Source organism: Scandinavium lactucae (genome assembly GCF_033843265.1).
GTDB lineage: Bacteria > Pseudomonadota > Gammaproteobacteria > Enterobacterales > Enterobacteriaceae > Scandinavium > Scandinavium lactucae.
Window position 1 is genome coordinate 401,767 of the sequence record NZ_JAWXRD010000001.1, and the last position, 46,606, is coordinate 448,372.

The 46,606-nt window shown below is 54.2% G+C and carries 44 protein-coding genes (1 of these 44 cut by a window edge); 29 read left to right on the forward strand and 15 right to left on the reverse strand.

Annotated features, from left to right (window positions below):
* Both clcA and erpA read left to right on the forward strand, forming a co-directional pair.
* Positions 1-1,084: the 3' portion of a H(+)/Cl(-) exchange transporter ClcA gene (clcA, locus tag SIK69_RS01825; RefSeq protein ID WP_319628124.1), read on the forward strand. 335 nt of this gene lie to the left of the window's left edge; the window shows 1,084 of its 1,419 coding nt (coding positions 336-1,419); its start codon lies off the left edge, out of view; the stop codon is at positions 1,082-1,084.
* Positions 1,085-1,161: 77 nt separating this feature from the next.
* Entirely contained in the window at positions 1,162-1,506 is a 345-nt protein-coding gene (gene erpA / locus SIK69_RS01830; protein WP_097162931.1) for an iron-sulfur cluster insertion protein ErpA, read from the forward strand.
* 47 nt (positions 1,507-1,553) lie between these two features.
* Here the strand turns inward: erpA and SIK69_RS01835 are convergent, their stop codons facing one another.
* Genes SIK69_RS01835 through mtnN form a run of 3 tightly spaced genes read right to left on the reverse strand, consistent with a single transcriptional unit; the run spans position 1,554 to position 3,683 of the window.
* The gene (locus tag SIK69_RS01835; protein WP_319785268.1) at positions 1,554-2,177 is read right to left on the reverse strand and encodes a TRIC cation channel family protein; all 624 of its coding nucleotides are present in this window, start codon (positions 2,175-2,177) and stop codon (positions 1,554-1,556) included.
* Between the two features lie 14 nt (positions 2,178-2,191).
* The gene (btuF, locus tag SIK69_RS01840) at positions 2,192-2,992 is read right to left on the reverse strand and encodes a vitamin B12 ABC transporter substrate-binding protein BtuF (RefSeq protein ID WP_319785269.1); all 801 of its coding nucleotides are present in this window, start codon (positions 2,990-2,992) and stop codon (positions 2,192-2,194) included.
* Positions 2,985-3,683, reverse strand: a complete 699-nt coding sequence (gene mtnN, locus SIK69_RS01845; protein WP_319628121.1) for a 5'-methylthioadenosine/S-adenosylhomocysteine nucleosidase — start codon at positions 3,681-3,683, stop codon at positions 2,985-2,987. Before mtnN ends, btuF begins: the two co-directional genes overlap by 8 nt.
* A 74-nt stretch (positions 3,684-3,757) precedes the next feature.
* Here mtnN and dgt point away from each other — a divergent pair, with 74 nt between their 5' ends.
* Both dgt and degP read left to right on the forward strand, forming a co-directional pair.
* Positions 3,758-5,272: a dGTPase gene (dgt, locus tag SIK69_RS01850; RefSeq protein ID WP_319628120.1), complete on the forward strand. Its 1,515-nt coding sequence runs from the start codon at positions 3,758-3,760 to the stop codon at positions 5,270-5,272.
* A gap of 138 nt (positions 5,273-5,410) precedes the next feature.
* On the forward strand, positions 5,411-6,850 hold the full coding sequence (gene degP, locus SIK69_RS01855) for a serine endoprotease DegP (RefSeq protein WP_319628119.1): 1,440 nt from the start codon (positions 5,411-5,413) through the stop codon (positions 6,848-6,850).
* Positions 6,851-6,903: 53 nt separating this feature from the next.
* On the opposite strand, the gene SIK69_RS01860 is transcribed toward degP, so the two are convergent.
* From SIK69_RS01860 to map, 4 genes are all read right to left on the reverse strand, one after another.
* Positions 6,904-7,293, reverse strand: coding sequence for a DUF3461 family protein (locus SIK69_RS01860; RefSeq protein WP_097162938.1), 390 nt, complete (start codon positions 7,291-7,293; stop codon positions 6,904-6,906).
* Between the two features lie 111 nt (positions 7,294-7,404).
* A complete protein-coding gene (gene dapD / locus SIK69_RS01865; RefSeq protein WP_319628118.1) occupies positions 7,405-8,229 on the reverse strand; it encodes a 2,3,4,5-tetrahydropyridine-2,6-dicarboxylate N-succinyltransferase in 825 nt (274 codons plus the stop codon).
* Between the two features lie 30 nt (positions 8,230-8,259).
* Positions 8,260-10,923, reverse strand: coding sequence for a bifunctional uridylyltransferase/uridylyl-removing protein GlnD (gene glnD / locus SIK69_RS01870; RefSeq protein ID WP_319785270.1), 2,664 nt, complete (start codon positions 10,921-10,923; stop codon positions 8,260-8,262).
* A 131-nt stretch (positions 10,924-11,054) separates the two neighbouring features.
* Positions 11,055-11,849, reverse strand: a complete 795-nt coding sequence (map, locus tag SIK69_RS01875; RefSeq protein WP_319628116.1) for a type I methionyl aminopeptidase — start codon at positions 11,847-11,849, stop codon at positions 11,055-11,057.
* A gap of 325 nt (positions 11,850-12,174) precedes the next feature.
* Between map and rpsB the strand changes: the two genes are divergently transcribed.
* The 21 genes from rpsB (at position 12,175) to tilS (ending at position 37,605) form a co-directional block, all read left to right on the forward strand.
* Positions 12,175-12,900 (forward strand): 30S ribosomal protein S2, encoded by a 726-nt coding sequence (gene rpsB, locus SIK69_RS01880; RefSeq protein ID WP_319628115.1) that lies wholly within the window; start codon positions 12,175-12,177, stop codon positions 12,898-12,900.
* A 119-nt stretch (positions 12,901-13,019) separates the two neighbouring features.
* On the forward strand, positions 13,020-13,871 hold the full coding sequence (gene tsf, locus SIK69_RS01885; RefSeq protein WP_319628114.1) for a translation elongation factor Ts: 852 nt from the start codon (positions 13,020-13,022) through the stop codon (positions 13,869-13,871).
* A gap of 150 nt (positions 13,872-14,021) precedes the next feature.
* Positions 14,022-14,747: a UMP kinase gene (pyrH, locus tag SIK69_RS01890; protein ID WP_319628113.1), complete on the forward strand. Its 726-nt coding sequence runs from the start codon at positions 14,022-14,024 to the stop codon at positions 14,745-14,747.
* 211 nt (positions 14,748-14,958) lie between these two features.
* On the forward strand, positions 14,959-15,516 hold the full coding sequence (gene frr, locus SIK69_RS01895; RefSeq protein ID WP_319628112.1) for a ribosome recycling factor: 558 nt from the start codon (positions 14,959-14,961) through the stop codon (positions 15,514-15,516).
* Between the two features lie 92 nt (positions 15,517-15,608).
* Positions 15,609-16,805 (forward strand): 1-deoxy-D-xylulose-5-phosphate reductoisomerase, encoded by a 1,197-nt coding sequence (ispC, locus tag SIK69_RS01900; RefSeq protein ID WP_319785271.1) that lies wholly within the window; start codon positions 15,609-15,611, stop codon positions 16,803-16,805.
* Between the two features lie 186 nt (positions 16,806-16,991).
* Complete coding sequence (gene ispU / locus SIK69_RS01905) at positions 16,992-17,744, forward strand: (2E,6E)-farnesyl-diphosphate-specific ditrans,polycis-undecaprenyl-diphosphate synthase (protein WP_319628110.1); 753 nt, start codon at positions 16,992-16,994, stop codon at positions 17,742-17,744.
* A gap of 18 nt (positions 17,745-17,762) precedes the next feature.
* A complete protein-coding gene (gene cdsA, locus SIK69_RS01910; protein WP_319628109.1) occupies positions 17,763-18,620 on the forward strand; it encodes a phosphatidate cytidylyltransferase in 858 nt (285 codons plus the stop codon).
* 11 nt (positions 18,621-18,631) lie between these two features.
* Complete coding sequence (rseP, locus tag SIK69_RS01915) at positions 18,632-19,984, forward strand: sigma E protease regulator RseP (protein WP_319628108.1); 1,353 nt, start codon at positions 18,632-18,634, stop codon at positions 19,982-19,984.
* 31 nt (positions 19,985-20,015) lie between these two features.
* Complete coding sequence (gene bamA, locus SIK69_RS01920) at positions 20,016-22,421, forward strand: outer membrane protein assembly factor BamA (RefSeq protein WP_319628107.1); 2,406 nt, start codon at positions 20,016-20,018, stop codon at positions 22,419-22,421.
* 124 nt (positions 22,422-22,545) lie between these two features.
* Complete coding sequence (skp, locus tag SIK69_RS01925) at positions 22,546-23,040, forward strand: molecular chaperone Skp (RefSeq protein WP_319628106.1); 495 nt, start codon at positions 22,546-22,548, stop codon at positions 23,038-23,040.
* Between the two features lie 3 nt (positions 23,041-23,043).
* A complete protein-coding gene (lpxD, locus tag SIK69_RS01930) occupies positions 23,044-24,069 on the forward strand; it encodes a UDP-3-O-(3-hydroxymyristoyl)glucosamine N-acyltransferase (RefSeq protein ID WP_319628105.1) in 1,026 nt (341 codons plus the stop codon).
* Between the two features lie 115 nt (positions 24,070-24,184).
* Entirely contained in the window at positions 24,185-24,640 is a 456-nt protein-coding gene (gene fabZ / locus SIK69_RS01935; protein ID WP_007373234.1) for a 3-hydroxyacyl-ACP dehydratase FabZ, read from the forward strand.
* 3 nt (positions 24,641-24,643) lie between these two features.
* Positions 24,644-25,432 carry an acyl-ACP--UDP-N-acetylglucosamine O-acyltransferase gene (gene lpxA, locus SIK69_RS01940; RefSeq protein ID WP_319628104.1) on the forward strand — a complete coding sequence of 263 codons (789 nt, stop codon included), beginning with the start codon at positions 24,644-24,646 and terminating at the stop codon, positions 25,430-25,432.
* Complete coding sequence (gene lpxB, locus SIK69_RS01945) at positions 25,432-26,577, forward strand: lipid-A-disaccharide synthase (RefSeq protein WP_319628103.1); 1,146 nt, start codon at positions 25,432-25,434, stop codon at positions 26,575-26,577. Before lpxA ends, lpxB begins: the two co-directional genes overlap by 1 nt.
* Positions 26,574-27,170 (forward strand): ribonuclease HII, encoded by a 597-nt coding sequence (gene rnhB, locus SIK69_RS01950; protein ID WP_319628102.1) that lies wholly within the window; start codon positions 26,574-26,576, stop codon positions 27,168-27,170. Before lpxB ends, rnhB begins: the two co-directional genes overlap by 4 nt.
* A 22-nt stretch (positions 27,171-27,192) precedes the next feature.
* On the forward strand, positions 27,193-30,675 hold the full coding sequence (dnaE, locus tag SIK69_RS01955) for a DNA polymerase III subunit alpha (RefSeq protein ID WP_319628101.1): 3,483 nt from the start codon (positions 27,193-27,195) through the stop codon (positions 30,673-30,675).
* A 12-nt stretch (positions 30,676-30,687) separates the two neighbouring features.
* On the forward strand, positions 30,688-31,647 hold the full coding sequence (accA, locus tag SIK69_RS01960) for an acetyl-CoA carboxylase carboxyl transferase subunit alpha (RefSeq protein ID WP_319628100.1): 960 nt from the start codon (positions 30,688-30,690) through the stop codon (positions 31,645-31,647).
* 193 nt (positions 31,648-31,840) lie between these two features.
* Complete coding sequence (locus SIK69_RS01965; protein WP_319785272.1) at positions 31,841-33,625, forward strand: chitinase; 1,785 nt, start codon at positions 31,841-31,843, stop codon at positions 33,623-33,625.
* A gap of 86 nt (positions 33,626-33,711) precedes the next feature.
* Complete coding sequence (locus SIK69_RS01970) at positions 33,712-35,850, forward strand: lysine decarboxylase LdcC (RefSeq protein WP_319628098.1); 2,139 nt, start codon at positions 33,712-33,714, stop codon at positions 35,848-35,850.
* Positions 35,851-35,910: 60 nt separating this feature from the next.
* The gene (locus SIK69_RS01975; RefSeq protein ID WP_319628097.1) at positions 35,911-36,300 is read left to right on the forward strand and encodes a VOC family protein; all 390 of its coding nucleotides are present in this window, start codon (positions 35,911-35,913) and stop codon (positions 36,298-36,300) included.
* A gap of 3 nt (positions 36,301-36,303) precedes the next feature.
* Positions 36,304-37,605: a tRNA lysidine(34) synthetase TilS gene (tilS, locus tag SIK69_RS01980; RefSeq protein WP_319785273.1), complete on the forward strand. Its 1,302-nt coding sequence runs from the start codon at positions 36,304-36,306 to the stop codon at positions 37,603-37,605.
* A gap of 17 nt (positions 37,606-37,622) precedes the next feature.
* Here the strand turns inward: tilS and rof are convergent, their stop codons facing one another.
* Both rof and SIK69_RS01990 read right to left on the reverse strand, forming a co-directional pair.
* A complete protein-coding gene (rof, locus tag SIK69_RS01985) occupies positions 37,623-37,883 on the reverse strand; it encodes a Rho-binding antiterminator (RefSeq protein WP_319785274.1) in 261 nt (86 codons plus the stop codon).
* Positions 37,870-38,070 carry a YaeP family protein gene (locus SIK69_RS01990; RefSeq protein WP_319628094.1) on the reverse strand — a complete coding sequence of 67 codons (201 nt, stop codon included), beginning with the start codon at positions 38,068-38,070 and terminating at the stop codon, positions 37,870-37,872. The genes rof and SIK69_RS01990 overlap by 14 nt, the downstream gene beginning before the upstream one ends.
* Positions 38,071-38,265: 195 nt before the next feature.
* On the opposite strand from SIK69_RS01990, the gene SIK69_RS01995 reads away from it, so the two are divergent.
* From SIK69_RS01995 to nlpE, 3 genes are read left to right on the forward strand one after another with little or no spacing between them, the layout of a single operon-like run.
* Positions 38,266-38,811 (forward strand): YaeQ family protein, encoded by a 546-nt coding sequence (locus SIK69_RS01995; protein WP_319628093.1) that lies wholly within the window; start codon positions 38,266-38,268, stop codon positions 38,809-38,811.
* The gene (gene arfB / locus SIK69_RS02000; RefSeq protein ID WP_319785275.1) at positions 38,808-39,230 is read left to right on the forward strand and encodes an alternative ribosome rescue aminoacyl-tRNA hydrolase ArfB; all 423 of its coding nucleotides are present in this window, start codon (positions 38,808-38,810) and stop codon (positions 39,228-39,230) included. The genes SIK69_RS01995 and arfB overlap by 4 nt, the downstream gene beginning before the upstream one ends.
* A gap of 31 nt (positions 39,231-39,261) precedes the next feature.
* Positions 39,262-39,960: an envelope stress response activation lipoprotein NlpE gene (gene nlpE / locus SIK69_RS02005; protein WP_319785276.1), complete on the forward strand. Its 699-nt coding sequence runs from the start codon at positions 39,262-39,264 to the stop codon at positions 39,958-39,960.
* Positions 39,961-40,032: 72 nt separating this feature from the next.
* Here nlpE and proS read toward each other — a convergent pair whose 3' ends face one another.
* The 6 genes from proS to metN form a co-directional block, all read right to left on the reverse strand.
* Positions 40,033-41,751 carry a proline--tRNA ligase gene (gene proS / locus SIK69_RS02010; protein ID WP_319785277.1) on the reverse strand — a complete coding sequence of 573 codons (1,719 nt, stop codon included), beginning with the start codon at positions 41,749-41,751 and terminating at the stop codon, positions 40,033-40,035.
* Positions 41,752-41,863: 112 nt separating this feature from the next.
* The gene (tsaA, locus tag SIK69_RS02015; protein ID WP_319628089.1) at positions 41,864-42,571 is read right to left on the reverse strand and encodes a tRNA (N6-threonylcarbamoyladenosine(37)-N6)-methyltransferase TrmO; all 708 of its coding nucleotides are present in this window, start codon (positions 42,569-42,571) and stop codon (positions 41,864-41,866) included.
* The gene (gene rcsF / locus SIK69_RS02020; RefSeq protein WP_319628088.1) at positions 42,568-42,972 is read right to left on the reverse strand and encodes an envelope stress sensor lipoprotein RcsF; all 405 of its coding nucleotides are present in this window, start codon (positions 42,970-42,972) and stop codon (positions 42,568-42,570) included. The genes tsaA and rcsF overlap by 4 nt, the downstream gene beginning before the upstream one ends.
* 108 nt (positions 42,973-43,080) lie before the next feature.
* Positions 43,081-43,896 carry a methionine ABC transporter substrate-binding lipoprotein MetQ gene (metQ, locus tag SIK69_RS02025; protein WP_319785278.1) on the reverse strand — a complete coding sequence of 272 codons (816 nt, stop codon included), beginning with the start codon at positions 43,894-43,896 and terminating at the stop codon, positions 43,081-43,083.
* A 41-nt stretch (positions 43,897-43,937) separates the two neighbouring features.
* Positions 43,938-44,591, reverse strand: a complete 654-nt coding sequence (locus tag SIK69_RS02030; RefSeq protein ID WP_154159704.1) for a methionine ABC transporter permease MetI — start codon at positions 44,589-44,591, stop codon at positions 43,938-43,940.
* Positions 44,584-45,615, reverse strand: a complete 1,032-nt coding sequence (metN, locus tag SIK69_RS02035) for a methionine ABC transporter ATP-binding protein MetN (protein WP_319628086.1) — start codon at positions 45,613-45,615, stop codon at positions 44,584-44,586. The genes SIK69_RS02030 and metN overlap by 8 nt, the downstream gene beginning before the upstream one ends.
* A gap of 188 nt (positions 45,616-45,803) precedes the next feature.
* Here metN and gmhB point away from each other — a divergent pair, with 188 nt between their 5' ends.
* Positions 45,804-46,370 carry a D-glycero-beta-D-manno-heptose 1,7-bisphosphate 7-phosphatase gene (gene gmhB, locus SIK69_RS02040; protein WP_319628085.1) on the forward strand — a complete coding sequence of 189 codons (567 nt, stop codon included), beginning with the start codon at positions 45,804-45,806 and terminating at the stop codon, positions 46,368-46,370.
* The last annotated feature ends 236 nt before the right edge of the window (positions 46,371-46,606 follow it).

The window sequence follows — 46,606 nt, forward strand, 5'->3', positions numbered from 1 at the left end:
CGAAGGCGCGCTGGAAGAGCTGCGTCCAGTTCGCTGGTGGCGCGTTATCCCGGTGAAATTCATCGGTGGGATGGGTACGCTGGGGGCGGGTATGGTGTTAGGGCGTGAAGGCCCGACCGTTCAGCTCGGCGGCAATATCGGGCGGATGGTGCTCGACATCTTCCGTCTGCGCACCGCCGAAGCACGCCACTCACTGCTGGCGACCGGTGCGGCGGCGGGTCTGGCGGCGGCCTTTAATGCGCCGCTGGCGGGCATCCTGTTTATCATCGAAGAGATGCGCCCGCAGTTCAGATACAACCTGATCTCGATTAAGGCCGTGTTCATCGGCGTGATTATGTCCAGCGTGGTGTTCCGCATTTTCAACGGCGAAACGGCGGTGATTGAGGTGGGCAAGCTCGCCAATGCTCCGGTCAATACATTGTGGCTGTACCTGGTGCTGGGCATGATTTTTGGCTGCGTCGGGCCCCTGTTCAATAACCTGGTGCTGCGTACCCAGGACATGTTCCAGCGTTTTCACGGCGGTGATCTTAAGAAGTGGGTGCTGATTGGCGGTTTGCTCGGCGGGATTTGCGGCATTCTCGGGCTTATCGAACCGGAAGCGGCGGGCGGCGGGTTTAACCTGATCCCTATTGCGGCGGCGGGGAATTACACCGTCGGCCTGCTGATGTTCATCTTCATTGCCCGCGTGGTGACGACTCTGCTGTGCTTTGGCTCTGGCGCACCCGGCGGGATTTTTGCCCCAATGCTGGCGCTCGGTACGCTGCTCGGCACCGCCTTTGGAATGGCCGCCGTGGCGTGGTTCCCAAATTACCATCTGGAACCGGGCACCTTCGCGATTGCCGGGATGGGGGCGCTGTTTGCGGCATCAGTCCGTGCGCCGCTCACCGGGATCGTGCTGGTTTTGGAAATGACCGATAATTATCAGCTCATTTTGCCAATGATTATTACCTGTCTTGGCGCAACACTATTAGCTCAGTTCCTGGGCGGCAAGCCGTTGTATTCCTCCATTTTGACCCGCACGCTAGCGAAACAGGAAGCCGAAATGGCCGAGAAAGAGAAACCGACCGCCGGGGAGAATACTTGAACGATTTAGTCAGGTATTGGATAATGTTTAAAAGACCCGGCGAGACTTTTAGCCAGGCGACATAACTGGAGTATGAAATGAGTGATGACGTAGCGCTGCCCCTGCAGTTTACTGATGCGGCCGCCAGCAAAGTAAAAAACCTGATTGCGGATGAAGACAATCCGAACCTGAAACTGCGCGTCTATATCACCGGTGGTGGTTGCAGCGGTTTCCAGTACGGCTTCACCTTTGACGATCAGATTAACGATGGCGATATGACTATCGAGAAGCAGGGGGTCGGCCTGGTCGTTGACCCGATGAGCCTGCAATATCTGGTTGGCGGTTCGGTGGATTACACCGAAGGCCTGGAAGGATCTCGCTTTATTGTGACCAACCCGAATGCCAAGAGCACCTGCGGGTGTGGTTCTTCCTTCAGCGTTTAAGCGTTGAGGTTGAAACAAAAAAGCCGTGTCATCGACACGGCTTTTTGCTATCTGCTGTTCTCGTCCAGCGCAAAGGTTGGCAATTTCAAATGCCAACGAATGGCCGCCAGGCGGATAATCAGAGTCACCAGCATCCCCAACATCGCCGAGTTCTCCAGCGACATCCCGAAATTATAGTGCGCGTTGGTATGCACAATGCCGCCAACAATACAGGCGGTGGCGTAAATCTCGGTACGCAGGATCATCGGCACTTCACGCGCCAGCACGTCACGAATAATGCCCCCGCCGACACCCGTCACCACACCCATACACACCGCCACCAGCGGGCCGCTACCGGCAATAAAGGCTTTGTTGACGCCGATACCGACAAATACTGCCAGACCGACCGCATCCAGAACCGGTAAAATCCATTTCGGTAGCCGACGCGGCTGGCGGATCAGCACAATGGTCAACATGCTAGTGATCATCGCCACCACCAGGTCGGTGGGATCTTTAACCCAAAATACCGGGCCATTGGCCAGCGCCATATCGCGGATAGTTCCGCCCCCGACTGCAGTTACCACGCCGAGAACCAACACGCCAAAAGGGTCCATGCGCAATTTTCCCGCCAGCAAGACACCGGAAATGGCAAAGACGGCGGTGCCGACAATATCCAGCCAATAGACAAGCATTGATGCGTTTCCCGTTAATTGACCTGCGCCATGGCGGTGCAGAGTTGTTTCGCGGCGAGGATAATACGCGGGGAGGCGCGTTCAAACCAGTCGCTGTTAACGGGAATTACCGGAATTTTGAGCTGGCCCCGCCAGTATTGCTCAATTTTGGATACATCGGCCTGACTCCCGGCGGTGACGATGGTCTCAGGTTGGCGGGCAAGCACCTGTTCGCGGCTAACCTGCGGCCAGGGGACGCGACTGTCGGCGAAGACGTTGGTGCCGCCGCAGGCCTCAATGATTTCGTTCTGAATGGAGTCTTTATTGCTGGTAAACAGCGGGTGAGTACCAAATTGCAGGAATACGGTTTTTTTGCGGCGATGGGCATACTGTTGTTTAAGCTGGGCGAAACTCTCACGCAGCGATTGTGCTGCCTGTTTAGCCTGTTGTGGATGGGGACTCCAGGCCGCCAGCTGTTGCAGGGTGTTGGCGATCTGCTCCACGCTGCCCGTCTCCACCCACATCACCTTGATCCCCAATGCGCTCAGTTGGTTCACCTGCCGCTCGGCGTTTCCACCCCGCCAGGCCAGAACGATATCCGGTTTCAGGGCCACGATGCGCTCCAGGTTCATCCCTTGCCAGCTGGCAATGTGTTCGATGCCGGTGGCTTCGGGGGGATAATCGGAAAAGCTGCTCACGCCGACTGGCGTAATGCCTGCGGCAAACGCGAGTTCGGTGTTGGCGGGGGAAAGGGTGATAACCCTCGGCGCGGCCAGAAGCCACGCCGGAAGGGACAACAGCAGGGCGAAAAGGCCCGATGTCAGACGTTTACGCATTCGCCAGGTTCTGAACCAGGGTTTCCACCATCAGGCTGGACTGTTTGGCCGCCACGGCGAGGAACTCGTCGAAGCTCAGATGCGACTGCTGATCGGCGACGTCAGAGATGGCGCGAACCACCACAAACGGCACGCTGAAGTTATGGCATACGTGAGCAATCGCGGTAGCTTCCATTTCGACCGCCACGGCCTGCGGGAAGTTGTGACGGATTTTCGCCAGACCCACGGAACCGTTAATGAACGCATCGCCGCTGACGATAAGCCCACGTACGGCATTGAGGTTCAGCTGTTGGATGCAGCGCTCTGCGGCGTCAATCAGTTTGGCATCAGCGGCGAAACCGGCCGGGCAGCCAGGTAGTTGACCATACTCATAGCCAAAAGCGGTGACATCGGCATCATGATAGCGTGCTTCATCGGATACCACGATATCACCGACTTTAAGCGATGGCGCAAGGCCGCCCGCAGAACCGGTGTTGATGATGGCGTCAGGTTTGCAGCGTTCAATCAGCAGGGCGGCACCCATCGCGGCAGCCACTTTGCCGATCCCTGATTTCAGCAGCGCAACGTCAACGCCGTTCAATTGGCCAGTGTAGATTTCGCTTCCGCCAATGGTGAGGGTCTGACGATTCTGGATTTTGTCACGCAGCAGCGTCACTTCTTCTTCCATTGCACCAATAATGCCGATTTTCATAGATTTACTCGCGATGTGATGGGTTTAAAGGCATAGTTTATCATGGAGCACGCATTTCCGGACCGGGAGAGGCTATGGCCACAATTGATTTTCGCACAAAGATAAACTGGCATCGGCGATACCGCTCGCCGCAGAGTGCCGCGACGGAACATGAAATCCTGCGCATTTTCGAAAGCGATCGCGGACGGATCATCAATTCTCCGGCGATTCGTCGGCTCCAGCAGAAAACGCAGGTCTTCCCGCTGGAACGTAATGCCGCGGTGCGGACGCGTCTGACGCACTCAATGGAAGTACAGCAGGTTGGGCGCTATATTGCCAAAGAAGTGCTGGGCCGCCTGAAGGAGCGCAAGCTGCTGGAAGCCTACGGGCTGGATGAACTCACCGGCCCCTTTGAAAGCATTGTTGAAATGGCGTGCCTGATGCATGACATCGGCAACCCGCCGTTTGGTCACTTCGGTGAAGCGGCAATCAATGACTGGTTCCGCCAGCGTTTGTGGCCCGGCGATGCGGCCAGCCAGCCGCTGAGTGAAGATCGTTGCCTGGTCGGCACCCTGCGTTTACGCGATGGCGAAGAGACACTGAATGAATTACGCCGCCGGGTGCGCCAGGACCTGTGTCAGTTCGAGGGTAACGCACAAGGTATTCGCCTGGTGCATACGTTGATGCGGATGAACCTCACCTGGGCACAGGTCGGCTGTATCCTGAAATATACGCGTCCGGCGTGGTGGCGGGGCAATGTTCCGGAAAGCCACAGCTATTTGATGAAGAAACCTGGCTACTATTTCGCCGAAGAGGCCTATATTGCGAGGTTACGTAAAGAACTCGATCTTGCTCCCTACAGCCGTTTTCCATTAACCTGGATTATGGAGGCCGCCGATGACATCTCTTATTGTGTGGCAGATCTCGAAGACGCCGTGGAAAAACGCATCTTCAGCGTCGAGCAACTTTATCAGCACCTGCATGAAGCATGGGGCAGCCATGAAAAAGGTTCGTTGTTCGCGCAGGTAGTAGAAAACGCCTGGGATAAATCTCGCTCGAATACGCTGAGCCGCAGTACCGAAGATCAGTTCTTTATGTATTTGCGAGTGAATACGCTGAATAAACTGGTGCCCTATGCGGCACAGCGATTTATCGATAATCTGCCGCAGATATATGCTGGCGATTTCAATCATGCGTTGCTGGAAGACGACAGTGATTACAGTCAGCTGCTTGAATTATATAAAAACGTCGCCATTAAACAGGTGTTCAGTCATCCGGACGTTGAGCAACTGGAATTGCAGGGATACCGCGTGATTAGTGGGCTGTTGGAGATTTACCAGCCGCTGCTGAAATTATCGCTGGCAGATTTTAACGAGCTGGTGGAAAAAGAACGTTTACGCCATTTGCCGATTGAAAGTCGCCTATTCCAGAAACTCTCAAGCCGACACCGGCTGGCCTACGTCGAGGCGGTGAATAAAATCCCACGCGATGCCGCGGAGTATCCGTTGATGGAGTACTATTATCGCTGTCGCCTGATTCAGGATTATATCAGTGGCATGACCGATCTCTATGCCTGGGATGAATACCGCAGGTTAATGGCTGTGGAATAAGGCGAAAGTTTTGTAAAGACGGACAATAATTTTTTACTTTTGTAGAAACGTCAATTCGGAACTTCGCGTTATAAATTGACTCTGACAGTCACGTACACAGCAACTTTTTGCTTTATCTGACATTTGAGATTACGAAACATGAAAAAAACCACGTTAGCAATGAGTGCATTGGCTCTGAGTTTAAGTTTGGCCCTGTCCCCGCTGTCTGCATCGGCTGCGGAAACTGCGTCCTCTGCAACCACTGCCCAGCAGATGCCAAGCCTGGCACCGATGCTGGAAAAAGTGATGCCTTCCGTTGTGAGCATCAACGTGGAAGGTAGCACCACGGTGAACACCCCGCGTATGGGGCGTAACTTCCAGCAATTCTTTGGTGATAATTCACCGTTCTGCCAGGACGGTTCTCCGTTCCAGAACTCCCCATTCTGTCAGGGTGGCCAGCCGGGTGCTCCTGGCGGTGATAACGGCAGCCAGCAGCAAAAATTCATGGCGCTGGGTTCAGGGGTAATCATTGATGCCGCGAAAGGCTATGTGGTGACCAACAACCACGTGGTGGATAACGCCAGCACCATCAAGGTTTCTCTGAGCGATGGCCGTAAATTTGATGCCAAAGTGGTCGGCAAAGATCCGCGTTCTGATATTGCGCTGATCCAAATTCAGTCCCCGAAAGGTCTGACCGCCATCAAAATGGCTGATTCCGATGCCCTGCGCGTAGGTGACTACACCGTGGCTATCGGTAACCCGTTCGGTCTGGGTGAAACCGTAACCTCCGGGATCGTGTCGGCGCTGGGCCGTAGTGGCCTGAACGTCGAAAACTACGAAAACTTTATTCAGACCGATGCGGCGATCAACCGCGGTAACTCCGGTGGTGCGCTGGTGAACCTTAACGGTGAGCTGATCGGGATTAACACCGCGATCCTGGCACCAGACGGCGGTAACATCGGGATCGGTTTTGCTATCCCGAGCAACATGGTGAAGAGCCTGACCGAACAGATGGTTAAATTTGGTCAGGTCAAACGCGGCGAGCTGGGCATTATGGGCACCGAGCTGAGTTCCGATCTGGCGAAAGCGATGAAAGTTGACGCACAGCGCGGCGCATTCGTAAGCCAGGTACTGCCGAACTCGTCTGCGGCGAAAGCGGGTATCAAAGCAGGGGACGTGATCACCTCCCTTAACGGCAAACCTATCAGCAGCTTCTCTGCCCTGCGCGCACAGGTTGGCACCATGCCAGTCGGCAGCAAAATCCAGTTGGGTCTGGTGCGTGATGGCAAGCCGGTAAACGTGACCATTGAACTGCAGCAGAGCAGCCAGACTCAGGTTGATTCCAGTAGCATCTTCAACGGTATTGAAGGCGCTGAAATGAGCAACAAGGGTAATGACAAAGGCGTGGTGGTTAGCAGCATTAAAGCGGGCACCCCTGCGGCGCAAATCGGCCTGAAAAAAGGCGATGTGATTGTCGGGGCTAATCAGCAGCCGGTGAAAAACATTGCTGACCTGCGTAAGCTTCTCGACAGCAAGCCGAACGTTCTGGCGCTGAACATTCAGCGTGGTGATAGCACTATCTATCTGCTGATGCAGTAATGTAAAAACAAAAACGGCAACCTTAGGGTTGCCGTTTTACTTTTCAATACCGCTTATTTCCCGCGGGTAAGCTTTTCAAGATCGGATTCAATTTCACTGATCTTATTCGCCACTACGCTTTCCAGGTGACGCAGGTCGTCGAGGATTTTACGCTTCAGATCCACTTCGGTGCGATCGCGTTTGCACAGTTGATCCAGCTCATCAATCACATAGCGCAGGTTCGGGCTGATTTCCTGCACTTCTTTGTAGCCCTGGCCTACGCCATCAGCCACCACGGTTTTACGCTGACGTGGATATTTGAACTTCACGCTTTTTGCGAAAAATTCGCCTTTATCCTTATGAAAATAGATCTTCAGGATATCGTTGTTGGCTTCCTGCCGGAGGCTGTAACGATCGATTTCATCAGGATTGGTAATGCCCAAACTTTTCAGATTGTCGTACATAGCGGTATCCTTCGGTTAAACATAACTCATGAATAATTAACGAAAAAATCCATTTCCGCCAGCGGCAGGTATAAAAAAAGCGGGGTTGCCCCCGCTTTTTTAGTGACGTATTTAGTCGATGGTGCGCAGCAGTTCGTTGATGCCCACTTTGCCACGCGTTTTCGCGTCAACTTTCTTCACGATAACCGCGCAGTACAGGCTGTATTTGCCATCTTTCGACGGCAGGTTGCCGGAAACCACCACTGAGCCTGCCGGTACACGACCATAGAACACTTCACCGGTTTCGCGGTCGTAGATTTTGGTACTCTGACCGATGTAAACGCCCATCGAAATGACGGAGCCTTCTTCAACGATGACGCCTTCAACCACTTCGGAGCGTGCGCCGATGAAGCAGTTGTCTTCGATAATGGTCGGGTTAGCCTGCAGTGGCTCAAGTACGCCACCGATGCCGACGCCGCCGGACAGGTGAACGTTTTTACCGATTTGCGCACAGGAACCGACGGTCGCCCAGGTATCCACCATCGAACCTTCGTCAACATAGGCACCGATGTTCACGTAGGACGGCATCAGCACGGTATTGCGCGCGATGAACGCACCCTGGCGCACGGCCGCAGGTGGCACCACGCGGAAGCCTTCTTTCTGGAAACGCGCTTCATCATAGTCAGCGAATTTCATCGGCACTTTATCGAAATAGCGGCTTTCTGCGCCGTCGATAACCTGGTTATCGTTAATACGGAAAGAGAGCAGTACCGCTTTCTTCAGCCACTGATGCGTTACCCACTGGCCGTCAATCTTTTCCGCGACGCGCAGGGCACCGGAATCCAGCAGGGAAATAACCTGGTTAACCGCTTCACGGGTAACGGTATCAACATTTGCCGGAGTGATATCGGCACGGCGCTCAAAAGCGGACTCAATAACGTTCTGTAACTGCTGCATTGTTAAACTCTTTCCATTAAAAAAAACACACTACCCTTTATCGTTTGGATTGAGGGCTGCTGTCAACCGCTGTTGTACTTCTAGCTGAAGCACATTATTAAGGGCACGGCGGTCGGCGGTCGCGATTATAAATAAATCTTCTACTCGTTCACCAATTGTGGTGATTCGCGCCCCGTGCAGAGAAATGCCGAGGTCGGCGAAGACCTGGCCTACACATGCCAGCAGGCCGGGTTGATCGAGGGCAATCAGTTCCAGGAACGATTTTCTGTCGGTATGCGTCGGCAGGAAATTCACCTCAGTATCGACCGTAAAATGCCGCAGTTTTGCCGGTTGCCGACGTGGGGCAGGGGGCTGCCATGATCGCTGGGTAATAGCCTGGGTCAGGCCCTGACGAATCGCATCATGGCGATCGGCAGACAGCGGGCTACCGTCAGGCTCAAGTACGATAAAGGTGTCCATCGCCATGCCGTCGCGGGTGGTAAAGATCTGCGCGTCGTGCACGCTCAGGTTACGCCGGTCAAGTTCCGCACAGACGGCGGCGAACAGGTACGGGCGGTCCGGGCTCCAGATGAAAATCTCGGTGCCGCCGCGCGTGGCCTGCGGGCTGAGCAGGATCATCGGATCGTTCAAATCGTGCTTAAGCAGGTGGCGAGCGTGCCATGCCAGCTGATTTGGCGTGTGGCGAACAAAGTAGTTGGCCCGGCAACGTGCCCAAATCTGATGCAGCGCTTCTTCATCGATATTGTCCATCCGCAGCAGAGCCAGCGCCTGTAGCTGATGATGGCGCACGCGTTCGCGCATATCCGGGGTGCTTTGCATCCCCCGGCGCAGCTGCTTTTCGGTGGCGAAGTACAGCTCACGCAACAGGCTCTGTTTCCAACTGTTCCACAGCGTTTCGTTAGTGGCGCAGATGTCGGCCACGGTCAGACACACCAGATAACGCAGGCGATTTTCGGTCTGCACTTCTTCGGCAAACTGCTTGATAACCTCCGGGTCCTGAATGTCCCGGCGCTGAGCCGTGACTGACATCAGCAGGTGATGGCGTACCAGCCAGGCGACTAACTGCGTTTCCCGTGAGTTCAGCCCGTGCAGCTCGGCGAATTTCAGGATGTCCTGCGCGCCGAGTACCGAGTGATCGCCCCCGCGGCCTTTGGCGATATCATGGAACAGGGCGGCAATCAGGATCAGTTCCGGGTGATTCAGACGGGGCCACAGCTCAACGCACAGCGGGTGGCGGGAACGGGTTTCTTCTTTGGCGAAACTTTCCAGCTTGAGCAGCACGCGAATGGTGTGCTCATCCACGGTGTAGGCGTGGAACAGGTCGAACTGCATCTGGCCAACGATGTGCGACCACTGCGGCATGTACGCCCACAGTACGCTGTGGCGATGCATCGGCAGCAGACCCCGGCTGACCGCCCCCTGATGGCGCAGCATGCTGAGGAACAGTTCGCGGGCTTCGGGGATGTAGCACAGCGGTTCGGTCAGATGACGACGCGCATGGCGCAGGTGGCGCAGGGTGGTCGAATAAATGCCGGTAATGCTGCTGTTGCGCACCATGATATGGAACATGCGCAGAATAGCCTGTGGCTCTCGCATAAACAGCGTGTCATCGCGCAGGTCGATGAGCGAGCCGCGCAGCTGAAAATCGTCGTCGATAGGGCGCGGTTTTTCATCGGCGGTCAGGGCGAGAATTGCCTCATCAAACAGCTGTAGCAGCATCTGGTTCAACTCGCCCACCCGGCGGGTGACACGATAAAAATCCTTCATCATCTGCTCGACAGGCTGGTTGCCTTCGCCGCTGTAGTTGAGGCGCTGGGCCACGTTCAGCTGCCGGTCAAACAGCAGGCGGTTGTCGTAGCGATTGATTTCCAGATGCAGTGCAAAACGGATGCGCCACAGCAAATGCAGGCACTCGTTCAGTTCGTTACGTTCCGCTTCGGTCAGGAAGCCGAACCCGACCATTTCATCGAGCGACGTGGCACCGAAGTGACGACGTGCCACCCATTGCAGGGTATGAATATCACGCAGGCCGCCGGGGCTGCTTTTGATATCCGGCTCGAGGTTATAGCTGGTGCCGTGAAAACGCTGGTGACGCTCGTTTTGCTCTTCGACTTTGGCGGCGAAGAATTTCTCCGAAGGCCAGAAGCCTTCGCTGAAGATATGTTTTTGCAGTTCGAGGAACAGGGCCACGTCGCCGATAAGCAGGCGGGATTCAATCAGATTGGTGGCGACGGTCAGATCCGAAAGCCCTTCCAGCAGGCACTCTTCGAGGGTGCGCACGCTGTGGCCGACTTCGAGCTTGAGATCCCACAGCAGCGTCAGCAGTTCGCCAATTTTCTGCGCCAGTTCATCGGGCAGTCTCTTACGGCTGAGGATCAGCAGGTCAATATCGGAAAGAGGATGCAGTTCGGCGCGACCATAGCCACCCACCGCCACCAGGGCTGCGTCTTCTACGTCACCGAAACCGTAATGCAGCCACAGACGCTGAAGCATCTGGTCGATATATTCCGTCCGGGCGGTCATCAGCTGTTCTGCAGAGGTGCCTCTGTCAAAAGCAACACCCAGCCAACGCTGGAACGCGTCGAGATGCGCCTTGATACTGGCGCAGTTCAGCTCCGACTCTGACCAGCTTACCGGGTAATCCGGTGGGACGGGCAGAACAGATAAAGCTGTGTCACGTAAGGAATTACTCATCACGCCACCCATAAGAAAAAACGATTACCCATAAAAAATCGCCGGGAGCGATTTTTAACGTCGCTAACGGCGGCCCGAAGGGGGGCGGGCAGGACGCCCGCCATAAAAAAACCGGCTCGCGCCGGCTTTCTTTATTCGTTGTGCGAGATTATCGCCGGGATGGTGTCATCCTTGCGTAATGTCAGTATTTCGCAGCCGTTGTCTGTCACCACAATAGTATGCTCGTACTGTGCAGACAAGCTTCGATCTTTAGTTTTCACCGTCCAGCCATCTTTCATGGTACGGATCCGATAGTCGCCGGAGTTAACCATAGGTTCGATGGTGAAGGTCATACCTTTTTGCAGCACCACGCCGCCGTCGTCTGCATCATAGTGCAGAACCTGCGGTTCTTCATGGAACACGCGGCCGATACCATGGCCGCAGTACTCACGGACCACTGAGAAACCTTCCGCTTCGGCAAACTTCTGAATCGCTGCGCCGAGAGTGCGCAGACGGATTCCCGGTTTTACCATGCGCAGCGCGAGGTACAGGCTTTCCTGCGTCACACGGCACAGACGTTCGCCAAGGATAGTTGGCTTACCGACGATGAACATTTTAGAGGTATCACCGTGGTATTCGTCTTTAATAACGGTCACGTCGATGTTGACGATATCGCCATCTTTCAACAGTTTTTCGTCATCCGGAATTCCGTGACATACCACTTCGTTAATCGAGATGCAGACGGATTTCGGGAAACCGTGGTAGCCAAGGCAGGCAGAGACAGCATGCTGCTCGTTAACGATATAGTCGTTACAGATTCTGTCCAGTTCGCCGGTGCTGACGCCAGGCTTGATATGAGGTTCGATCATTTCCAGCACTTCGGCAGCCAGACGGCCAGCGACGCGCATTTTTTCAATTTCTTCAGGGGTCTTAATAGAGATAGCCATGCATTCTGTCCATCGGGGCCGAGAGATCGGCAATAAATACAAGTGTCAGTGCTAACAATGGTAACAGCCGTCACAGGCTACTGCCAAACTGAGAATCATTAACCGCACGCCGCGCCAACATTTATTGGTTTCTGCCTGTGATTTATGGTATAAAGCGCGCCGAACTTCCATTCCGTTTGATATACACAGAAACGGTCTGGCAGCGACTAATCTCACTTTGTGTAATAACACACACGTATCGGCACATACGCCGGGGTGCCCTTCGGGGTCGGTCGTATGGGATACGTGGAGGCATAACCCCAACTTTTATATAGAGGTTTTAAACATGGCAACTGTTTCCATGCGCGACATGCTCAAGGCTGGTGTACACTTTGGTCACCAGACCCGTTACTGGAACCCGAAAATGAAGCCTTTCATCTTCGGCGCACGTAACAAAGTTCACATCATCAACCTTGAGAAAACTGTACCAATGTTCAACGAAGCTCTGGCTGAACTGAACAAGATCTCTTCTCGCAAAGGTAAAATCCTTTTCGTTGGTACTAAACGTGCTGCAAGCGAAGCAATCAAAGAAGCTGCGCTGAACTGCGACCAGTTCTTCGTGAACCATCGCTGGTTGGGCGGTATGCTGACTAACTGGAAAACCGTTCGTCAGTCTATCAAGCGTCTGAAAGATCTGGAAACTCAGTCTCAGGACGGCACCTTCGACAAGCTGACCAAGAAAGAAGCGCTGATGCGCACCCGTGAGCTGGGCAAGCTGGAAAACAGCCTGGGCGGTATCAAAGACATGGGTGGCCTGCCAGACGCACTGTTTGTTATCGATGCTGACCACGAACACATTGCTATCAAAGAAGCAAACAACCTGGGTATCCCAGTATTTGCTATCGTTGATACCAACTCTGATCCGGACGGCGTTGACTTCGTTATCCCGGGTAACGACGATGCAATCCGCGCAGTTAGCCTGTATCTGAATGCCGTTGCTCTGACCGTACGTGAAGGCCGTTCTCAGGATCTGGCTTCTCAGGCGGAAGAAAGCTTCGTAGAAGCTGAATAATAAGGTTTAAGCCCTTATTAGTACCGAGTATGGATAGGGGCCCTCTTAGCGGCCCCTTTTTCACTTTTAAGACCGTTTGGTTAAACGCCGGGCGGTCCACATTTCCCGAGGATTTTAGAATGGCTGAAATTACCGCCTCCCTGGTAAAAGAGCTGCGCGAACGTACTGGCGCAGGCATGATGGATTGCAAAAAAGCACTGACTGAAGCGAATGGCGACATCGAGCTGGCAATCGAAAACATGCGTAAATCTGGTGCGATCAAAGCAGCGAAAAAAGCAGGCAACGTTGCTGCTGACGGCGTGATCATCACTAAGATCGACGGCAACTACGGTATCATTCTGGAAGTTAACTGCCAGACTGACTTCGTTGCTAAAGACGGCGGTTTCCAGGCTTTCGCGAACAAAGTTCTGGACGCAGCAGTGGCTGGCAAAATCACTGACGTTGAAGTTCTGAAAGCGCAGTTCGAAGAAGAACGTGTTGCTCTGGTTGCTAAAATCGGTGAGAACATCAACATCCGTCGTGTGGCTTCCCTGGAAGGCGACGTACTGGGTAGCTACCTGCACGGTGCTCGCATCGGTGTTCTGGTTGCCGCTAATGGCGCTGACGAAGAGCTGGTTAAGCACGTTGCAATGCACATTGCAGCAAGCAAGCCAGAATTCGTTAACCCAGAAGACGTATCTGCTGACGTGGTAGAGAAAGAGTACCAGGTTCAGCTGGACATCGCGATGCAGTCTGGTAAGCCAAAAGAAATCGCAGAGAAAATGGTTGAAGGCCGCATGAAGAAATTCACCGGCGAAGTTTCTCTGACCGGCCAGCCTTTCGTTATGGATCCGAGCAAAACTGTTGGTCAGTTCCTGAAAGAGCACAACGCTACCGTGACTAACTTCATCCGCTTTGAAGTGGGCGAAGGTATCGAGAAAGTTGAGACTGACTTCGCAGCAGAAGTTGCTGCAATGTCCAAGCAGTCTTAATTATCTTAAAGGAGCCGCCTGAGGGCGGCTTCTTTTTGAGCCTCATCAAGTGAAAATCAGTCAGGCTCCTATAGGCTTGCACTGATGAGCGATATATCCTTGTCGCCAGAAATAACCCATCTCAAACGTTGACAGTCCCAGGAAAGAAATATGGCTACCAATGCAAAACCCGTCTACAAACGCATTCTGCTTAAGCTCAGTGGCGAAGCACTGCAGGGAACTGAAGGCTTCGGTATCGATGCCAGCATTCTCGACCGTATGGCGCAGGAAATTAAAGAACTGGTCGAACTGGGGATCCAGGTCGGTGTGGTGATTGGTGGTGGTAACCTCTTCCGTGGTGCGGGTCTGGCAAAAGCGGGTATGAACCGCGTTGTGGGCGACCACATGGGCATGCTGGCTACGGTCATGAACGGCCTGGCAATGCGTGATGCGCTCCACCGCGCCTATGTGAACGCTCGCCTGATGTCCGCCATTCCGCTGAATGGTGTGTGTGATAACTACAGCTGGGCCGAGGCTATCAGCCTGCTGCGCAATAACCGCGTGGTTATCCTCTCTGCGGGTACCGGTAACCCATTCTTCACCACCGATTCCGCCGCGTGCCTGCGCGGGATTGAAATTGAAGCCGACGTGGTGCTGAAAGCCACGAAAGTTGACGGCGTGTTTACCGCTGACCCGGCCACCGATCCAACGGCAACCATGTACGAGCAGCTGAGCTACGCTGAAGTGCTGGATAAAGAACTGAAAGTGATGGATCTGGCCGCGTTTACGCTGGCGCGTGACCACAAACTGCCGATTCGCGTTTTCAACATGAATAAACCTGGCGCACTGCGTCGTGTGGTCATGGGTGAGAAAGAAGGGACTCTGATCACGGAATAATCTCCGTGAGTGACACGCCATCCTTCACGCCGCTTGATGCAACGTGAATGATTTTGTGGCGAAATAAGGGTAAGATTTCGCTTTATTATTGCGATGCTTACCAGGCTGCCATTTTCGGCGCCAGGAATTATACGGGCTATACTTAGCACACCCGCGAACAGGTGGATGTGCCGTATGGTCAGCCTGAGACAAGATTTCAAGGATTCGTAACGTGATTAGCGATATCAGAAAAGATGCCGAAGTGCGCATGGAAAAATGCGTAGAATCATTCAAAAACCAGATCAGCAAAATCCGTACCGGCCGCGCTTCTCCTAGCCTGCTGGATGGCATTATTGTTGAATATTACGGTACCCCGACCCCGCTGCGTCAGCTGGCAAGCGTGACGGTAGAAGATTCCCGTACCCTGAAAATCAACGTGTTCGATCGCTCCCTGAGCCCGGCCGTTGAAAAAGCGATCATGGCATCAGACCTCGGTCTGAACCCGAGCTCTGCGGGCACCGATATCCGCGTTCCACTGCCTCCACTGACGGAAGAACGTCGTAAAGACTTGACCAAAATCGTACGTGGCGAAGCTGAGCAGGCGCGTGTCTCCGTGCGTAACGTCCGCCGTGATGCCAACGATAAAGTAAAAGCGCTGCTGAAAGACAAAGAGATCAGCGAAGATGACGATCGTCGTTCTCAGGACGATGTACAGAAAATGACTGACGCCGCTATCAAAAAAGTAGACGCGGCGCTGGCAGAGAAAGAAGCAGAACTGATGCAGTTCTGATTTCTGACGTTATCTGATGAACGCCGTACAGGAAACCCTCGGGTTTTGCTGGCGGCGTTTTGCTTTTTAGCCTTTCATCACTCGGATTTTTCATGAAGCATTTAACCGTTCTGGGCTCCACAGGCTCCATCGGCTGCAGCACGCTGGACGTGGTGCGTAACAATCGCGACCTCTTCACCGTTACCGCGCTGGTGGCGGGGAAAAACGTCGACCGCATGGTCGAGCAATGCCTGGAGTTCTCCCCGCAATACGCCGTCATGGATGATGCACAGAGTGCCGCTGCACTGATTGTGGCGCTGCGACAGCATGGGAGCCAGACGGAAGTTCTGAGTGGAAAGCAAGCCGCGTGCGACGTGGCTGCGCTCGATGATGTCGACCATGTGATGGCGGCGATTGTCGGTGCTGCCGGGCTGATGCCGACGCTGGCGGCGATTCGCGCCGGGAAAACCATTCTGCTGGCCAACAAAGAATCGCTGGTCACCTGTGGTCGTCTGTTTATGGACGCGGTGAAAGAGAGCGGGGCGCGCCTGTTGCCGGTCGACAGCGAACATAACGCCATTTTTCAGAGTTTACCGGAAACAATTCAAAATCAGCTGGGGTACGCTTCCCTTGAGCAAAATGGCGTATCGTCGATTTTGCTTACCGGATCTGGTGGTCCTTTCCGTGAAACGCCATTGCCTGAACTGCGCGATATGACGCCGGATCAGGCTTGTCGTCATCCGAACTGGTCGATGGGACGTAAAATTTCAGTCGACTCTGCCACCATGATGAACAAAGGTCTGGAATACATAGAAGCACGCTGGCTGTTCAACGCTTCGGCTCAGCAGATGGAGGTGATTATCCATCCGCAGTCCGTGATTCACTCGATGGTGCGCTACCGTGATGGTAGCGTGCTGGCGCAACTGGGCGAACCCGATATGCGTACCCCTATCGCGCATACCATGGCCTGGCCAAACCGCGTTGAATCCGGCGTTAAGCCTCTGGATTTTTATACGCTGAGCGAGTTGTCATTTGCCGCGCCTGATTATCAGCGTTACCCGTGCCTGAAGCTGGCGATGGAGGCCTTTGATCGGGGCCAGGCGGCAACGACCGCGCTCAACGCGGCCAACGAGGTGAGCGTAGACGCATTTCTGCACGCGCAGATCCGTTTCACTGATATTGCCGCCGTCAATCTGGCGGTGCTGTCCGCGCTGGATCTGCAGGAGCCGGGTTGCGTTGACGAGGTCATGGAGGTCGACGCACGTGCCAGAAGTGTTGCGAGCCAACAGGTGACGCGCTTCGCAAGCTGATGATTATCCGTTCAACGGATGCGCTGGCATTTGTTAGCGCTGGGCTTCAGTGTTATAGTCTGCGCCAGCCGATAACGCTGTAACGACAAAGTGTTAACGGGTGAGCCGTGGATTTACACGGCTTTTTTGCGCTAAGCGTCTGTATTCCGGTACCGCTAATTCCTTTGCATGGACTAATAACGCGTTATGTTGTCTGCTAACCAACCAATCAGCGAGAACCTGCCTGCCCACGGCTGTCAACATGTGGCCATCATTATGGACGGCAATGGTCGCTGGGCGAAGAGACAAGGCAAGATCCGTGCTTTCGGCCACAAAGCCGGGGCGAAATCGGTGCGCCGTGCCGTCTCATTTGCGGCAAATAACGGTATTGAGGCGTTAACGCTTTACGCCTTTAGCAGTGAAAACTGGAACCGACCTGCGCAAGAAGTCAGTGCGCTGATGGAACTGTTTGTCTGGGCGCTCGACAGCGAAGTCAAAAGCCTGCACAGACATAATGTTCGTTTGCGCATTATCGGTGATACCAGCCGCTTTAACGTCCGTTTACAGGAGCGTATTCGCAAGGCAGAAGCGTTGACCCAGAATAATACCGGGCTGACGCTAAATATTGCCGCGAACTATGGTGGGCGCTGGGATATTATCCAGGGAGTTCAGCATTTAGCTGCACAGGTTCAGGAAGGGCACCTTCGTCCTGAAGATATCACTGAGGATTTGCTGGGTCAGCAGATCTGCATGCATGAACTGGCTCCCGTAGATTTAGTAATTAGGACAGGGGGAGAGCATCGCATAAGTAACTTTTTGCTGTGGCAAATTGCCTACGCCGAACTTTACTTTACAGATGTTCTCTGGCCCGATTTCGATGAACAAGACTTTGAAGGTGCGCTGCATGCCTTTGCCAATCGAGAGCGTCGTTTCGGCGGCACCGAGCCTGGTGGCGACTAAGCCTGATGGGGGTAGCTCTTGCTGAAGTATCGCCTGATCTCTGCTTTCGTTTTAATACCCGTTGTCATAGCGGCCCTGTTTTTATTGCCGCCGGTCGCGTTTGCGATTGTCACCCTGCTGGTGTGCATGTTGGCGGCGTGGGAATGGGGTCAATTAAGCGGGTTTAAATCCCGTTCACAGCGGGTATGGCTGGCGGTGCTTTGCGGGCTAATTCTCGCCGCGATGCTCTTTTGGCTTCCGCAATATCACCATAATGTCCATCAACCCTTGGTTGAAGGTGCCCTTTGGGCGTCGTTAGGATGGTGGATTGTGGCGCTGTTGCTGGTTCTGTTTTACCCGGGCTCTGCCGCGCTGTGGCGTGATTCCAAAACGCTGCGTCTGGTGTTTGGTCTGCTGACCATTATCCCCTTTTTCTGGGGAATGCTGACGCTACGCGCCTGGCATTATGATGACAACCACTACAGCGGTGCGCTGTGGCTGTTGTATGTCATGATCCTCGTGTGGGGAGCGGATTCCGGGGCCTACATGTTTGGTAAGCTGTTCGGTAAGCACAAGCTGGCACCGAAAGTTTCACCGGGCAAGACCTGGCAAGGATTTATCGGCGGGCTGTTCACGGCGGCTGTTATCTCCTGGATTTACGGCCTGTGCGTGAACCTGGATGTCGCACCTGCCATCCTGTTGACCTGCTCGTTGGTTGCCGCGCTGGCATCCGTACTGGGCGATTTGACAGAAAGTATGTTTAAGCGAGAAGCCGGTATCAAAGACAGTGGGCATTTGATCCCCGGTCACGGTGGGATTCTGGACCGAATTGACAGCCTGACGGCGGCGGTTCCGGTCTTTGCTTGCCTGCTACTTTTAGTCTTCAGGACGATTTGACGGAAGGTTTTATGCTGAGCATTCTCTGGAATTTGGCGGCATTCATTGTTGCACTGGGTGTCTTAATCACCGTGCATGAATTTGGTCATTTCTGGGTTGCTCGGCGCGCGGGTGTCCGGGTTGAGCGCTTTTCCATCGGTTTTGGCAAAGCGCTCTGGCGTCGCGTTGACCGTCAAGGCACCGAATATGTCATCGCCCTGATCCCGTTGGGCGGTTACGTCAAAATGCTGGATGAGCGTGTCGAGCCGGTTGCACCGGAGATGCGTCACTACGCTTTCAATAACAAAACCGTCGGTCAGCGTGCGGCGATCATTGCAGCCGGTCCGGTTGCGAATTTTCTGTTTGCCATCTTTGCCTACTGGCTGGTGTTTATCATCGGCGTCCCTGGCATACGCCCGGTAATTGGTGAAATAACCCCCAATTCGATTGCTGCGGAAGCACAAATTGCACCAGGAACGGAACTTAAAGCCGTAGATGGTATCGAAACGCCTGATTGGGATGCGGTCCGTTTGGCGCTGGTGACCAAAATTGGTGACGAGCAAACCACGCTCACCGTTGCCCCTTTCGGAACCCAGCAGCGTCAGGATAGAATTCTCAATCTGCGCCACTGGGAATTTGAGCCAGACAAAGAAGATCCGGTCACATCACTGGGGATTCGACCACGCGGGGCGCAGGTTGAACCGGTGCTGGCTGAAGTGCAAATCGACTCTGCTGCACGCAAAGCAGGTTTGCAAGCAGGCGACAGGATCGTTAAAGTCGATGGTCAGCCGCTCACACAGTGGATGACTTTTGTCACGCTGGTGCGCGACAATCCCGGCAAGCCGTTGCGCCTCGAGATTGACAGACAAGGCAGCCCCTTGTCTTTAACGCTGATACCAGATACAAAGCCCGGTAAAGGGAAAGCTGAAGGGTTTGCAGGGGTAGTACCTAAAATTATCCCGCTGCCCGATGAATACAAGACAGTGCGCCAGTACGGACCGTTCGCTGCCATCATTCAGGCCACGGATAAAACCTGGCAGTTGATGAAGTTAACGGTGCAAATGCTGGGGAAATTGATAACCGGTGACGTAAAACTGAACAACCTCAGTGGGCCAATTTCGATTGCTCAGGGGGCTGGGATGTCAGCGGAGTTTGGGTTGATTTACTACCTGATGTTCCTTGCGCTCATCAGTGTGAATCTGGGCATTATCAACCTGTTCCCGCTACCCGTTTTAGACGGGGGTCATCTGCTCTTTTTGGCGATTGAAAAGCTGAAGGGCGGACCGGTATCCGAGCGAGTTCAAGACTTTAGTTATCGCATTGGCTCAATATTGCTGGTGTTGTTAATGGGGCTTGCACTTTTCAATGATTTCTCTCGCCTATAAGCGAGAGTGTTAGGAAGAACGCATAATAACGATGGCGATGAAAAAGTTGCTCATAGCGTCGCTGCTGTTCGGCAGCGCGACCGTATACGGTGCTGACGGATTCGTAGTGAAGGATATTCATTTCGAAGGCTTGCAGCGAGTCGCTGTTGGTGCGGCTCTCCTCAGCATGCCAGTTCGTCCTGGCGATACGGTTACTGATGAAGACATCAGTAACACCATCCGCGCGCTGTTTGCCACCGGCAACTTCGAGGATGTTCGTGTTCTGCGTGATGGCGATACGTTGTTGGTGCAGGTCAAAGAGCGCCCAACGATTGCCAGCATCACTTTCTCCGGTAACAAATCGGTGAAAGATGACATGCTCAAGCAGAACCTCGAAGCCTCTGGCGTTCGCGTTGGCGAATCCCTCGACCGTACCACTCTCGGTGATATCGAGAAGGGTCTGGAAGACTTCTATTACAGCGTCGGTAAGTACAGCGCGAGCGTAAAAGCCGTTGTGACTCCGCTGCCGCGTAACCGTGTTGACCTCAAACTGGTCTTCCAGGAAGGCGTATCGGCCAAAATTCAACAGATCAACATCGTTGGTAACCACGCGTTCAGTACTGACGAACTGATCTCCAACTTCCAGCTGCGTGACGAAGTTCCGTGGTGGAACGTGGTCGGCGATCGTAAGTACCAGAAACAGAAACTGGCGGGCGACCTTGAGACCCTGCGCAGCTACTATCTGGATCGCGGCTACGCACGTTTCAATATCGATTCCACGCAGGTTAGCCTGACGCCGGATAAAAAAGGTATCTACATCACCGTTAACATCACCGAAGGCGATCAGTACAAGCTTTCTGGCGTTGAGGTGAACGGGAACCTGGCGGGGCACTCTGCGGAAATCGAAAGCCTGACCAAAGTGGAGCCGGGTGAGCTCTACAACGGTGCCAAAGTGACCAAAATGGAAGATAACATCAAGAAACTTCTCGGTCGCTACGGTTACGCCTATCCGCGCGTACAGTCTCAGCCTGAAATTAATGATGCTGACAAAACCGTTAAGCTGCACGTGAGCGTAGATGCGGGTAACCGTTACTATGTGCGTAAGATCCGCTTTGAGGGTAACGATACCTCGAAAGATACCGTTCTGCGTCGTGAAATGCGCCAGATGGAAGGGGCATGGCTTGGCAGCGATTTAGTCGATACGGGTAAAGATCGTCTGAACCGTCTGGGCTACTTCGAAACCGTCGATGTTGACACTCAGCGTGTACCGGGCAGCCCGGACCAGGTTGACGTAGTCTACAAGGTGAAAGAACGTAACACCGGTAGCTTCAACTTCGGTATTGGTTACGGTACCGAGAGCGGGATCAGCTTCCAGGTTGGCGTCCAGCAGGATAACTGGCTGGGTACGGGTTACTCCGTCGGCATTAATGGCACCAAGAACGACTACCAGACCTACTCTGAGTTTTCTGTGACCAACCCGTACTTCACGGTGGATGGTGTGAGCCTCGGTGGTCGTATCTTCTACAATGACTTTAAAGCTGATGATGCGGACCTGTCCTCGTATACCAACAAGAGCTATGGCGTTGACGGTACACTAGGCTTCCCGATCAATGAATACAACACGCTGCGTGCCGGTCTGGGTTATGTCCACAACGACCTGTCCAACATGCAGCCGCAGGTGGCAATGAACCGCTATCTGGATTCGATCGGTCAGGGGACTAGCACCACTAACGACGATGCAGGCTTCTCGGCGGATGACTTCACCTTCAACTACGGTTGGACGTATAACCACCTTGACCGTGGGTTCTTCCCAACGGATGGTTCTCGCGTCAACCTGAACGGTAAAGTGACTGTCCCGGGCTCTGATAACGAGTTCTACAAAGTCACGCTCGATACCGCTTCCTACTTCCCGATCGATGACGATCACAAGTGGGTGCTGTTGGGTCGTACGCGTTGGGGTTACGGCGATGGTTTAGGCGGCAAAGAAATGCCGTTCTATGAAAACTTCTATGCGGGTGGTTCAAGCACCGTACGTGGTTTCCAGTCGAACAACATCGGTCCGAAAGCCGTGTACTACGGTCCGAACCAGGATAACTGCGACAACGCTACCCTGTGTAAATCTGATGATGCGGTGGGTGGTAACGCCATGGCCGTTATCAGCGCCGAAATGATCGTGCCGACGCCGTTTATCAGTGATAAATATGCTAACTCAGTCCGTACCTCCTTCTTCTGGGATGCGGGTACCGTCTGGGATACTAACTGGGAAAACACCGCGCAGATGCAAGCTGCCGGGGTGCCTGATTATGGCGACCCGAGCAACATCCGTATGTCTGCAGGTATCGCATTACAATGGATGTCTCCATTGGGGCCGTTGGTCTTCTCCTACGCCCAGCCGTTTAAAAAGTACGAGGGAGACAAAGCGGAGCAGTTCCAGTTTAACATTGGTAAAACCTGGTAATTGCTTTGTGCAAAGGAATGCAAGTAGCAGTGTAGCGATGACATCTGACGATCACTCGCGTGGTTGCATGACTTCGCAAAGAACGGTGCCTTCGGGTACTCATGGGATGGTAAGGAGTTTTATTGTGAAAAAGTGGTTATTAGCTGCAGGTCTGGGTTTGGCAATGGCAGCATCTGCACAAGCAGCAGATACAATTGCAATTGTTAACATGGGTAGTCTGTTCCAGCAGGTCGCGCAGAAAACAGGTGTTTCTGCGAAACTGGAAGGCGAGTTTAAAGGTCGTGCGAGCGAACTGCAGCGTCAGGAATCCGATCTGCAGAGCAAAATGCAGCGTCTGCAGCGTGATGGTTCTACCATGAAGGCGAGTGAGCGCAGCAAGATGGAAAAAGACATCATGACTCAGCGCCAGGCCTTCTCTCAGAAAGCTCAGGCTTTTGAGCAGGATCGTGCACGTCGTTCTAACGAAGAACGTGGCAAACTGGTTACTCGTATCCAGGCTGCTGTGAAGAGCGTAGCGGCTGACCAGAAAATCGATCTGGTTGTTGACGCAAACACCGTTGCTTACAACAGCAGTGACGTTAAAGACATCACCGCTGATGTGCTGAAACAGGTTAAATAAGTAATGCCTTCAATTCGACTGGCTGATTTAGCTCAGCAGTTGGATGCAGAATTACACGGTGATGGCGATCTCGTCATCACCGCTGTTGCGTCCATGCAATCCGCTAAAGCAGGCCATATCACGTTCATGGTGAATCCTAAGTACCGTGAACACCTGGCCGCATGCCAGGCCTCTGCTGTCGTGATGACCGCAGACGATTTGCCTTTTGCCAAAAGCGCGGCGCTGGTAGTGAAGAACCCCTACCTGACTTACGCCCGTATGGCCCAAATTCTCGATTCCACGCCGCAGCCGGCGCAGGATATCGCCCCCAGCGCGGTGGTTGACTCCACGGCAAAACTGGGTCAGAACGTCTCGATCGGCGCGAATGCGGTTATCGAATCCGGGGTAGTGCTCGGGGATAACGTCCGTATTGGTGCGGGTTGTTTCGTGGGTAAAAATACAACTATTGGGGCCGGTACTCGCCTGTGGGCGAATGTCTCCGTTTACCATGAGATTGAGATTGGAGAAAATTGCCTGATCCAGTCCAGTACGGTGATCGGCTCTGACGGTTTCGGCTATGCCAACGATCGTGGCAACTGGGTGAAGATCCCACAACTGGGTCGCGTGATTATCGGCGATCGCGTTGAGATCGGTGCCTGTACCACCATCGATCGCGGCGCGCTGGATGATACCGTTATCGGCAATGGCGTGATTATCGATAACCAGTGCCAGATTGCGCACAACGTGGTCATCGGTGACAATACGGCCGTTGCGGGCGGAGTTATCATGGCGGGCAGCCTAAAAATTGGCCGTTACTGCATGATTGGTGGTGCCAGCGTTATCAATGGCCACATGGAAATCTGCGACAAAGTGACAGTGACCGGCATGGGCATGGTTATGCGCCCGATCACTGAACCTGGCGTATACTCCTCCGGCATTCCGCTGCAGCCAAACAAAGCATGGCGTAAAACCGCTGCGCTGGTGATGAACATTGATGACATGAGCAAGCGTCTCAAAGCACTCGAGCGTAAAACAAGTCAACAAGACTAGCGTTTCATCCCATACCTAAGGGTATCGCGCCAAACTTCCCGGCCTGTCTGATTTCTTAAAATCCGGCAGGCCGTGTTATTATTGCCTTTTAGTATATTTAGACAGGAAGAGTATTTTGACTACTGACACTCATACTCTGCACATTGAAGAGATTCTGGAACTTCTGCCACACCGTTACCCGTTTTTACTGGTCGATCGCGTGCTGGACTTTGAAGAAGGTCGTTTTCTGCGCGCAGTTAAAAATGTCTCCGTAAATGAGCCGTTTTTCCAGGGACATTTTCCGGGCAAGCCGATTTTTCCAGGCGTGCTGATTCTGGAAGCCATGGCGCAGGCCACCGGTATTCTGGCATTTAAGAGCGTGGGTAAACTGGAACCTGGTGAACTCTACTACTTCGCAGGCATCGATGAAGCGCGTTTCAAGCGCCCGGTGGTGCCTGGTGATCAGATGATCATGGAAGTGACCTTTGAGAAAACCCGCCGTGGCCTGACCCGCTTTAAAGGCGTGGCGCTGGTTGACGGTAAAGTGGTTTGCGAAGCGACTATGATGTGTGCGCGTAGCCGGGAGGCCTGATACGTGATTGATAAAACTGCCTTTATCCATCCTACCGCCATTGTGGAAGAGGGTGCCGTCATCGGTGCCAACGTTCACATTGGCCCGTTTTGTATTGTGGGTTCTGACGTCAGCATTGGCGAAGGAACCGTACTGAAGTCTCATGTGGTGGTAAACGGTCATACGACCATTGGCCGCGACAATGAAATCTATCAGTTCGCTTCCATCGGGGAAGTTAACCAGGATCTTAAATACGCTGGCGAACCGACTCGGGTGGAGATTGGCGATCGCAACCGCATCCGCGAAAGCGTCACCATTCATCGTGGAACAGTACAGGGCGGTGGATTGACGAAGGTGGGCAGCGATAACCTGCTGATGATCAACGCCCACGTGGCGCACGATTGCACCGTAGGTAACCGCTGTATCCTCGCCAACAACGCAACGCTGGCGGGCCACGTATCTCTGGACGACTTTGTTATCATCGGCGGCATGACGGCTGTCCATCAGTTCTGCATCATTGGTGCACACGTGATGGTTGGCGGCTGCTCCGGCGTTGCTCAGGACGTCCCTCCGTACGTTATCGCGCAGGGCAACCACGCCACGCCTTACGGTGTTAACATCGAAGGGCTGAAGCGCCGTGGCTTCAGCAGAGAAGCGATTATTGCGATTCGCAATGCGTACAAACTGCTGTACCGCAGCGGTAAAACGCTGGACGAAGCCAAACCGGAAATCGCTGAACTTGCAGAGCAGCATCCTGAAGTGAAAGCCTTCTATGACTTCTTCGAACGTTCTACCCGTGGTCTGATTCGTTAATGGCTGAACGTCCGCTAACGATTGCCCTGGTCGCCGGAGAAACCTCCGGCGATATTCTTGGTGCGGGTCTGATTCGCGCTCTGAAAGCACGTGTGCCGAACGCTCGATTCGTCGGCGTAGCCGGACCATTAATGCAGGCCGAAGGCTGTGAGGCCTGGTACGAAATGGAAGAGCTGGCGGTGATGGGGATTGTCGAAGTCCTCGGTCGTCTGCGTCGTCTGCTGCACATTCGGGCTGATTTAACCCGCCGCTTTACCGAACTTCAGCCGGACGTTTTCGTTGGCATCGATGCGCCTGACTTCAATATTACCCTTGAAGGGAATCTGAAAAAGCAGGGCATTAAAACCATTCATTACGTCAGCCCCTCCGTCTGGGCCTGGCGACAAAAACGTGTTTTCAAAATTGGCAGAGCCACTGATATGGTGCTCGCCTTTCTGCCTTTCGAAAAAGCGTTTTACGACCGATTCAATGTTCCTTGCCGTTTTATCGGGCACACCATGGCAGATGCCATGCCGCTGGATCCCGATAAAAACGCCGCCAGAGATACCCTCGGTATTGCTCACGATGTGCATTGCCTGGCATTGCTGCCGGGCAGCCGCGGTGCAGAGGTGGAAATGCTCAGCGCCGATTTCCTGAAAACGGCCCAGCTTCTGCGCAATCACTATCCCGATCTGGAAGTGGTAGTCCCATTGGTGAATGCCAAACGCCGTGAACAGTTCGAGCGCATTAAAGCCGAAGTGGCACCGGATCTTAACGTTCATATGCTCAACGGCATGGGACGTGAGGCAATGATTGCCAGTGATGCGGCCCTGCTGGCCTCTGGCACGGCGGCGCTGGAATGTATGCTGGCAAAATGCCCGATGGTCGTAGGTTATCGCATGAAGCCCTTTACCTTCTGGCTGGCGAAGCGGTTGGTGAAAACCGATTATGTGTCATTACCCAATTTGCTGGCGGGCCGGGAACTGGTAAAAGAACTTTTGCAGGATGAGTGTCAGCCAGCGCTGCTCGCACAGGCGCTGCTGCCGCTGCTGGCGGATGGTAAAACCAGCCACGCCATGCATGACACCTTCCGCGAACTGCACCAGCAGATCCGCTGTAATGCCGACGAGCAGGCAGCTGATGCGGTGCTGGAGTTGGCACAATGACAGATGTATTTATCTACCCGCACACTCATCTGGTGGCGGGGGTCGACGAAGTGGGGCGCGGTCCGTTAGTAGGCGCGGTCGTCACGGCGGCGGTGATTCTTGACCCAAACCGCCCAATTATCGGTTTGAATGATTCCAAAAAACTGAGTGAAAAACGCCGCCTGGCGCTGTTCGATGAAATCAAGGACAAAGCGCTCAGCTGGAGCCTTGGGCGTGCCGAGCCGCACGAAATCGACGAACTCAATATTTTGCATGCCACCATGCTGGCGATGCAGCGCGCGGTCGCTGGCCTGCACATTGCGCCGGAATACGTACTGATTGATGGCAATCGCTGTCCGGCCTTGCCGGTGCCGTCGCTGGCCGTCGTTAAAGGCGACAGCCGCGTGCCTGAGATCAGTGCGGCATCCATTCTGGCAAAAGTGTCCCGCGATGCGGAGATGGCCGCGCTGGATAACACTTTTCCCGAGTATGGCTTCGCGCAACACAAGGGATACCCCACGCCTTTCCATCTGGAAAAGCTGGCTCTGCATGGTGCCACCGAACACCACCGGCGCAGTTTCGGGCCTGTTAAACGCGCTCTGGGCATTGCCTGATTAAGTAAAGCGGGATCTGAAGATGGCTGAACCACGTTTCGTACACCTGCGGGTGCATAGCGACTACTCCATGATTGATGGGCTGGCGAAGACCGGGCCGCTGGTGAAAAAGGCGGCCGCGTTGGGCATGCCTGCGCTGGCGATCACCGATTTCACTAACCTGTGTGGTCTGGTGAAGTTCTATGGTGCGGGGCACGGGGCCGGGATCAAGCCGATTATTGGTGCGGATTTTCACGTACAAAGCGAGCTTTTTGCCGATGAGCTGACGCAGCTCACCGTTCTGGCCACTAATAACGAAGGCTACCAGAACCTGACGCTACTGATTTCCCGCGCCTATCAGCGGGGATATGGTGCGTTGGGCCCGTATATTGACCGTGACTGGCTGATTAGTCATAAAGAAGGCCTGCTCCTGCTGTCCGGCGCACGCATGGGCGATGTGGGCAGAGCCTTGCTACGCGGCAATATGGCGTTGGTCGAACAGTGCGCGGCCTTTTATGAAGAACATTTCCCGGATCGCTATTTCCTTGAGCTGATCCGCACCGGTCGTGCAGACGAAGAAAACTACCTCCATGCGGCGGTGCGACTGGCTGAAGAGCGCGGTTTGCCAGTGGTCGCCACCAATGACGTGCGTTTTATCGACGCGGGCGACTTTGACGCTCACGAAATCCGGGTGGCCATTCACGACGGTTTCACCCTCGATGACCCTAAACGACCGCGTAACTATTCGTCGCAGCAGTATATGCGCACCGAAGACGAAATGTGCGAGCTGTTCTCCGACATACCGGAGGCGCTGGCTAACAGCGTCGAGATAGCCAAACGCTGTAACGTCACCGTGCGCCTGGGCGAATACTTCCTGCCACAGTTCCCGACTGGCGATATGACCACCGAAGATTTCCTGGTGGTGAAGTCGAAAGAAGGTCTGGAGGAGCGCCTCGAATTCCTGTTCCCGGATCCGGCAGCGCGTGCTGAAAAACGCCCACCGTATGACGAGCGTCTGGACATTGAACTCCAGGTGATTAACCAGATGGGGTTCCCGGGCTACTTCCTGATCGTCATGGAATTTATCCAGTGGTCGAAGGACAACGGTGTGCCGGTAGGGCCGGGCCGTGGTTCCGGTGCCGGTTCATTAGTGGCCTATGCGCTCAAAATCACCGATCTCGACCCGCTGGAATTTGACCTGCTGTTCGAACGTTTCCTGAACCCCGAACGTGTCTCGATGCCCGACTTCGACGTTGACTTCTGTATGGAGAAACGCGACCAGGTTATTGAACACGTGGCGGATATGTACGGGCGAGATGCGGTATCGCAGATTATTACCTTCGGTACGATGGCGGCGAAAGCGGTTATCCGCGACGTGGGCCGCGTGTTGGGTCATCCATATGGTTTCGTCGATCGTATTTCAAAACTGGTGCCACCCGACCCGGGTATGACGCTTGCTAAAGCGTTTGAAGCTGAACCGCAGCTGCCGGAAATTTACGAGGCAGATGAAGAGGTTAAAGCGCTAATTGATATGGCGCGTAAGCTCGAAGGGGTCACCCGTAACGCCGGGAAACACGCCGGGGGCGTGGTTATCGCGCCGACCAAAATTACCGACTTCGCACCGCTATACTGTGACGAATCCGGGAATCATCCGGTCACCCAGTTTGACAAGAACGACGTGGAATATGCAGGCCTGGTGAAGTTCGACTTCCTCGGTCTGCGAACGCTGACGATCATCGACTGGGCGCTGAAGATGATCAACCCGCGCCGGGAAAAGCAGGGCTTAGAGCCGATTGATATCGCTGCCATCCCGCTCGATGACAAGAAAAGCTTCGACATGCTGCAACGCTCGGAAACCACTGCGGTGTTCCAGCTTGAATCCCGCGGCATGAAGGACTTGATCAAGCGTCTACAGCCTGACTGTTTCGAAGATATGATTGCCCTGGTGGCCCTGTTCCGTCCGGGCCCACTCCAGTCAGGGATGGTTGATAACTTCATCGACCGTAAGCACGGGCGCGAAGAGATTTCCTACCCTGACGTGCAGTGGCAGCATGAAAGCCTGAAGCCGGTTCTGGAGCCGACCTACGGCATTATCCTGTATCAGGAACAGGTCATGCAGATTGCCCAGGTCCTGTCGGGCTATACGCTCGGCGGGGCGGATATGCTGCGTCGTGCAATGGGTAAGAAAAAACCCGAAGAGATGGCCAAGCAGCGCAGCATCTTCGAAGAGGGCGCGATCAATAACGGCGTCGACGGCGAGCTGTCGATGAAAATCTTCGACCTGGTAGAGAAATTTGCCGGGTACGGCTTTAACAAATCGCACTCCGCCGCGTATGCGCTGGTGTCTTACCAGACGCTGTGGCTGAAAGCCCACTATCCTGCCGAATTTATGGCGGCGGTAATGACCGCCGATATGGATAACACCGAGAAAGTGGTCGGGCTGGTGGATGAATGCTGGCGCATGGGGCTCAAAATCCTGCCGCCGGACATCAACTCCGGGCTGTATCATTTCCACGTCAACGACGACGGGGAAATTGTATATGGCATTGGGGCTATCAAAGGCGTGGGCGAAGGCCCGATTGAGGCTATCCTCGAAGCGCGTAACGAAGGCGGCTATTTCCGCGAGCTGTTTGACCTCTGCGCCCGCGTAGACACCAAAAAGCTCAATAAGCGCGTGCTGGAAAAACTGATCATGTCCGGGGCGTTTGACCGCCTCGGGCCGCATCGTGCGGCGCTGGCGAACTCCCTGCCCGACGCGCTGAAAGCCGCCGATCAACATGCCAAAGCCGAAGCTATCGGGCAGGCGGATATGTTTGGCGTACTGGCCGATGAGCCGGAACAGGTAGAACAGTCCTATGCCAGCTGTCAGCCGTGGCCGGAACAAATCGTACTGGACGGTGAACGCGAAACGTTAGGCTTGTACCTGACTGGCCACCCGATCACCCAGTATCTGAAAGAAATTGAGCGTTATGTCGGCGGGCTGCGGCTCAAAGACATGCATCCGACCGATCGTGGTAAAGTGACCACGGCGGCGGGGCTCGTCATTGCTTCGCGGGTAATGGTCACCAAGCGAGGCAATCGTATCGGCATCTGTACGCTGGATGACCGTTCCGGGCGGCTGGAGGTGATGTTGTTCACCGACGCGCTGGATAAATACCAGCATTTGCTGGAAAAAGACCGCATACTTATCGTCAGCGGACAGGTCAGCTTTGATGACTTCAGCGGGGGGCTTAAAATGACCGCCCGCGAAGTCATGGACATTGACGAAGCCCGTGAAAAATATGCTCGCGGGCTTGCTATCTCGCTGACGGACAGGCAAATTGATGACCAGCTTTTAAACCGTCTCCGTCAGTCTCTGGAACCCCACCGTTCGGGGACAATTCCAGTACATCTCTACTATCAGAGGGCGGATGCACGCGCACGGCTGCGCTTTGGCGCGACCTGGCGTGTTTCTCCGAGCGATCGTTTACTCAACGATTTGCGTGGCCTCATTGGGTCGGAGCAGGTGGAACTGGAGTTTGACTAATACAGGAATACTATGAGTCTGAATTTCCTTGATTTCGAACAGCCGATTGCAGAGCTGGAAGCGAAAATCGATTCTCTGACCGCCGTAGGCCGTCAGGATGAAAAATTGGATATTAACATCGATGAAGAAGTGCATCGGCTGCGCGAAAAAAGCGTAGAACTGACGCGCAAAATCTTCGCCGATCTCGGTGCATGGCAGGTTGCGCAACTGGCGCGCCATCCGCAGCGCCCGTATACCCTCGATTATCTGCGTCTGGCGTTCGATGAGTTTGACGAACTGGCGGGCGATCGTGCTTATGCCGACGACAAAGCTATCGTTGGGGGTATTGCGCGTCTGGATGGGCGTCCAGTGATGGTCATAGGTCATCAGAAAGGCCGTGAGACCAAAGAGAAAATTCGCCGTAACTTCGGCATGCCAGCCCCGGAAGGTTATCGCAAAGCGCTGCGCCTGATGGAAATGGCTGAACGCTTCAACATGCCTATCGTGACCTTCATCGACACCCCGGGCGCATACCCTGGCGTGGGCGCGGAAGAGCGCGGGCAGTCTGAGGCAATAGCCCGTAACCTGCGTGAAATGTCTCGCCTGAAAGTGCCGGTCATCTGTACCGTCATCGGCGAAGGCGGTTCCGGTGGTGCGCTGGCGATTGGCGTGGGTGATAAAGTGAATATGCTGCAGTACAGCACCTATTCCGTTATCTCGCCGGAAGGGTGTGCCTCCATTCTGTGGAAAAGCGCCGACAAAGCGCCGCTGGCCGCAGAAGCGATGGGCATCATTGCGCCGCGTCTGAAAGAGCTGAAGCTGATTGATACCGTTATCCCGGAACCGCTGGGTGGCGCGCATCGTAAACCTGAAGCCATGGCGGCAAACCTGAAAGCCCAACTGCTGGCAGATTTGGCCGATCTCGACGTGCTGAGCACTGAAGACCTGCTCAACCGCCGCTATCAGCGTCTGATGAGCTACGGCTACGCCTGATTTAGCATCACAAAAAAACGTCTAAAGGCCGGTTATCCCGGCCTTTTTTTGTTTTTATACCTGCTGATATTTCGTGATAGCGGCGGTGAGCCAATGTGATAATTCCCCTCATCTGCTTCCCCTAAGATGCCCTTATCGCCATCAAGGACTTCGCCTTGTGGCGCAGCGGTATTTTTACTACGGGGATTTAACAATGAAAGTAAACAACACGATAGGGCTGAGCGCAGTGGCAGCGGCGCTGACGCTTTGTACACCCGCCTCCTGGGCGGCGAACCTGAAAGCGGAACCGGTCGCGCCTTACGCCATGAAGACCAGCGACCTGCAAAAAAAAGAGCAGGAACTCACCAACTTCCCGCAAATGCAGACGGTGAAAGCGGATATTCGTACCATCAGCAATGAAGACGTAGAGCGCATCGCGCCGGGCAGCGCTGGCAATCCGGCCAACGTAAAGCGCGTCGAAAAAATCATTAGCAGCAAAGACTGGGAGTATCTGTTCCCACGTCGTGCGCCTGAATATACCTACACCAACTTTCTGAAAGCGGTCGGAAAATTCCCGGCAATTTGTGATTCCTACACCGATGGGCGGGACAGTGATGCCATCTGTCGTAAATCACTGGCTACCATGTTTGCTCATTTTGCACAGGAAACCGGTGGGCATGAGGATTGGCGTGAAGAGCCTGAGTGGCGGCAGGCGCTGGTCTATGTGCGCGAGATGGGCTGGACGGAAGGGCAAAAGGGTGGCTATAACGGCGAATGTAACCCTAACACCTGGCAGGGACAAACCTGGCCGTGTGGGAAGGATAAAGACGGCGATTATGTGAGCTATTTTGGCCGGGGCGCGAAACAGCTCTCCTATAACTACAACTATGGACCGTTCTCTGACGCCATGTACGGCGATGTGCGCCCGCTGCTGGATAAACCGGAACTGGTGGCTGACACCTGGCTGAACCTTGCCAGCGCACTGTTCTTCTTCGTCTATCCTCAGCCGCCTAAACCGGGGATGCTGGATGTGATCAACGGCTCCTGGCAACCAAACGATCATGATAAGGCCAATGGCTTAGTCCCAGGGTTTGGTGTCACCATTCAGATCATTAACGGGGGCGTGGAGTGCGGCGGGTCATCGGAAATGGCGCAGTCGCAAAACCGTATTGCCTACTACAAAGAGTTCGCTAACTACCTGAAAGTACCGGTTCCGGCAGATGAAGTGCTGGGTTGTAAGAACATGAAACAGTTCGATGAAGGTGGCTCAGGCGCATTGCCTATCTACTGGGAACAGAGCTGGAACTGGACAGAGGGGAATCCTAATGGTCTGGCATATGCCTGCCAACTGGTCAGTTATCAGACACCATTCAGCGCATTTAAAGCCGGGGATTACACCAAGTGTGTACAGCACTACTTCAACGTCACCCTGACTGACGATGGCGGTTCGACCCCAGCCCCGACCCCAGCCCCGACGCCAGTCCCGACGCCAACGCCTGAACCCAAACCGGACAGTAATGTTGCCCCGGTAGCGTTTATTTCCGGGCCGGTAGGAGCGGTTGAAGCGGGAAGTCAGGTCGCGCTGAGTGCGGAAGGTTCATCGGATGCCAACGGCGACGCGTTGACCTACACCTGGATTTTCCAGAATGGCCAAAGCATTACCGGTAAAGATAAAGCCAACATCAGCTTTACGGTACCGGAGAAAGGTGCTGATGCGCAGTATGCGATAAGTCTGTCCGTCAGCGATGGTAAACTGACCGCGACCACCACCTATACCTTGAATGTGAAGGCGAAGGCCAAAGCGGATGAGGGGGGGGCGACCGCCAGCTATCCGGCATGGAGCACCACTCACCACTGGAATGCCGGTGATATCGTGATGAACCATGGAGCGCTGTATCAGTGTAAGCCATTCCCGAGTAGCGGATGGTGTAACAATTCCCCGGTCTACTATGAGCCAGGGGCGGGCATTGCCTGGGCAGATGCCTGGACTGCACTTTAAGTAATACACACGCCAGCGTCTGACGCTGGCGTGTTCTGTATCATTTTAGGTATAAGATTAAGGAAGGAATTTTCCAGGAGGAAAGCGTGAATATTATTGCCATCATGGGGCCGCACGGCGTCTACCACAAAGATCAGCCGATCAAAGATCTCGAAGCGGCGCTGACGTTGCAAGGGTTCAAAATCATCTGGCCGCAAAACAGCGCCGATCTGATTAAGTTTGTTGAGCAGAATCCGCGGATCTGCGGGGTTATCTTCGACTGGGATGAATACGGTGAGGATCTGTGCAGCGACATCAATCAGCTGAATGAATACCTGCCGCTATATGCATTTATCAACACCCATTCGACGCTGGACGTCAGCATCAACGATATGCGCATGGCGCTGTGGTTCTTTGAGTACGCGCTGGGCGCGGAAGAAGACATCGCCACGCGCATAGGCCAGTACACCAAAGAGTATCTCGATAACATCACCCCGCCGTTCACCCGGGCGCTGTTTAACTACGTGAAAGAGGGCAAATATACCTTCTGCACGCCGGGCCACATGGCGGGGACGGCGTATCAAAAAAGCCCGGTTGGCTGCCTGTTCTATGATTTTTTCGGCGGGAATACGCTGAAAGCGGACGTCTCGATTTCGGTCACCGAGCTTGGCTCGTTGCTTGATCACACCGGGCCGCATCTTGAGGCCGAAGAGTATATCGCCCGCACCTTTGGCGCGGAGCAAAGCTACATGGTGACCAACGGCACCTCGACCTCAAATAAGATTGTCGGGATGTACGCGGCACCGTCAGGCAGCACGCTGCTTATTGACCGAAATTGCCATAAATCGCTGGCGCATTTGTTGATGATGAGCGACGTGGTGCCGCTGTGGCTAAAGCCGACGCGCAATGCGCTCGGCATCCTGGGCGGTATTCCGAAGCGCGAGTTCACCCGCGACAGCATCAGTCAAAAAGTGAAGGCGACAGCGGGCGCACAGTGGCCGGTTCATGCGGTCATCACCAATTCCACCTACGATGGACTTCTCTATAACACCACATGGATTAAAGACACGCTGGACGTGCCGTCCATTCATTTTGATTCTGCGTGGGTGCCCTACACCCATTTCCATCCGATTTATCAGGGGAAAAGTGGGATGAGCGGCGATCGCGTGCCGGGTAAAGTCATCTACGAAACGCAGTCGACGCATAAAATGCTGGCGGCGCTGTCGCAAGCGTCGCTTATCCACATCAAAGGCGACTACGACGAAGACACCTTCAATGAAGCCTTTATGATGCACACCTCGACGTCGCCGAGCTATCCGATTGTCGCCTCTATTGAAACGGCGGCGGCGATGCTGCGCGGGAATCCGGGCAAGCGACTGATCAACCGTTCGGTTGAGCGTGCGCTGCATTTCCGTAAAGAGGTACAGCGGCTGCGTGAGGAGTCAGAGGGCTGGTTCTTCGATATCTGGCAGCCCGAAAAAGTGGATGAGGCCGAGTGCTGGCCTGTATCGCCGGGTGAAGACTGGCACGGCTTCGCGGATGCCGATGCTAATCATATGTTCCTCGATCCGGTGAAAGTCACCATCCTCACGCCTGGCATGGATGAGCAGGGCACCATGAGCGACGAGGGGATCCCGGCGGCGCTGGTGGCCAAATTCCTCGACGAGCGTGGCGTGGTGGTCGAGAAAACCGGCCCGTATAATTTGCTGTTTCTGTTCAGTATCGGCATCGACAAAACCCGGGCGATGGGTTTGCTGCGTGGCCTGACCGAGTTTAAGCGTTCCTATGATCTGAATCTGCGGGTCAAAAACATGTTGCCGGATCTCTACGCGGAAGATCCGGATTTCTACCGTAACATGCGCATTCAGGAGCTGGCGCAAGGGATCCATAAACTGATTCGCCAGCATCAGCTCTCGCATCTGATGCTGCGGGCGTTCGACGTGCTGCCGGAAATGAAAATGACCCCGCATCAGGCCTGGCAGCGTCAGATCAAAGGTGAGGTGGAAACGATTGAGATTGAACAGCTGGTGGGCCGCGTTTCGGCTAACATGATCCTGCCGTATCCGCCGGGCGTACCGTTGCTGATGCCGGGAGAGATGATCACCGAAGAAAGCCGCGCCGTGCTCGATTTTCTGCTGATGCTGTGTTCGATTGGCCGGCATTATCCCGGCTTTGAAACCGACATTCATGGTGCGAAGCGCGACGAAGACGGCGTCTACCGGGTACGAGTCTTAAAAGATGCCTGACCGCTTGCGTCAGTCGCCCTGCCACAGGTAACGTGCTGCGCAGACCAATAAGGAGAAAACATGCTGGGTTTAAAACAGGTTCACCACATCGCTATCATCGCGAGTGACTATGCCAACAGTAAGGCGTTCTATTGCGATATTCTGGGCTTCACGCTACAGAGCGAGTTCTACCGTGAGGCACGGGATTCCTGGAAAGGCGATCTGGCGTTGAATGGCCAGTACACTATCGAGCTGTTTTCTTTTCCTTTCCCGCCTGCGCGTCCGTCACGACCTGAAGCGTGCGGCCTGCGTCATCTGGCGTTTAGCGTGGATGATATTGATGCTGCCGTGGCCCATCTCGAAAGCCACGGCGTAAAGTGTGAGGCGATTCGTATCGATCCCTTCACCGAGCGTCGTTTTACTTTTTTCAACGATCCGGACGGACTGCCGCTGGAGCTGTATCAGCAATAAATCATGAGCCTGAAATCTGTCATCGACGTCTTACATTCCCACCGATCGCTGCTGGTTGCCTTCAGCGGCGGCCTGGATTCGACGGTGCTTTTGCACCAACTGGTGAACTGGCGTAAACAGTCGCCGGGTGTCGCGCTGCGCGCTATTCACATTCATCATGGATTAAGTGCTCACGCGGATGCCTGGGTCGCGCACTGTGAGCAGGTTTGTGCCCAGTGGAGCGTGCCGCTTGAGGTGGTGAAGGTCACGCTGGCAGATGAAGGGTTAGGTATTGAAGCCCATGCCCGTGAGGCGCGCTATGCCGCATTTCGTACCGCGCTGCAGCCCGGTGAGGTGCTGGTCACCGCGCAGCATCTGGACGATCAGTGCGAAACGCTGTTACTGGCGCTAAAACGCGGCAGCGGCCCGGCGGGGCTGTCGGCGATGGCGGCAGAGTCAGATTTCGCGGGCAGCAAACTGTTGCGGCCTTTGCTAAACCAAAAACGGCAGGATCTTGAGCGCTGGGCCGTCACGCATCATCTGCGCTGGATTGAAGATGAAAGCAATCAGGACGATGCCTACGATCGTAATTTTCTGCGCCTGCGCGTGGTGCCGTTGTTAACGCAGCGCTGGCCGCATTTCGCCGAGACCGCCGCGCGAAGTGCCGCGCTGTGTGGCGAACAGGAACAGCTCCTGGACGAATTGCTTGCCGAACAGTTGATGTCGCTGATAGGTCCGGAAGGGCAGCTCGCCATCGAACCGCTGTTGAGCATGAGTGAAGCTCGGCGGGCAGCGCTGTTACGCCGCTGGCTGGTACAGCATCAGGCGACGATGCCGTCGCGCGCGATGTTGGCGCGCCTCTGGCAAGAAGTGGCGCTGGCGAGGGAAGATGCCAATCCGCAGCTTTGCTTGGGCCAATTCGAAGTCCGCCGCTTTCAGCAGCAGCTGTGGTGGATCCCAGCTTATGAACGCCTGGCCTCTCTGAACATGAAATGGGCAGATATTACGCATCCGCTGCTGTTACCGGATGCCAGTGAATTGCATCTGATGGTGGGCAGCGATATTCGTGCGCCGCAGGACGATGAACCCGTCAGTGTGCGTTTTACCGCCTCCGGCACGTTGCATATTGTCGGGCGTCACGGTGGACGTAAGCTTAAAAAAATCTGGCAGGAGATGGGTGTGGCCCCGTGGTTACGGGAAACCGCGCCGCTGCTTTTTTATGGTGAGACGTTAATCGCAGCGGCCGGGTATTTCGTCACGCGTGAAGGGCAATGCAGGGAAGGGGAAGCCGGTTTTCGGCTCGTCAGACAAAAAAACGGGCAGTAACACTGCCCGTCTACGGATTACTCTTCGCTCACCACCACGGTACCGATATCCGGGTGACTGAAGCTGGCTATTTTGTCGAGTCGCAGCTCACGGTTTTCGCCCGAGGCTTCAACGATCAGATACTCGACGTTTTTACGTGAGACTAAGTCACTGGCTTTCGCCTTCAGCACTTCGCCATCTTTCAGCTCCAGCGCCAAAACGAGATGGTTCTGGCAGGCGAGTTCGAGGTTGTCATAGTCATCACAGTTGATAGGTTGATAAGACTCATTCATTGACATAATCGCTCACCAGTAAGTTTGCCGCCGCATAGGCCGCTTTTTCCCTGACCGACTCTGAAATCGCATCGTCCGACGCCACTTCATTCAATACTTTTAGCACACAACCCAGCGAATCCGGAATATATCCTAAGTCTCCGCTGGCTATTTCCGCATATCGCTTGCGTATTAACTCACAATACTTTTCCACATGCCCTCCTGTCAGCGTTCTGACTTAACTGTGGGATGCAAGTTTAAGCCTACGAAGATAAACTTTGTTTAGCAAGGTGACTATACCATACTCATTTAAGCAATATCAGCAGGATGAGCTGTGCTGCAATGAATTGGCGACAGCCTTTTGTGGCTGAATTAGGTACAATGACGGCCAATTTTCAGGAGTAAAATCATGGCGCTGAAAGCGACAATTTATAAAGCGGCGGTAAACGTTGCCGATCTCGACCGCAACCAGTTTCTCGATGCCAGCCTGACGCTGGCTCGTCATCCGTCCGAAACCGAAGAGCGCATGATGCTGCGTCTGCTGGCATGGATAATGTATGCCGATGACCGTTTGCAGTTTACCCGTGGCCTGAGCGCCGATGACGAGCCGGAAGTGTGGCTGCTCAACGATCATCTGGGGGTGGATTTGTGGATAGAGTTAGGCTTACCGGAAGAACGCCGGATCAAAAAAGCCTGCTCTCGCTCGAAGCAGGTCGCCCTGTTTACCTATAACAGTCGGGCGGCGGAAATCTGGTGGCAGCAAAACCAGGCTGCACTGGCCGGGTTTAGCAATCTCAGTATCTGGTATTTTGACGATACCCAACTGGCGCAGTTGACCACCTTCGCCGCACGCAATATGACGCTACAGGCCACCTTGCAGGAAGGGACGCTGTGGCTTTCCGATGACAAGAATAATCTGGAAATCATCCCAACCCATTGGCAGCAGGCGAAATGATTGTCATCTCACGTCAGGTATCGTTGGCTGACGAAGAAGTAGAAATCACCGCTATTCGGGCGCAGGGCAACGGCGGACAGCACGTGAACAAAGCCTCAACGGCCATTCATTTGCGTTTTGACATCCGGGCCTCCAGCCTGCCAGAGTATTATAAAGAGCGCCTGCTGGCCGCCAGCCATCACTTGTTGACCGCTGACGGCGTAATCATTATCAAGGCACAAGAATATCGCAGTCAGGAGATGAACCGGGAAGCCGCGGTCGCGCGTCTGGTGTCGGTGATTCAGAGCCTGACCGTAGAACAAAAACATCGCCGGGCAACGCGTCCTACGCGGGCATCGAAAGAGCGTCGACTGGCGTCAAAATCGCAAAAGTCCTCGGTGAAGGCGATGCGTGGCAAAGTCAGAAACGCCGGCGACTGACCGACTGAATGAAAAGCATAAGGAAATTAAGGTGAAGAAGGTACTGGTGACCCTCGCGGCTGTCGGAATGCTCTGTGCATTGCCCGGCTGTAACAATCGTTCAGATGAGCAAACCGTGAACAAAGGGCAAGAAACGGCCCTGCAGCCGATGCAGCAGAGCTGGCGCGGCGTGTTGCCGTGTGCGGACTGCGAAGGCATTGAAACGTCCCTGTTCCTGGAAAAGGACGGTACCTGGGTGATGAACGAGCATTATCAGGGCGTGGAGCATGAACCGTCCTCATTTGCGTCGTATGGCACCTGGGCGCGCACCGCCGAGAAGCTGGTTCTGACCGACACCAAGGGTGAGAAATCTTACTACCGCGCGAAAGGCGACAAGCTGGAAATGCTGGATCGCGAAGGCAATTCGATCGTTTCCTCGTTGAATTACACCCTTGAGCCGGTCAAATCCAGCCTGCCAGTGACCCCAATGGCGATGCGCGGCATGTATTTCTACATGGCGGATGCGGCCACCTTTACCGATTGTGCCACGGGTAAACGCATGTCGGTGGCGAACAACGCCCAGCTTGAACGTGGTTATGCCGCGGCGCGCGGCAACGAGAGTAAGCCTGTTTTGCTGACGGTTGAAGCGCACTTTACGCTACAGGCCAATCCGGATACCGGCGAGAAGGTGACAACGTTGGTCGCGGACAAATCGTCGCACTTTGACGCGAAGAAGACCTGCAAAGAGTAATCGCCCCATAGTCATAAAAAAAGGCCTGTCACCAACGGTGACGGGCCTTTTTATTGTCCGCGATAACGGAGATTAGCGCTTGATGTTGCTCAGCAGGTAGCTCACAACGTCGCCGGTTTTGATCATCTGCTTTTCACCGTTACGACGATATTTGTATTCAATCTCGTCGTTGTCGAGGTTGCGATCGCCGATAACCACGGTGTGTGGAATACCGATCAGCTCCATGTCTGCGAACATCACGCCAGGACGCTCTTTACGATCGTCCATCAGCACTTCAATCCCTTGGGCGCGTAGCTCGCTGTACAGTTTCTCAGCCAGCTCCTGAACACGGTAGGATTTGTGCATGTTCATTGGCAGAATAGCGACCTGGAATGGCGCAATGTTGTCCGGCCAGACGATACCGCGATCGTCGTGGTTCTGCTCGATGGCTGCCGCCACCACGCGGGTAACACCGATCCCATAGCAGCCCATGGTCAGGGTCTGGTTACGACCGTCTTCACCCTGAACTGACGCTTTCATGGCTTCGGAATACTTAGTGCCAAGCTGGAAGATGTGACCCACTTCGATACCGCGCTTGATAAGCAGAGTACCTTTGCCATCCGGGCTTGGGTCACCGGTGACCACGTTACGGATGTCTGCGACTTCCGGCGTGGCTACATCGCGATCCCAGTTGATGCCGAAATAGTGTTTACCGTCGATGTTAGCGCCCGCAGCGAAATCACTCATGGCGGCAACGGTACGGTCAACGACCACTGGGATGCTCATATTTACGGGGCCCAGTGAGCCGGGACCGGCGTTAACCAGCGCACGAATTTCTGCTTCGGTCGCGAAGGTCAGCGGGCTTGCCACCTGCGGCAATTTCTCCGCTTTGACTTCGTTTAGTTCGTGATCGCCACGAACCAGCAGGGCAACCAGCGGATACGCGCTGTCTTCTACCGCTTTCACCAGCAGGGTTTTCACGGTTTTCTCAATTGGCAGATTGAACTGCTCAACCAGCTCGGCGATGGTTTTGGCGTTTGGCGTATCGACCAGGGTCATTTCCTGGGTCGCTGCCGCGCGGGGTTCTTTTGGCGCAACGGCTTCAGCCAGCTCAATGTTGGCTGCAAAGTCAGATTCGCTGGAGAAGATAATGTCATCTTCACCGCTGGACGCCAGAACCTGGAACTCATGCGACGCGCTGCCACCGATAGAACCGGTATCCGCCTGAACGGCACGGAAATCCAGCCCCATACGGCTGAAGATCTTGCTGTAAGCCGCATACATCGCGTCGTAGGTTTCCTGTAAGGATTCCTGAGTGGTATGGAAGGAGTAAGAATCCTTCATGATGAACTCACGGGAGCGCATCACACCAAAGCGTGGGCGGACTTCATCGCGGAACTTGGTCTGGATCTGATAGAAGTTCAGCGGCAGCTGTTTGTAAGAGCTCAGCTCGTTACGAATCAGGTCGGTGATCACTTCTTCATGCGTTGGGCCGAGGACAAACTGGCGCTCGCCGCGATCGACAATACGCAGCAGTTCCGGGCCGTACTGCTCCCAGCGACCGCTCTCCTGCCACAGGTCAGCGGGCTGAACCACGGGCATCGACACCTCGATAGCACCGGCGTTATCCATCTCTTCACGCACGATGTTTTCGACTTTTTTCAGGACGCGCAGGCCTGTCGGCAGCCAGGTGTATAACCCGGAAGCGAGCTTGCGAATCATCCCGGCGCGCAGCATCAGCTGGTGGCTGATAACCTCGGCGTCGGCAGGTGTCTCCTTCAGCGTGGAGAGCAAGTATTGACTAGTACGCATGTTATTACGGTTCCATTTGAACGAGCAGAACAGGCGAGAATGCCCGCCTGATACAAAAAATGTGGTTTAGTTTATCAGTCTGGCAGAGTTGTCAAAAGAGAGGAGGAGAAAATTAGCGTGCTTCTAATGCAAAGACGTCGAATCCGGCGTCGGTAACGCGCCAGCGGACGTTAAAATCATGTAACCAGACGGCGTAAGTTTTCCCCGTTTCTTCACCTTTGCGGTACGCAGGGCGCGGGTCCTGAGCCAGTACATCCATAATAAAGGCGCGCAGATGTGGGTAACGTTTCTCAAGGGCTGGAAACTGCTGCTCCACCTCGGGGCTGAAGCTAACATTCACGCTGGCAACAGGTGCCTGCTGGGCATAGCTTGCCTGAGCTTCAGGTAACGCTTCGGCAAATGGCAGGTAGGGCTTGATATCGACCACCGGCGTGCCGTCGACGAGGTCGAGGCTGCCTAACTGCAGAATGACCTGATCTTTGTGACAGCGAATACCTTTCAGCTCGACCAGTGACATGCCGATCGGGTTAGGACGGAAAGTGGAGCGGGTCGCGAATACGCCCATTCGGGTATTGCCGCCGAGCCGGGGAGGGCGGACGGTCGGTCGCCAGCCGCCTTCCATCGTTTGATGAAAGACGAATAACACCCAAAGATGGCTGAAATCTTCCAGGCCGCGCACGGCATCCGGCTGATTGTAGGGCGGGAGCAAGTGAAGTTCGCCGTTGCCGTGTTGCACCAGACCAGGCTGGCGCGGGACGGCAAACTTCTCTTTGTAGGGTGAGCAGATAACACCTATCTGCTCAAAGGAGAAATCACTCATTTCGCCGAAACGTTGAGAGCTGTCCCCAGGCAAACGGCCTGACGATAGCAACCCGGCGTGCCGCTGGTGACTTCACAACTGTGCAGCAGAACCCCATTGGCCTTCATTTTCGCGGCATTGATCTGCAGACGCTTACGGGCGGTGGGGATATTTGGCGGAGAGTCCTGATTAGAGGCCTGGCAGGATTCACCGCTGACTTCGCCGAGATCGCGGAACGGTTTACCCACCAGTTCTTCGGCGCTGTTATAAATTCTTACCGGAGCAGGGCGTTGCGCTTTTGGCTTAGTGGGCTCGGTTTTTGGCGGAGTTGCAGTGCTTTGTACAGGTTCTACGGGAGATCTGTTTAACATGGAACAGCCGCTCAGGATCAGCGCTAAAAAACAGACCGGTAAAGCACGCATAGTATTTCCTCAATGAATATAAAAACCGGGGCTTATTGAATCAGGTGCCAGCAGAAATGACAAGACGGGCGTAAAGCCCGTCCTGAATGATATTACTTTGAGAAAAGATTACCAGCCTTTAACCGCGCCACCGTTGAAGATCTTGTTGGCCGCTTCGAACACTTCGTCAGACTGATACGCTTCAACGAATTTCTTCACGTTTTCCGCGTCTTTGTTATCTTCACGACTGACGATCAGGTTCACGTACGGAGAGTCTTTGTCTTCAACAAAGATGCCGTCTTTCGCTGGGGTCAGGCCAATCTGGCTGGCGTAAGTGGTGTTGATAACCGCCAGAGCAATCTGCGCATCGTCCAGGGAACGCGGCAGCTGTGGGGCTTCCAGCTCAACAATTTTCAGGTTTTTCGGGTTCTCAGTCACGTCCAGAACGGTCGGCAACAGACCAACACCGTCTTTCAGTTTGATCAGGCCGACTTTCTGCAGCAGCAGCAGTGAACGACCAAGGTTGGTTGGGTCGTTAGGCACCGCAACCTGAGAGCCCGGCTGCAGTTCGTCCAGAGATTTGATTTTCTTGGAGTAACCGGCAATTGGGTAAACAAAGGTGCTGCCGACCGGAACCAGTTTGTAACCGCGGTCTTTAATCTGCTGATCCAGGTAAGGTTTGTGCTGGAAGGCGTTGGCATCGATATCGCCTTTGCTCAGCGCTTCATTTGGTAGAACGTAATCGTTGAAGGTCACCAGCTCAACGTCGAGGCCATACTTCTCTTTCGCCACTTTCTGAGCAACTTCAGCGACCTGCTGTTCTGAACCCACAATCACGCCGACTTTGATATGGTTAGGGTCTTTCTGATCCGGACCACAACCCACCAGTGCCAGAGAACCAATCAGGGCACCCAGGGCCGCAAAGGTTTTAATCTTGAACGCCATTTTCTTTCCTTAACTCTTAGAGTTGTTTGTTGTGTGTAACGTTACTTGTGAGTGACAGCCCGGACGATACGATCGCCAGAGAATTGAATTAAATAAACCAGAACTACCAGTAATACCAGAACGGTATTCATAACCGTAGCGTTATAACCAATGTAACCGTACTGATAGCCAATCTGACCGAGACCACCGGCACCAACAGCCCCGCCCATCGCGGAGTAACCCACCAGGGTAATCAGCGTGATGGTTGCTGCATTCACCAGGCCTGGCATCGCTTCTGGCAGCAGGACTTTACGCACGATCTGCATGACCGTGGCACCCATAGCGCGTGAGGCTTCAATCAGGCCGGTCGGGATTTCCAGCAACGCGTTTTCCACCATGCGGGCAATAAACGGTGCGGCACCCACGGTCAGGGGAACAATCGCCGCCTGCAGGCCGATGGAGGTGCCAACAATCACGCGCGTAAATGGAATCATCCACACCAGCAGGATAATGAACGGAATAGAACGGAAGATGTTGACCAACGCAGAGAGCGTGCGGTACAGCTTGACGTTTTCAGCAATTTGGCCCGGACGTGTAACGTACAGCAATACGCCAACCGGCAGACCCAGTACGAAACCGAAGAAACCGGAAACAAAGGTCATGGCCAACGTTTCCCAAACGCCGCGCGCCAGTAACCACATCATTGGCTCAGACATAACCCAGTACCTCTACTTTCACATGGTGTTCTTGCAGCCAGGCAATCGCGGCTTGCGTATCGTTTTGTGTGCCGTGCATTTCAGTCAGCATGATGCCGAACTTCACGCCACCGGCATAATCCATCTGCGCGCTAATAATGTTGTTGTTGACGTTGAAGCGGCGTGCCGTTTCCGACAGCAGCGGGGCATCAACGGACTGTCCGGTAAATTCCATTCGCAGCATGGGTACGCTGTCGGCCTGCGCTTCTGGTTTCAGACGCGCCAGATAGTCTTCCGGAATGTCCAGATGCAGGGTGGACTGAATGAACTGTTGTGCCAGTGGTGTTTTCGGATGGGAGAACACTTCACTCACCGTGTCCTGCTCAATCAACTCACCGTTGCTGATAACAGCCACGCAGTCACAAATGCGCTTAACCACGTCCATCTCATGGGTGATCAGCAGAATGGTCAGACCCAGACGACGGTTAATGTCTTTCAGCAGTTCGAGAATAGAACGGGTGGTTGCTGGATCCAGTGCGCTGGTGGCTTCATCACACAACAATACTTTTGGATTACTGGCCAGCGCACGGGCAATGGCCACGCGCTGCTTCTGTCCACCAGATAAGTTGGCAGGGTAGCTGTCGTGCTTATCCGACAGGCCGACGAGGTCAAGCAGTTCCGTCACGCGGCGTTTGATTTCTTCTTTAGGCGTATTGTCGAGTTCGAGTGGCAGCGCCACGTTACCGAATACGGTCCGGGAAGCCAGCAGATTAAAGTGCTGGAAAATCATACCAATCTGGCGACGTGCTTTAGTTAACTGTGATTCAGAAAGGGCCGTTAAATCCTGCCCATCAACGAGCACGCTTCCCTGGGTTGGACGCTCGAGTAAGTTGACACAGCGGATCAGGGTACTTTTACCCGCGCCGGAGGCACCGATGACGCCATAGATTTGTCCTGCAGGCACATGCAGGCTGACATTATTCAACGCCTGAATTGTTCTGTGGCCCTGCTGGAACACTTTGGTGATGTTTGAAAGTTTTATCATTAGCTATTTATTATCGTAAGGTGATTTGCCGTGGCATTTTCTGCTGCTGCAGAGTGCAGCGACCGTCAATGAAATGGATGTTAAGGCATCCAGACGTCTAAATCAATCCGGGGCAGCGATAATGAGCACTTTATTGGCGCATCAAACATGAGATAATAGGCTCACATGCCTTATTCAGGAGCAAACCGGTGGCAAAAACCGTTCCCGCAATTTTCTTAGACCGTGATGGCACCATTAATGTCGATCATGGCTACGTTCACGAAATTGACGCATTTGAGTTTATCGATGGCGCTATTGATGCCATGCGCGAGTTAAAAGAGATGGGTTATGCGCTGGTGCTGGTAACGAACCAGTCCGGCATTGCTCGCGGTAAGTTTACCGAAGCGCAGTTTGAAACATTAACCGAGTGGATGGACTGGTCGCTGGCGGATCGGGGGGTGGATCTTGATGGTATCTATTACTGCCCACATCACCCGCAAGGAACAGTAGAAGAATACCGCCAGGTATGTGATTGCCGTAAACCGCACCCAGGGATGCTAATCTCTGCCCGGGATTTTCTGCATATCGATATGGATGCCTCCTTTATGGTTGGTGACAAAGTTGAAGATATGCAGGCCGCCGCAGCTGCAGGTGTAGGTACGAAAGTCTTAGTGCGTACCGGCAAGCCTGTTACCGATGAGGCCGAAAATGCAGCAGATTGGGTGATTGATAGCCTGGCAGCCCTGCCCACGGCTATCAAAAAGCAGAATAAATAGCCGTTGAGGCGAAAAGGTGAGCGGTTGAAATAAAAATGCATTTTTCCGCTTGTCATTCCTCGGCAGCTCCCTATAATGCGCCTCCATCGACACGGAACAACGGCAAGCAAGCCGCCGGGTCAGCAGGGTTTCTCCGGAAATTCTGACAGAGAAAAGCGAAAATAATTGCTTGACTCTGAATGAGGAAAGCGTAATATACGCCACCTCGAGTTAGCAAGCGAAAGCGCGTAACTCAC

Bases quoted from the DNA above. Each gene is read 5' to 3' on its own strand.
- erpA (WP_097162931.1), top strand. From the start codon at position 1,162: ATGAGTGATGACGTAGCGCTGCCCCTGCAGTTTACTGATGCGGCCGCC.
- SIK69_RS01835 (WP_319785268.1), bottom strand. From the start codon at position 2,177: ATGCTTGTCTATTGGCTGGATATTGTCGGCACCGCCGTCTTTGCCATT.
- btuF (WP_319785269.1), bottom strand. From the start codon at position 2,992: ATGCGTAAACGTCTGACATCGGGCCTTTTCGCCCTGCTGTTGTCCCTT.
- mtnN (WP_319628121.1), bottom strand. From the start codon at position 3,683: ATGAAAATCGGCATTATTGGTGCAATGGAAGAAGAAGTGACGCTGCTG.
- dgt (WP_319628120.1), top strand. From the start codon at position 3,758: ATGGCCACAATTGATTTTCGCACAAAGATAAACTGGCATCGGCGATAC.
- degP (WP_319628119.1), top strand. From the start codon at position 5,411: ATGAAAAAAACCACGTTAGCAATGAGTGCATTGGCTCTGAGTTTAAGT.
- SIK69_RS01860 (WP_097162938.1), bottom strand. From the start codon at position 7,293: ATGTACGACAATCTGAAAAGTTTGGGCATTACCAATCCTGATGAAATC.
- dapD (WP_319628118.1), bottom strand. From the start codon at position 8,229: ATGCAGCAGTTACAGAACGTTATTGAGTCCGCTTTTGAGCGCCGTGCC.
- glnD (WP_319785270.1), bottom strand. From the start codon at position 10,923: ATGAGTAATTCCTTACGTGACACAGCTTTATCTGTTCTGCCCGTCCCA.
- map (WP_319628116.1), bottom strand. From the start codon at position 11,849: ATGGCTATCTCTATTAAGACCCCTGAAGAAATTGAAAAAATGCGCGTC.
- rpsB (WP_319628115.1), top strand. From the start codon at position 12,175: ATGGCAACTGTTTCCATGCGCGACATGCTCAAGGCTGGTGTACACTTT.
- tsf (WP_319628114.1), top strand. From the start codon at position 13,020: ATGGCTGAAATTACCGCCTCCCTGGTAAAAGAGCTGCGCGAACGTACT.
- pyrH (WP_319628113.1), top strand. From the start codon at position 14,022: ATGGCTACCAATGCAAAACCCGTCTACAAACGCATTCTGCTTAAGCTC.
- ispC (WP_319785271.1), top strand. From the start codon at position 15,609: ATGAAGCATTTAACCGTTCTGGGCTCCACAGGCTCCATCGGCTGCAGC.
- ispU (WP_319628110.1), top strand. From the start codon at position 16,992: ATGTTGTCTGCTAACCAACCAATCAGCGAGAACCTGCCTGCCCACGGC.
- rseP (WP_319628108.1), top strand. From the start codon at position 18,632: ATGCTGAGCATTCTCTGGAATTTGGCGGCATTCATTGTTGCACTGGGT.
- bamA (WP_319628107.1), top strand. From the start codon at position 20,016: ATGGCGATGAAAAAGTTGCTCATAGCGTCGCTGCTGTTCGGCAGCGCG.
- lpxD (WP_319628105.1), top strand. From the start codon at position 23,044: ATGCCTTCAATTCGACTGGCTGATTTAGCTCAGCAGTTGGATGCAGAA.
- lpxB (WP_319628103.1), top strand. From the start codon at position 25,432: ATGGCTGAACGTCCGCTAACGATTGCCCTGGTCGCCGGAGAAACCTCC.
- rnhB (WP_319628102.1), top strand. From the start codon at position 26,574: ATGACAGATGTATTTATCTACCCGCACACTCATCTGGTGGCGGGGGTC.
- dnaE (WP_319628101.1), top strand. From the start codon at position 27,193: ATGGCTGAACCACGTTTCGTACACCTGCGGGTGCATAGCGACTACTCC.
- accA (WP_319628100.1), top strand. From the start codon at position 30,688: ATGAGTCTGAATTTCCTTGATTTCGAACAGCCGATTGCAGAGCTGGAA.
- SIK69_RS01965 (WP_319785272.1), top strand. From the start codon at position 31,841: ATGAAAGTAAACAACACGATAGGGCTGAGCGCAGTGGCAGCGGCGCTG.
- SIK69_RS01975 (WP_319628097.1), top strand. From the start codon at position 35,911: ATGCTGGGTTTAAAACAGGTTCACCACATCGCTATCATCGCGAGTGAC.
- tilS (WP_319785273.1), top strand. From the start codon at position 36,304: ATGAGCCTGAAATCTGTCATCGACGTCTTACATTCCCACCGATCGCTG.
- rof (WP_319785274.1), bottom strand. From the start codon at position 37,883: ATGTCAATGAATGAGTCTTATCAACCTATCAACTGTGATGACTATGAC.
- SIK69_RS01995 (WP_319628093.1), top strand. From the start codon at position 38,266: ATGGCGCTGAAAGCGACAATTTATAAAGCGGCGGTAAACGTTGCCGAT.
- arfB (WP_319785275.1), top strand. From the start codon at position 38,808: ATGATTGTCATCTCACGTCAGGTATCGTTGGCTGACGAAGAAGTAGAA.
- proS (WP_319785277.1), bottom strand. From the start codon at position 41,751: ATGCGTACTAGTCAATACTTGCTCTCCACGCTGAAGGAGACACCTGCC.
- tsaA (WP_319628089.1), bottom strand. From the start codon at position 42,571: ATGAGTGATTTCTCCTTTGAGCAGATAGGTGTTATCTGCTCACCCTAC.
- rcsF (WP_319628088.1), bottom strand. From the start codon at position 42,972: ATGCGTGCTTTACCGGTCTGTTTTTTAGCGCTGATCCTGAGCGGCTGT.
- metQ (WP_319785278.1), bottom strand. From the start codon at position 43,896: ATGGCGTTCAAGATTAAAACCTTTGCGGCCCTGGGTGCCCTGATTGGT.
- SIK69_RS02030 (WP_154159704.1), bottom strand. From the start codon at position 44,591: ATGTCTGAGCCAATGATGTGGTTACTGGCGCGCGGCGTTTGGGAAACG.
- metN (WP_319628086.1), bottom strand. From the start codon at position 45,615: ATGATAAAACTTTCAAACATCACCAAAGTGTTCCAGCAGGGCCACAGA.